Genomic DNA, 57,671 nt, shown 5'->3' with positions numbered 1-57,671 from the left:
CCCCCGGTTGGCGCCGGTGACGACCGCGACCGTGTTCTTCAGTTCCATGCCCACTCCTGGTCCTGGCGGGCACTGTTGGCACCCGCAGCGAATTAGATTATGAAGGCAATCTAAACACGGGTCTACAATAGATGCCAGTCGACATCCAAACGGGAGGTGGTCATGGGTCGCGTATCGCATGCACAGGCGGAGGAGAACCGCAGGCGTGTGGTGGACACCGCCTCCCGGCTGTTCCGGGAGCAGGGCACGCAGGTCAGCGTCGCCGACCTGATGAAGGCAGCCGGTCTGACCCACGGCGCGTTCTACAAGCAGTTCGCATCCAAGGAGGCGCTCGTCGACGAGGCGACCGCCCACGCCTTCGCCGAGCTCGCCGGGCGCTACGCCGAGGGACTTGAGCGATATGAAGGGCGGCGGGACGTCGCCCAGCAGGTGCTGATCGGCACCTACCTCTCCGTCGAGCACCGCGACGGCCCGGCGGACGGCTGTCCGGTCGCAGCCCTGGCATCCGACGTCGCGCGCGAGGGCGGGGGACGTGAGGCCCGTCGCGTCTATACCGAGGGGGTGGCCGACTTCGCCGATTTCCTCGCGACCGACGACCAGGACGGCATCGTCCGCCTCTGCACCCTGTTCGGAGCGCTGGTCCTGTCCCGGGCCACCAACGGCTCCCCGCTCTCCGAAGAGATCCTCGCCGCTGCCCACGCGGCCCTGACCGAAGCAGGCTGATCAAGGGCGCGGGTCTGGGGCGCCGGCGACCGGCTCACCCGCAGGGTCAGGTCGCGCCGAGGCCGCGCAGGAAGGCGTCCGCGACGAGGTCGGCCGCCTGCGGGGGGTCCACTGCCGGGAAGCGGTGGGCGATGCTGTCGACGAGTGCGTCGAGGACCGCGCGTGCCCAGGCCGCATCGATATCGGCGCGCAGGTAGCCCTCATCGCAAGCGCGCTGGATGAAGGTACTCAGGCGCGCACTCTGCGTTTCACGGCGAGCGCTGGCTTCGGGGTCCTTCTGCATCATGCGGCGCGTGTCGACAGGCCACTCGCGGCTGACCGGGACGATCCCTTCCAGATAGCGGTGGAGAGCGACCGGCACCGGGGCCTCGGTCAGCCGCGCCTCGTCCAACACCCGCTCGGCCGAGTCGAGTTTGGCCTGGAAGACGGCGCGCAGCAGCGCCTCACGATTCGCGAAGCGGCGATGAACGGTGGTGCGGTCGACGCCTGCCGCAGCGGCGATGGCCGCCATCGACGTGCTCGGATCCTCCGCCAGGAGGCGGGCCCCGGTGCGGAGAACGGAGGACAGGTTGCGTGCGGCATCGGCTCTCATGGTCCGGCGATTCTATCCAGCAGTGGTGATTGCAGCACCATCATCCGATCGTGCGATGCATCTCATCTATTTACTGCAACATTCATGTTGCAGTTAACGATGAAACAGCTACATTGGGATTGCACCCTGAAGGGCGGCAAGAGACGGCGAGATGATGAGGAGCACGCCATGTCACGGACTTGATTGATCACCGGTGGTTCCCAGGGGCTGGGCAGGGCCCTGGTTCTTCAGGCTCTTGAGGACGGTGACCGAGTCGTCGCGACGTCCCGCAGGCCGGAGGCTCTGGCTGATCTGAAGGCGACGTATCCGGAGCGGCTGGAGACCGTGGCGCTGGATGTCACGTCGCGGTCCGAGGCTCGGGGCGTGGTGGCGGCCGCAGTCGAGCGATTCGGCACCGTGGACGTCGTTGTGAACAATGCGGGTTACGCCACCAGCGGTTCGATCGAGGACTTCCCGGAGGACGAGTTCCGGGCACAGGTCGAGGCGAACCTGTTCGGTGTGATCAACGTGACCCGGGCTGCCCTGCCCGTACTGCGTGGCCAGCGGTCCGGGCACTTCGTGCAGATCTCGTCCATCGGCGGCCGGGTCGGCGGCACGCCCGGGCTCAGCGCCTACCAGACAGCAAAGTTCGGAGTCGAGGGCTTCTCCGAGGTGCTGGCGAACGAGGTGGCCCCTTTCGGCATCAAGGTGATCATCGTGGAGCCGGGTGGTATCCGCACCGGCTGGGCCGCCGGCGCCGCGAAGCCGTCCGGACCCATCGCTCCTGACTATCAGCAGTCGGTCGGCGCATGGCTGGAGCAGTTTGCGGCCTACAGCGGCAACGAGCCCGGCGACCCCGCCCGAATGGCCCGGGCGGTCATCGCCGCCGTGGACGCGCCCGAGCCCCCGCGCCGGCTCCTGCTCGGCAGCGACGCCCTGGAAATCGCTGTCAGCGCGGAAAAGGCTCGCCTGGCCGAGGCCGAGACCTGGGCCGAAGCGAGCCGCTCCACCGACCACCAGACCGCGTAACGACCCTGCAGCTTCGCGTGCCGTCGGTCGCCTGCCCGACTGCACGCGACCACGGCCCCGGCGACAGCGCGGACACCCGCTCGCTCCCGGCGACTCCTCCACCCCTGCGGCATCGCCCGCGACGCACTCCCGCCCCGGACCCCGGACCCACCACGTTTCACACGAAGGAATCGCAGACATGACTGTTCGCGACCGGCTCTACATCGGCGGTTCCTGGGTCACCCCCAGCAACCCGGAGCTGCTCCACATCCTTTCCCCCCACGACCAGTCGGTGCTGGGCCGCGTGGCCCAGGCGGCACCCGCCGACGTGGACGCGGCCGTCGCCGCCGCCCGCGCGGCCTTCGACCACGGCCCCTGGCCGCGTACCACGCCCGAGGAGCGGCAGGAGATCATCCGGCGCTACGACGCCCTGCGCACCGCCCGCGCCGACGAGGCCGCCGCGGCGATCTCCGTCGAGAACGGCTCGGCCGGCTGGTTCACCAAGGCCGGCCAGCCCTTCCTGACCCGCCAGGTCAACGCTTATCTCAAGGCGGCCGAGGAGTTCGGCTGGGAGGAGGTGGTCGAACCCTCCGACCCGTCGGTGGCCTTCGACACCATCGTGCGGCGTGAGGCGATCGGCGTGGTCGCCGCGGTCATCCCGTGGAACTCGCCGTTCTCCGCCGCCACCGCCAAGCTGATCCCGGCCCTGCTGGCCGGCAACACGGTTGTTCTGAAGGTCTCCCCGGAGAACTCCCTCAGCATGATGCTGCTGGCGGACCTGTGGCACGAGGCCGGGCTTCCCACGGGCGTGCTCAGCATCCTTCCCGCCGACCGCGAGACCAGCGAGTACCTCGTCTCCCACCCGGACGTCGACAAGATCGCCTTCACCGGCTCCACGCGGGCCGGCCGGCGCATAGCCTCCATCGCCGGCGAGCATCTCAAGCGGGTCAGCCTGGAACTGGGCGGCAAGTCCGCGGCTCTGATCCTGGAGGACGCGGACCTGGACGCCGCCGTACAGGGCCTGCGCTTCGGCTCCCTCGGCAACAACGGCGAGGCCTGCATCCTGCAGACCCGCATCCTGGTCCCCCGCGAGCGTTACGAAGAGGTCGTCGCCGCGCTCAAGGACATGGTCGAATCGCTGAAGGTCGGCGACCCTTCCGCCCCCGACACCTTCATCGGCCCGATGATCCGCCCCGACCAGCAGCAGCGCGTCATCGACTTCATCAACATCGGCATGGCGGAGGGCGCCCGCCTGGTCACCGGCGGCCCGCACGTCCCCCAGGGTCTGGAAAGGGGCAACTACGTCACCCCGACCCTCTTCGCCGACGTCGACAACTCCATGCGCATCGCCCAGGAGGAGATCTTCGGCCCGGTCCTGGCCGTCATCGCCTACGACGACGAGGACGACGCCGTCCGCATCGCCAACGACTCCGAATACGGCCTCTCAGGCGGCATCTGGAGCGCCGACCCCGAGCACGCCCTGGCCATCGCCCGCAAGCTGCGCACCGGAACCATCACCGTCAACGGCTCGCCCATCAGCTTCGACGGCCCCTTCGGCGGCTACAGGGCCAGCGGCCTCGGCCGCGAGTACGGCAAGGTCGGACTCACGGGCTACGTCGAGCACAAGTCCATCACCCGGCTCCGGCAGTCGTAGGCGACCGGAGAGGCGCAGACCTACCGGGCCGGGGCCATCCGCAGTGCGGTCGGCAGGCCGGCCCGGGCCTGCCGCACCCCCCTGCTCGACGCCGGCACGTCCTGAGCGTGCACGGGGACGAGCAACGTGAACCGAGCCGAGCCGAGCCGGGCCGATCGGTCGCACTGTCACCGGCGACGCCCCGGCGAACCGCCGCCCCGCGGAGGAGCGTCGCACGCAAGTGCGCAGGGGTGTGTGACCTCGGCTTCGGCCCGGGCGGGCCGGCGTCGGTGCCTTGGCCCCGCCTTGCTCGCGAGTTCCGCGCTGCCGAGGGGCCTCGGGCAGGCGGCAACCAGCGAGCCGACTTCCGGAACGGTCGAGCGTCGACCGGTTGATGGCTGAAGGGGCCGTGCTCCGTGAGTCAGAGCGAAGTCGGTGCCCGACAGGTCGATGGTGCTCGGGCGCATGTCGTCCGTGTGTGCAGAGGGGTCTCCCGCATGCCTGATGGCCCATCGGATAAGTCGGCATCCTGTCAACATGAGGCCCCGAGCGTGCCGGGGCGGTCGTCCCAACAGACGCCGGTGCGAAGGGAAAGCCCTGGCGGGAAGCCGTCTCAGTCCGGCCGGAGCGATGTTCCTCACAAACATCGAACGGGCTGTCGGTGTAGGGTTGAGGACGCCCTTGACCTGCACAAAGCAGGCAGGGAGCCGTCTTTCAGGAGTCCAAAGATGCTGCGTACTCTGTTCAAGTCCAAGATCCACCGTGCCACCGTCACCCAGGCCGACCTGCACTACGTCGGCTCGGTGACCATCGACGCCGATCTGCTGGACGCCGCCGATCTGCTGCCCGGTGAGCTCGTGCACATCGTGGACATCACCAACGGGGCCCGGCTCGAGACGTACGTCATCGAGGGGGAGCGCGGGTCCGGGGTGATCGGGATCAACGGGGCCGCGGCTCACCTCGTGCACCCCGGTGACCTGGTGATCCTCATCAGCTATGCCCAGGTCGACGATGCCGAGGCGCGGGCCTTGAAGCCCAGGGTCGTGCACGTGGACGGCGACAACCGTATCGTCGCCCTGGGAACCGACGCGTCCGAGCCGGTACCGGGGTCGGACCAGGAACGCAGCCCTCAGGCCGTGTCGTCCTGACGTACCGCCGACGTACGTGCCGATGTACTGACCTGCTGATCCCGTGGAACGAGGAGTGTGGCCGTGAGTGACATCGAGATCCGTGACGACCGGGCGGCCGGGCGGCTGGAGGCGGTCGCGGCCGGAGAGGTCGTCGGCCGCATCGAGTACTTCGTGCTGGACGCCCCCGGGCAGGCTCTCGTCCCCGTTCACACGATCGTCGAACCGGCCCACGAGGGCCGGGGCATCGCCGGGTCCCTGGCACGTGAGCTGTACGGGATCGCACGGCGGGAGGGCGTCACGGTCGCCCCGCTGTGCCCGTACGTCGTGAAGTGGGCCGAACGGCACCCGGACGAGGCGCCCGCCGCCGAGCCCGGGCTGCTGCGCGCGGCCAAGGAGTGGCTCGTGGCGCACCCCGGACGGTTCTGATCCGACCTCCGACGGTGACGTCCGAGACACCCACGGGGGCGCGTGTGCTGGCGCTCCTGCATACCTCGCCCGTGCACGTTCCGGTCTTCGACGCGCTGCGTGACGCGGCGCATCCGGGGCTCGTGCTGCGGCATCACGTCGACGCCGGGCTGCTGGAGCGGGCGCGGAGCGAAGGGCCCGGTGCGGTGGCCGACGCCGTCGCGGCCGTGCTGGGGCGGGCGGTGGCGGAAGGGGCGGGCGCCGTGTTGTGCACCTGCTCCACCATCGGCGGCGTTGCCGAGGAGGCCGCGGCCCGAGCCGGGGTCGGCGTGCCGGTCCTGCGTGTCGACCGGCCCATGGCCGCCGCCGCGGTGGCCAGTGGTCCGCGTGTGCTCGTCCTCGCCGCCCTGGAGACCACGCTCGCTCCGACGGTGACCCTGATCGAGGAGGAGGCCCGGCGCGCGGGCCGTGCCGTGACGGTGCGGACCCGGCTGGTGGACGGCGCCTGGGCGCGGTTCGAGGCCGGCGACACCGAGGGCTACGTGCGGCGGGTGACCGAGGCGGCCGACGCCGTGACCGGCGCGGACGTGATCGTTCTGGCTCAGGCGTCCATGGCGCCGGCCGGGGAGAGGGCGTCGGTCCGTGTGCCCGTGCTGGCCAGCCCCGTGCCCGGACTGGCCGCCGCGGCGGTGGCGGCACGCCTGGGCCACCCCGGGCCCGTTGGCCACCCCGGGTCCGCTGGGTGCCCCTGATCCGCTGGGCGACCCGGATCGGCGGGGCGTCCCGGGCCCGCTGAGCGCCCTGGACCTGCCGGACCTGCCGGACCTGCTGGACCGGCCGGACCCGCCGGATCCATGGCCCCGCTGGGCCGCCCGGGCCCCGGGGTTCGTACGGCTGGGTGAGTGGGGCGGCCGCCCTCGGGTAGGCGGGAGACAAGTCCAGAGAGCCGACGTCGACCGACTGGCCGGAGGACAGCGCCATGACGAACCCGCATCCGGATCCCGTCCCGCCCGGGCCCACCCCGGGGCCCACCCCCGGCCCGGACCCGGAGCCCCCACAGCCGCATCCCGACCCGGCGACGCCACCGGTCCCCGGCCCGGAACCGACCCCTCCGCCTCCGGGTCCCGGTCCGCAGCCGACCCCTCAGCCTCCGGGCCCCGGTCCGCAGCCCACGCCTCCGCCTCCCGGCCCCGGCCCGCAGCCGCCGCCCGACCCCCCGGGACCGCCCGGGCCCGCGCCGTCGCCGATCCCGCCGGGGCCCGAGCCCGTGCCCAGTCCCGAGCCGGGGCCACCGCTCACCTGAGCCGGGGAGAGAGGCGAGACACGCCTGGGACGGGAAGAGGGACTACGCGGTGACCTCCGACCGGTCGCCGCCCCACAGCGTGTGGAACGCGCCGTCCCGGTCCGTCCTGCGGTACGTGTGCGCCCCGAAGAAGTCCCGCTGCCCCTGGGTCAGCGCGGCCGGGAGACGCTCGGCGCGCAGGGCGTCGTAGTAGGCGAGGGCGGCGGCGAAGCCCGGGGTCGGTACGCCCTGCCGGGTCGCCGCGACCAGGACCTCGCGCCAGTCGTCCTGCGCGGCGGCGATCTCCTGGGCGAACGTCTCGTCCGACAGCAGGCTCGGCAGGTCCGGCCGGGCGTCGTACGCGGCGCGGATGCGGTCCAGGAAGGCGGCGCGGATGATGCAGCCGCCGCGCCAGATCGCGGAGACCGCGCCCAGGTCGATGTCCCAGCCGTACTCCTCGCTGCCCGCCGCGATCTCGTGGAAGCCCTGGGTGTACGACACGATCTTCGACGCGTACAGCGCCTGCTCGACACGGTCGGCGAAGGCGGCCGCCTCCGACTCGCCGAGCGGCGCCGCCTTTGGGCCCGCCAGGCCGCGCGATGCCTCGCGCAGCGCCGCGTGACCGGAGAGGGAGCGGGCGAAGACGGCCTCCGCGATGCCGGACACCGGCACCCCCAGGTCCAGGGCGATCTGCACGGTCCAGCGGCCCGTGCCCTTCTGCTCCGCCTGGTCGACCACCACGTCCACGAACGGCTTGCCCGTCGCCGTGTCCACGTGCGACAGCACCTCCGCCGTGATCTCGATCAGGTACGAGTCCAGGCGGCCGGTGTTCCAGGTCCGGAAGATCTCCGCGATCTGCCCGGGGGAGTACCCGGCGACGTCGCGCAGCAGCTGGTACGCCTCGCCGATCAGCTGCATGTCGGCGTACTCGATGCCGTTGTGCACCATCTTCACGAAGTGCCCGGCGCCGTCGGGACCGACGTGCGTGACGCACGGCGCCTCGTCCGCCGCCTTCGCCGAGATCTTCTCCAGCATCGGACCCAGCGACTCGTACGACTCCTTCGAGCCGCCGGGCATGATGCTCGGGCCGTTCAGCGCGCCCTCCTCGCCGCCCGAGATGCCGGTGCCCACGAAGTGGATGCCCTGCTCGCGCAGTTCGCGCTCCCGGCGCCGGGTGTCGGCGAAGTGCGCGTTGCCCCCGTCGATGATCATGTCGCCGGGCTCCAGGAGCGGGGCGAACTCCCGGATGACCGCGTCGGTCGGGTCACCGGCCTTCACCATGATCACCAGACGGCGGGGCCGCTCCAGCGCCGCCACGAACTCCTTCGCGGTCTCGGTCGCGACGAATACGCCCTCGCTGCCGAACTCCTCCACCAGCGCGTGCGTGCGCGACGCGGTCCGGTTGTGCACCGCGACCGTGTATCCGTTGCGGGCGAAGTTGCGGGCGAGGTTTCGGCCCATGACCGCGAGACCCGTGACGCCGATCTGCGCTGTAGTGCTCATTGGGTTGGCTCCTAATGACCTTGGTGTCCGTGGTGCCTTATGTACGTCGTGCCTTGTGTGCGTGGTGCCGTATCTGTGTGCCTGTGTGCCTGTGTGCCTGTGTGCCTGTGTTGCCTGTGTGCGTGGTGCCGGTGCCCGCCAGTATGGCCGGTTCACGTGCTCGACCGTGCTGACGTGCCGGTACGCCGGTCGCACTTTCCGCTTCGCGGACTCCAGTACGGGCGGAAGGGACCGGGTGCCTCAGTGGGCGGACACCGCATCGGGCCAACGGTCGCCCGATCCCGGCCACTCGGGTGGCCAACCGGCCGGTTGCCGTCTTGTCATGGCCTGTTCGCGGCGCTTACTTTTGCCGCTCCTGACGCAATGTCGAGGGGGACCTCCATGGCCGTACGCGGCCGGCACCGCCGGTATCAGCCGAACAGGATCAACCGCGCCTCACTGACCGTCACCGCGGGGGGCGCGGGACTGGCCCTGCCCCTCGTCGGTACCGGCACGGCCCACGCGGCCGACGTGGCGACCTGGGACAAGGTCGCCGCCTGCGAGTCCACCCACGACTGGGACATCAACACCGGCAACGGCTACTACGGTGGCCTGCAGTTCACCCAGTCCACCTGGGAGGCATTCGGCGGCACGCGGTACGCACCGCGCGCCGACCTGGCCACCAAGGACCAGCAGATCGCCGTCGCCGAGAAGGTGCTCGACGCGCAGGGCCCCGGTGCCTGGCCCGCGTGCTCCCAGCGGGCCGGGCTGACCCGCGGGGGCGACACGCCCGACATCCGGCCGGCCGGGGGAGCGGGGGCCGAGAAGTCGAGCGGGAAGTCCGCCGGCGAGTCCGCGGTCAGGCCCGCCAAGAAGGCCGACTCCGTCAAGGACGTCCAGCCGCAGACCACACCGCAGTCCAGGGCGGGCACGGCCCGGATGTACACGGTGGTCACCGGCGACACCCTCTCCGGCATCGCCGACGCCCACGAGGTCCGGGGCGGCTGGCAGCGCCTGTACGAGGCCAACCGCGGCGAGATCGGATCCGATCCCGACCTGATCCTGCCCGGTCAGCGGCTCTCGATGCGCGGCCAGGGGGCCACCAAGGCGCCCGGCGCCCGGACGAGCAAGCAGGACAAGCAGAACGAGCAGGACAAGCAGGAGAAGCGGCAGATCGAGCGGAAGCAGCAGACCGAGCAGAAGCGGGAGCCGGAGCAGCCGAACCGGCAGGAGCAGCAGAAGGCGCAGAAGGCCCAGAAGGCGCCCAAGAAGTCGTCCTCCGACAGCGGCAAGGCCGAGGCGGGCAAGAGCAAGGCGGGCGGAAGCAGCGCCCAGCGGGCCGTCGTGGCCCCGGTCGACGCCGCCACCGGAACGCCCTACCACCAGGCGGGCTCCTCCTGGTCCAAGGGCTACCACACCGGCGTCGACTTCCCCGTCCCCACCGGCACCTCCGTCAAGTCGGTCACGGCCGGCCGTGTCGTCAGCGCGGGGTGGGGCGGTTCGTACGGCTACCAGGTGGTCGTGCGGCACGGTGACGGCCGCTACTCCCAGTACGCGCACCTTTCCGCGATCTCCGTGAAGGCCGGGCAGTCGGTCGGCGTCGGCCAGCGCCTCGGGCGCTCCGGCGCCACGGGCAACGTCACGGGCCCGCATCTGCACTTCGAGGTGCGGACGGGGCCCGGCTTCGGTTCGGACGTCGACCCGCTGGCGTATCTGCGGGCCGGCGGGGTCAGGATCTGATCCGTACCCGCGATCAGGATCTGATCCGTACCCGCCGGCGGCCGAGCATGGGCGGCGGGACGAACGGACCGCCGTAGAAGGGGCCGTAGGGGAGCGGCGTGTCGTCGCTTCCCGCCGGTGTCCGGACGACGTCGTACGTCTCCTCGACGGGTGCGGTGTCCGGAATCGGCGGCGCCACCGGGGAGGGCACGAGGACCTTGGCGGGCAGCGGGGCCGCAGGGGCCGCCGCAGTCACCGCAGCCGCCGCTGCCGAGGGCGCCTCGGCCACGGCACTGCCACCCTGCTCCGGCGCCTGCTCCGGCCCCTGTCCCTGCTCCCCGCTCCCGTCCCGGACCTGGGCCTCGGCGCCCTCCCGTGCGATCCGCTCCGTCGTCAGCATGATCAGTCCGCCTGCCGCCACCACGCCGCAGCTCAGGGCGAGCGCGGTCCCGGTCGTGCCGTAGCGGAACGTCTCGCCGAACATGGTGATGCCGACCACCGCGGCCACCACCGGGTTCACGACCGTCAGCGTGGCCAGCGGTGCGGCGAGACCGGCGCCGCGGTAGGAGGCCTGGGAGAGCACCATGCCGGCCGTCGCCAGTACGCCGATCACGGCCAGCGACGGCAGGTCGGAGGCGGACACCCCGCCGGACCAGTCGACCGCGACCGTCTTGGTGAAGACCGACGACATGCCGAAGGCTATGCCGGACGCGGTCGCCAGCAGGATGCTGCGGACCGCCGGATGCCGGTGCGCGGCGCGGCCGGCGATCATCAGCGCCACGACCGCACCGCCGGTGACACACGCCGCCCCGACACGCTGCGCCGTGTCCAGCGACTGCGCGTCCGAGGCACCGACCAGCGACAGCAGACCGGCAAGACCGACCGTGGCCATCAGCGCGCCCCGCCAGGCCGTCGCACCGGCCCTGCGGCCCACGAAGAACGCCGCCATGGGCAGCGCAAACACGATGGTGAGCGCTCCCAGCGGCTGCACCAGGCTCAGCGGGCCGAGCGCCAGGGCGACCACGTGCAGCAGACCGCCCAGGCCGTTCAGCGACACCGCGGCCCACCAGGCGGGCCGCCGCAAGGGAGCGTACTGAGCACCCGGGGACGACGCCGCGACCCGCTCCTGCACGATCGCCCCGCCCGCGTACGCCACGGCGGAGACGAGCGACAGCAGCACGGACAACGCGAGGGCGCTCATCGGCTGCTCCTCTGCGTGAGGCGGGGGCGCTGGGCCCGGCGCGGCGAACGGTCGTCATCCATGAACAACACGATGCCGTCTCAGGGGCTTCCCGTCGTCGTCCCTGAGCATTCTTCAGGTCCTACTACCGATGGAGTACGCGGGCGCCGCCGTCCTCCCCAGGGTGGGCGACTCGCGGCCCAGGACCCCGGGACCAGCCCCTTAGGGGCCCTGATACTACTGCTCTCCGTGGATCTCGACCCCGGCCTCTCCGCCCTCCGCCCGCTCGGCGGCTTCTCCGTCCTGCGCGTCTCACGGCCCGCTCCGTCACGGCGGACCGCCACTCTCGCGCCCCTGGCACACGCCTACCCACCGGGATACGCGGACACGGCGGCGGACGTTCATGTTCCGGTTCAGCGTCCCGACTTGCTGGGCCTCCGCGTCCGCAAGATCGCCGCCGCGCTCGGCATCCCGGAGACCCGGGTCGCCGCCTCCGTGGCCCAGCAGGGGCTCGCGGCCCGCCTCTGGTCGGTGGCCCTCGCCTGCGCCGCCCTCTACGGGCAGGTCCCCGACCTCGATCCCCGCCTGCTGCACTGGGACCCCGACGCCAGTGCCCCCGACGACCTGTGGCTCGCCGAGGTGCACGCCCTGCCGGGGGACGCCGGCACCGTCGCGGACCTCGTGCTCACCACCCACCTCGCGCCGCTCGCCGAGGCCGTGCACACCCGCTACGGCGTCGCGGCCGGGCTGCTGCGCGGCAACGCGGCCTCCGCCCTGGCCGGCGCCGGACGCGAACTGGAGCGCTGGGCCCGCCGCGAGGGCCGTACGGACACCGCCGCCCGCGCCCGTTCGCTCACCGCCGGCCTGCTGGCCCACCCCCTGCTCGCCGGGACCGGCACGCTCACCGGCACTTCCTTCCGGCGCCGCAGCTGCTGCCTCTACTACCGGGTGCCGGGCGGAGGCGTCTGCGGCGACTGCTGCTTCACGCGTCCCCCCGGATCTCCGTGACCCCCGGGGCCACCCGCGCCCGGCCGGGTTCCGTCCGTCGGCCGCACCCGCCGGTCTTCCCTCCTCTCTGCGACGCTCGTCGCTCCTCCGTCCCTCTCCCCGTGCCCGCCGGTCTTCCCTCCTCTCTGCGACGCTCGTCGCTCCTCCGTCCCTCTCCCCGTGCCCGCCGGTCTTCCCTCCTCCCGGCGACGCAGGCCGCCCCTCCGTCCCCCTCCCTCCGGCCCGTCGGCCCCCGCGCTCTTCCCCAGGCGCCCGCTCTGGGTGACCATGAGGGAACCAGCCGCCGAGACGGGAGGTTCCGGGTGCGCGTGGGGCTGCTGACCCGTGAGTTCCCGCCGGACGTCTACGGCGGCGCCGGAGTCCACGTCGAGTTCCTCGCCCGGGAACTCGCCCGCCTCGTCGACCTGGACGTGCACAGCTGGGGCGAGGGCCGCAGCGACGGGGTGCTGCGTCACCGTCCCTGGTCCGCGCTCGACGGCGCCAACGACGCGCTGCGCACCTTCTCCGTGGACCTCGCCATGACCGCCGCCCTCGAAGGGCGCGAACTGGTGCACTCCCACACCTGGTACGCCAACCTCGGCGGCCACCTCGCCAAGCTCCTGTACGGCGTCCCGCACGTGATGACCGTCCATTCCCTGGAGCCGCTGCGCCCCTGGAAGGCCGAGCAACTGGGCGGCGGGTACACCCTGTCCGGGTGGGCCGAGCGCACCGCGGTCGAGGCGGCGGACGCCGTGATCGCCGTGTCCGCCGCGATGCGCGACGACGTCCTCGGCTGCTACCCCGCCCTCGACGCCTCCCGGGTCCACGTCGTGCACAACGGCATCGACACCCGGCTCTACCGGCCCGACCACGGCACCGGTGTACTGGACCGGATCGGTCTGGACCGCTCCCGCCCGTACGTCCTGTTCGTCGGCCGCATCACCCGGCAGAAGGGCGTCCCCCACCTGCTGCGCGCGGTACGGGACATCGACCCGGCCGCGCAGGTCGTGCTGTGCGCGGGCGCCCCGGACACCCCCCGGATCGACCAGGAGTTCCGAGAGCTCTTCGCTGGGCTGAGCCGCGCCCGCGAGGGCGTGCACTGGATCCCGCGCATGCTGCCGCGCCCCGAGGTGATCCAGCTCCTGACGCACGCCGCCGTCTTCGTCTGCCCCTCCGTGTACGAGCCCCTCGGCATCGTCAACCTGGAGGCGATGGCCTGCGGCACCCCGGTGGTGGCCTCCCGGGTGGGCGGCATACCCGAGGTCGTGGCCGACGGCGAAACGGGGGTACTCGTCCCGAGAGAGGGCGTCGGGGACGACGACTTCGAGGCGGGTCTCGCCCGCGCACTGGACTCCGTGCTCGGCGACCCGGCCGCCGCCCGGCGGATGGGCGCTGCGGGCCGGACGCGCGCCGTGGAGGAGTTCGGCTGGGACGCGGTCGCGCGCCGCACGGTCCGGCTGTACGAGGAGATCCTCAAGCGGGCTCGAGCCGCCCCGCCCGGGGCGGCCGAGGGTGAACCAGGGTGAGGGGAGCGGCCATGCGTCGTGGAGGTCCTTCGGTGCTCGGCATCGTGCTGGCGGGCGGAGAGGGCAAACGCCTGATGCCCTTGACCGCGGACCGCGCCAAACCCGCGGTCACCTTCGGCGGCACCTACCGCCTGGTCGACTTCGTGCTGTCCAACCTGGTCAACGGCGACATCCTGCGGATCTGCGTGCTGACGCAGTACAAGTCGCACTCCCTGGACCGGCACATCACCACCACCTGGCGGATGTCCAGCCTGCTCGGTAACTACGTCACCCCCGTCCCCGCCCAGCAGCGCCTCGGCCCGCGCTGGTTCCTGGGCAGCGCCGACGCGATCCTGCAGTCCCTGAACCTGGTGCACGACGAACAGCCCGAGTACGTCGCGGTGTTCGGCGCCGATCACGTGTACCGGATGGACCCGCGCCAGATGCTCGCCCAGCACATCGAGTCCGGGGCGGGTGTCACGGTCGCCGGGATACGGGTCCCGCGCGCCGAGTCGCCGTCCTTCGGTGTGATCACCCCGGGCTCCGACGGGCAGACCGTCACCGGCTTCCTGGAGAAGCCCGCCGACCCGCCCGGACTGGCCGACGACCCCGGGTGCGTCTTCGCCTCGATGGGCAACTACGTCTTCACCACCAAGGCCCTGATCGAGGCCCTGCACCGGGACGCCGAGGACGAGAACTCCGTGCACGACATGGGCGGTTCGATCCTGCCCCAGCTCACCGAGCGGGGCGAGGCCGCGCTGTACGACTTCAGCGCCAACCACGTGCCGGGGGAGACCTCGCGGGACCAGGGCTACTGGCGGGACGTGGGCACGCTGGACGCCTACTATGACGCCCACATGGACCTGATCGCCGAGCGGCCCGCGTTCAACCTCTACAACCGGGACTGGCCGGTCTACACCCACTCCACCCAGCTCTCGCCCGCCCGCTTCAACGGCGGCGGCATCGCCGGCGAGTCGATCATCAGCGCGGGCTGCCTGGTCCGGGGCCAGGTCACCCGGTCCGTGCTCTCGCCGGGCGTGGTCGTCGACCCGGGGGCGGTCGTGCAGGGCTCGGTGCTGCACGACAACGTGCACATCGGCCGGGGCGCGGTGGTGCGCGGGGCGGTCCTCGACAAGAACGTGGAGGTGCCGCCGGGCGCGACGATCGGCGTCAACCCGCAACGGGACGGCGAGTTGTACACCGTCTCGAAGGGCGGCGTGATCGCGCTGGGCAAGGGGCAGCGGGTGCCGTGACGGCGGGACGACCGGAGGGCCGCGGCCCCGGGCCGCGCGTTACGCGCGTCGATCCCGGGGCCGTTGTCATGTCCCTGGACGTCAAGCGGAATCCGTGCTGTCATGCCACTGCACCGCTGCCTTACATCGTTGTATGACATCGATGTCCGAGCCACCAGCCGTCACCCGTTCTCGAGGAGAGGGTCAGTGCGCACCAAACGACTCAGAGACAGACTCGCGCTGCTGCTAGCCGCCGCCCTCGGCGTCGCGGGACTCGCCGCCGTCCCGGCCGCCAACGCCGCCGACCCGGCGGGCACCGGCGACACCGCCGAGGTCCACGGCCTGAAGGGCGAGTACTACACCCAGTCCGCCCCCGGCGCCTTCGACTTCCACGAACTCAAGGCCACCGGATTCGACCAGCAGGTCGACTTCAACACCCTGGAGCCGCGACTCGCCTTCGCCACCGGCCAGTCGGACGACGTGAACGTCCGCTGGACCGGCAAGCTCGTCCCGGAGAAGACCGGCGCCCACACCTTCTCGATCATCGGTGACAACGGCTTCCGCCTCTGGATCGGCGGACAGCTCGCCATCGACCACTGGGTCGACGACTGGGACCGCGAACAGACCGCCCAGCCGATCGAGCTGACGGCCGGCCAGTCCTACGACATCAAACTGGAGTACTTCGAGCACTACGGCGGCTCCAACCTCCACCTGCGCTGGACCGAGCCCGGCGGCAGCAAGGAGGCGATCCCGCAGTCGGCGTTCCGCCTGCCCGACGGCTTCGACTACAACGGCGCGACGGCGACCACCGTCCAGTCCACCGGCCGCACCCTCAGGCTCGACTTCGCGAGCCCCCTCGCCGCGCCCCCGGCCGGCTTCACCGACCACCTCGAAACCGTGATCGGCGGCGCCGAGTGGCCGCTCGGCGAGACCAGGCTCGACCCCGCCGACCCGAGCGCCCTGCTCGTCGCCCTCGACCAGCCCGTCGTCGGCAACAAGGACGGGGACGCGCCCGGCACCGCCGACGTCCGCTACGACGGCGAAGGCGGCCTCACCGACGCCGAAGGCAACGTTGTCAACGCCTTCTGGAGCAGCGGCGGCAACGAGTCCACCTACGAGCTGCGCACCGACTGGGCCGACGAGGTGGGGCCGGACAACGCCCTGCCGGAGTACCCGCGCCCGCAGCTGACCCGCGACGACTGGCAGAACCTCAACGGCCGCTGGCAGTTCGCCGCCGCCGAGGCGGGCGAGCAGCCGCCGGTCGGCAAGAACCTCAAGGAGCGCATCCTCGTCCCGTACCCGGTGGAGTCGCAGCTCTCCGGCATCCAGCGGCACGAGGACCGCATGTGGTACCGCCGCACCTTCACCGTGCCCCGCGACTGGCACATCGGCCACGGCCAGCGGCTCAAGCTGAACTTCGGCGCCGTCGACTGGCAGTCCGAGGTGTACGTCAACGGCACCAAGGTCGCCGGCCACAAGGGCGGTTACGACAAGTTCAGCGCCGACGTCACCGACGCCCTCAAGCCCGGCCGCACCCAGGAGCTGATCGTCGGCGTCTACGACCCGACCGACGCGGCGAACGGCGAGAACCCGCCGCTCGGCAAGCAGCGCCTGGACCCGAGCGGCATCTGGTACACGCCCAGCTCCGGCATCTGGCAGACCGTGTGGATGGAACCGGTCGCCCGGGACCACGTGGACTCGCTGAAGCTCACCCCGCACGTCGACGGCGCGGCGAGCACCCTCACCGTCGAGCCGAAGGGCGTGCGCGACGGCGTACGCGTCAGGGCCACGGCGTACGCCGGGCACCGCAAGGTCGCCACGGTCAGCGGACGCACCGGCGAGCCGCTGACCCTGAAGATCCGCGACCCGCGTCTGTGGTCGCCCGACGACCCCTTCCTGTACGACCTGAAGGTCACCGTCGGACACGACCGGATCGAGAGCTACTTCGGGATGCGCTCCATCGCCGTCGAGAAGGTGAACGGCGTACCGCGCACCATGCTCAACGGCGAGCCCGTCTTCATGATGGCCACCCTCGACCAGGGCTTCTGGCCCGACGGTCTGCACACCGCGCCGACCGACGAGGCCCTCGCGTACGACCTGAAGGCGCACAAGGAGATGGGCTTCAACTCGGTGCGCAAGCACATCAAGGTCGAACCCGACCGCTGGTTCTACTGGGCCGACAGACTGGGCCTGCTGGTGTGGCAGGACATGCCCGCGATGACCGCCGGCAAGAACCCGTCCACCGCCGCCCGCGCCGAGTACGAGCGCGAGATGAAGGAGATGATCGACGAACACGTCAGCCACCCGTCGATCATCATGTGGGTCACCTTCAACGAGGGCTGGGGCCAGTACGACATCGGCCGCGTCGCCGCGCAGGCCAAGGCCTGGGACCCGACCCGGCTCGTCAACAACCAGTCCGGCCTGAACCTCGGGGCCGACGGCGGCACCGGCGACATCATGGACGAGCACGGCTATCCGAGCCCCGCGCTGCCCCCGTCGCCCGACGGCGAACGCGCCCTGGTCAGCGGCGAGTACGGCGGCCTCGGCCTCGCCGTGCCCGGCCACGCCTGGTCGGTCCAGCAGTCCTACGTCGACGTCGACCCGGCGACGTACACCGACGACTACCTCACCAAGCTCGACGAGGTGCGCGCCCTCGCCTGCAAGGGCGGCAACGGCGCGGTCTACACACAGATCACGGACGTCGAGGGCGAGCTGAACGGCCTGCTGACGTACGACCGCAAGGTCGTCAAGCCCGATGTGCAGCGGATCAGGGCGGCCCACGAGCAACTGATCGACGACATCTCCCGGGCCACCCCGGCGAACTGCGCCTGATCGCACGACACGCGACACCCACGGCGGGGCGCCTCGCGCGCCCCGCCCCCGCCCCCGCACTCCGGCACCTGCCACCCCTCCCGTCCCGTCTGGAGCTCCATGACTCTCGACCGACGCCGTTTCCTGCACCGCGGTTCCCTGGTCGTCGGCGCGCTCGCCGTGGGAGTGCCCGCACTGGGCGCACCCGCCGCCGCGGCCGGCAGCCCGGCCCCCGACGCCTTCACCCGGCTGGCGCCCGGCAGCGTCACCGGGCGCGGCTGGCTCGCCGGACAACTCCGCCTCCAGCTCGACGGGTTGTGCGGCCGCTACGCCGAGCGCTCCCACTTCCTCGACTTCGCGACCTCCGGCTGGGTGCACCCCGAGAACGGCGGGTGGGAGGAACTGCCGTACTGGCTGCGCGGATACGTCCCCCTCGCCGTCGCCACCGGTGACGCCGAGGCGCTGGACCGGTCCCGCCGCTGGATCGACGCGATCCTCGCCACCCGCCAGGACGACGGCTTCTTCGGCCCCCGGGCGCTGCGCACCTCGCTCAACGGCGGCCCCGACTTCTGGCCGTTCCTGCCCCTGCTCCAGGCACTGCGCACCTGGGAGGAGTACGCCGGCGACCCGCGGATCCTGCCCCTGTTCACCGGGTTCCTGCGGTTCATGAACGCCCAGGGCAAGGGCGCCTTCGACTCCAGCTGGGTCTCGCTGCGCTGGGGCGACGGCATCGACCTCGCCATGTGGCTGCACCGCCGCACCGGCGACGCCTTCCTGCTCGACCTCGTCGAGAAGATGCACACCTGGGGTGCCGACTGGACCGGCCCGCTGCCCAGTGCGCACAACGTCAACATCGCCCAGGGCTTCCGCGAACCCGCCCAGTACGCCCAGCTCTCCGGCTCCGCCGCCGACACCCGCGCCACCTATGACACGTACGAGCAGGTCATGGGCGGGTACGGGCAGTTCCCCGGGGGCGGGCTGGCCGGGGACGAGAACATCCGGCCCGGGTTCGGCGACCCGCGACAGGGCTTCGAGACCTGCGGCGTCGTCGAGTTCATGGCCGCCCACGAGCTGCTGGTCCGGATCACCGGCGACCCGGTCTGGGCCGACCGCTGCGAGGACCTGGCCTTCAACGCGCTGCCCGCCGCCCTCGACCCCGAGGGCCGTGCCGTCCACTACGTCACCAGCGCCAACAGCGTCGACCTGGACAACGCCCGCAAGACGCAGGGACAGTTCCAGAACGGCTTCGCCATGCAGGCGTACCAGCCCGGCGTCGACAACTACCGCTGCTGCCCGCACAACTACGGCATGGGCTGGCCCTACTTCACCGAGGAACTGTGGCTCGGCACGCCCGACCGGGGCCTGGCCGCCGCGATGTACGCCCCCTCCCGGGTCACGGCCGCCGTCGGCGCCGACGGCACCCGGGTGACCGTCACCGAGGACACCGACTACCCCTTCGACGACACGGTCACCCTCACCGTGTCGGCCCCGCGCCGTGTCGCCTTCCCGCTGAGCCTGCGGATACCTGGCTGGTGCGAGGGGCCGCAGGTGCGGGTCAACGGCCGGCCCGTGCCCGCGGCCGACGGCCCGGCCTTCGTCCGCGTCGAGCGCACCTGGTCGGACGGCGACCGCGTCACCCTGCGCCTGCCGCAGCGGACCGCTCTGCGCTCCTGGCCGGGCAACCACGGCTCGGTCAGTGTCGACCGGGGGCCGCTGACGTACGCCCTGAAGATCGGTGAGCGCTACGTCAGGTACGCGGGCGACGACACCTTCCCCGAGTACGAGGTCCACGCGACCACCCCGTGGAACTACGGCCTCGTGCCCGGCGCCGCGCCCGTCTTCCGCCGTGTCCGCGCCCGGGTCGCGGACAACCCCTTCACCCACGACACCGTGCCCGTCCGGCTCACCGCCCGCGCCCGCCGCATCCCCGAGTGGGTCGCGGACGACGAACACGTGGTCGCCCCGCTCCAGCCGAGCCCGGCCCGCTCCACCGCGCGGGTCGAGCAGGTCACCCTGATCCCGATGGCCGCCGCCCGGCTGCGCATCGCCTCCTTCCCGACCGCCGCCCCGGACGGCACCCCCTGGGTCCCCGAGCCGCCCTTCCGGCGCGTGCAGAACAAGCACAGCGGCAAGGTGCTCGCCGTCGACGGGATGTCCACCGCCAACAGCGCCCGAGTGGTGCAGTTCGCCAACACCGGCACCGGCGACCATGCCTGGCAGCGGATCGACAAGGGCGACGGCTGGTTCCTCGTCCGCAACGGCCACAGCGGCAAGGTCCTCGGCGTCGACGGGATGTCCACCGCCAACAGCGCGCGCGTCGTGCAGTACGAGGACAACGGCACGGACGACCACCTGTGGACCTTCGCCGACCAGGGCGACGGCTGGTTCCTGATCTGCAACAAGCACAGCGGCAAGGTCCTCGGCGTGGACGGCATGTCGACCGCCGACAGCGCCCAGGTCGTCCAGTTCGACGACAACGGCACCGACGACCACCTCTGGCGTTTCGTCTGAGCGGCCGAGCAGGCCGGGCGGCCGGGCGGGACCGGAAAGCACGAGAGAAGAAGACGGATGCACGAGAAAGAAAGACGGAGGCATCTTCCATGAGCTGGACCCAACGGCTGCGCGGCGCGGCGACGGCCGCCGCCGCGGCGGCGCTCCTCGCGGGCGCCGTCGCCGTACCCGCCGCCCAGGCGGCCCCCGACGGACCCTTGACCGACCTCGTGAACCCGTTCATCGGGACCGAGAACGAGGGCAACACCTACCCCGGCGCCGCCGTGCCCTTCGGCATGGTGCAGTTCTCGCCGGACACCGGCCACAACACCGGCTACGACCACTCCGACACCCACATCCGCGGCTTCTCCCTGGTCCACCTCTCCGGCGTCGGCTGCGGACTGGGCGGCGACCTGCCGGTGCTGCCGACCACCGGCGACGTCACCGAGACCGACTACGCGAAGTACGCCGCCTCCTTCAGCCACGACGACGAGGAGGCGAGCCCCGGCTACTACCGCGTCGGCCTCGACTCCGGCGTCGACGCGGAGCTGACCGCCACCGAACGCACCGGCGTGCAGCGCTACACCTTCCCGGCCACCGACAAGGCCAACGTCCTGCTCAACGCCGGCCAGTCGCTGCACAGGAACATCTCCGCCGAGGTCGAGGTCCTGGACAGCCGCACCGTTCGCACCGCGATCACCGGCAGCGGCTTCTGCCAGGACACGAAGCCGTACACCGTCTACACGATCACCCGCTTCGACCGGCCCTTCGCCTCCTACGGCACCTGGGACGACGGCACCGTGACCGCGGGCTCGAAGAGCGGCGGCGACGGCGCCTACGTCCGCTTCGACACCACGAAGGACCGCACCGTCGAGGCCACCACCGCCCTGTCCTACGTGGACGCGCGCGGCGCCGCGCGCAACCTGCGCGCCGAGGGCGGGCACTCCTTCGACTCCGTACGCCGGGGCGCACAGCGCACCTGGGAGAAGCGGCTGGACGACGTCCGGGTCCGGGGCGGCGACGACACCCTGCGCCGCACCTTCTACTCGTCCCTGTACCGGTCCTTCCTCGCCCCCAACGTCGGCAGCGACGTCGACGGCCGCTACACCGGCTGGGACCAGGAGATCCACCGGGCCAAGGGCTTCACGTACTACCAGAACTGGTCCCTGTGGGACACCTACCGCACCCAGTCCCAGCTCCTGTCCCTGCTCGCGCCCCGCGAGGCCCGGGACATGGCGATCTCCGTCATCAAGATCGACGAGGAGAGCGGCTGGCTGCCCAAGTGGGGCTACGGCACCGTCGAGACCAACATCATGACGGGCGACCCGGTGACCCCCTTCCTCACCAACGCCTACCAGCAGGGCCTGCTGCACGGCTGGGAGGAGAAGGCCTACCGGGCGCTGAAGAAGAACGCCGACGGCGTCCCGCCCGCCGACTCGCCGGCCGTCGGCCGGGAGGCCAACCGCGAGTACCTCGCCGACGGCTTCGCGCCGTACGTCAAGGGCCGCCCGCACGCCAAGCCCGGCGACTCCGACTACGACCACGGCGCCTCCGCCACCCTGGAGTACGCCCTGTCCGACGCCATGCTCTCCCGCATGGCCCGCGACCTCGGCCACGACGCGGACGCCGAGCGGTACGCGGAGCGCGCCCAGAGCTACCGCAACGTCTTCGACCCCTCCACCGGCTTCTTCCGCGCCCGTGACGCCGAGGGCGCCTTCACCGGCCCGGCCGACCCGGCGCAGAGCGAGGGCTTCCACGAGGGCACGTCCTGGCAGTACCAGTGGCTGGTGCCGCAGGACCTGCCGGGCATGATCGACCTCATCGGCGGCACCGAGGCCGCGAACGAGCGGCTCGACTCCTTCTTCGCCTACGACCGGCTCCTCGCCGACCCGGCGAAGACCGCCCGCGAGGTGTGGGTGAACGGGCCGTACGACTACTACAACGCCGACAAGTACAACCCGCAGAACGAGCCCGACCTCATCGCCCCGTACACCTACCTGTCGACCGGGCAGCCCTGGAAGACGACCGACGTGGTGCACGCGGCGCTCACCCTGTTCACGGACACGCCGACCGGGATGACCGGCAACGACGACCTCGGGACCATGTCCGCGTGGAACGTGCTGTCCTCGATCGGGATCTTCCCGATCCAGCCCGGCTACGACACCTGGGGCCTGTCCACCCCGGTCTTCGACCGCGTCGACCTCACCCTCGACCGGCGCTACTACCCGCGCGGCGCCCTGACGATCACCGCGCCCGGCACCTCGGACACCGACCGGTACGTCCAGTCGGCCCGCGCCGACGGCTCGGCCTACGCCCGGACCTGGCTGACGACGGACACCCTGCGCTCCGTGCGGTCGCTCGCGTTCACGGTCGGCCCGCAGCCGTCCGGGTGGGGAACCTCGACGGAGGCGGTGCCGCCGCCGCTGACGTAGGCCGACGTCAGCCAGATGCCCCATGAGTCACAGCAGTCCCGCCCCTGCCGAAAGGGGCGGGACTTCATCCACTGTTAACTGTGCGTAACTTGATCGTACTTGACCGTAATCGACGGGAGGCGATTGACTGCTTGTCCACCCACGGCCCACCCGCCGCCCACGCGTCGTCCTTGCGAGGCAAGCCCTTGACTCCCGATCCGCTCGCTCCCCTCGACCTGGCGTTCTGGAACATCGAGTCCGCCGAGCACCCCATGCACCTGGGCGCGCTCGGCGTCTTCGAGGCCGGCTCGCCCACCGCGGCCGCCCACGCCGCGGACCTGCTCGCGGCCCGCGCCCCCGCGGTGCCCGGACTGCGGATGAGGATCCGGGACACCTGGCAGCCGGAGCCGGGCTTGCGGGCACCCCTGTCCTTCGGCGGCGCGACCCGCGAGCCCGACCCGCGCTTCGACCCGCTCGACCACGTGCGGCTGCACGCCCCGGCCACGGACTTCCACGCCAGGGCCGGCCGCCTCATGGAGCGCCCCCTGGAGCGCGGGCGGCCGCCCTGGGAGGCGCACGTGCTGCCGGGCGCGGACGGCGGGGCCTTCGCCGTGCTCTTCAAGTTCCACCACGCCCTGGCCGACGGCCTGCGCGCCCTGACCCTGGCCGCCGGGGTCCTCGACCCGATGGACCTCCCGGCCCCCCGGCCCCGCCCCGCACGGCCGCCGCGCGGGCTGCTGCCCGACGTGCGCACCCTGCCGGGCAGGCTCCGGGACGCCCTCTCGGACGTCGGCCGCGCCCTGGACATCGGCGCCGCCGCGGCCCTGTCCACCCTGGACGTGCGCTCCTCACCCGCGCTGACCGCCGAGTCCTCCGGAACCCGCCGGATCGCGGGCGTGGCCGTCGACCTCGACGACGTGCACCACGTCCGCAAGACCACCGGCGGCACGGTCAACGACGTGCTGATCGCGGTCGTCGCCGGTGCCCTGCGCCGCTGGCTGGACGAGCGCGGCGACGGCAGCGAGGGCGTCGCGCCCCGCGCCCTCATCCCCGTCTCCAAGCGCCGCCCGCGCACCGCCCGGCCCCAGGGGAACCGGCTCTCCGGCTACCTGATGCGGCTTCCGGTCGGCGACCCCGACCCGCTCTCCCGCCTCGGCACGGTCCGCGCCGCCATGGACCGCAACAAGGACGCCGGTCCCGGCCGCGGCGCCGGAGCCGTCGCCCTGCTCGCCGACCACGTGCCGGCGCTCGGCCACCGGCTCGGCGGGCCACTGGTCTCCGGGGCCGCCCGGCTCTGGTTCGACATCCTGGTCACCAGCGTGCCCCTGCCCAGCCTCGGGCTGCGGCTCGGCGGTCACCCCCTCACCGAGGTCTACCCGCTGGCGCCCCTGGCCCGCGGCCACTCCCTCGCTGTGGCCGTCTCGACGTACCGCGGCCAGGTGCACTTCGGCCTGCTCGCCGACGGGAAGGCCGTGCCGGACCTCGACCGCTTCGCCCTGGCGGTGGCCGACGAGGTGGAGACGTTGCTCACGGCCTGCCGTCCCTGACCCCGGCGGGTTTGGATCCGGGCCGCACGCTGAATAAAATCCGCTGTTCGACAGCGGTCGCCTCCCGGAGCGCCGCAACGGTGACCAGGGAACGGCAACGGCGATGACGGTGACACAGGACGGCCCGGCGACCACGGACGAGGCGGCCGCCTCCGCGTACGGCCCCGGCATCGACCCCGAACGGCTCGCCGTCTGCCTCGACGTACTGAAGGAACTCGACGAGCTGGACGTCGACCACCCCGACGCGATCGCGGTCCGCCGGGCCACCTCGCACATCTACCGCATGGTCAAGCAGCGCCGCCGCCAGGAGCGCCGGGCCGCCAAGACCGCCCACGACAAGTCGGTCACCGAGGCCACCGCCACCGGCTCCGCCGAGCGCATCGACGACGAGACCGAGGGCCTGCTGCCCTCCTCGCGCACGGAGGAGGGCACGATCGCGGGCATACTGCAGCGCCCGCGCTCCTGCTACATCTGCAAGCAGCGCTACGTCGAGGTCGACTACTTCTACCACCAGCTCTGCCAGGGCTGCGCCGCCGAGAACCGGGCCCGCCGCGACGCCCGCGCCGACCTCACCGGCAAGCGGGCGCTGCTCACCGGCGGCCGGGCCAAGATCGGCATGTACATCGCGCTCAGGCTGCTGCGCGACGGCGCGCACACCACGATCACCACGCGGTTCCCCAAGGACGCCATCCGGCGCTTCAAGGCGATGGACGACTCCGCGGACTGGATGCACCGCCTGGAGGTCGTCGGCATCGACCTGCGCGACCCCGCCCAGGCCGTGGCCCTGGCCGAGCAGGTCACCGAGCAGGGTCCGCTCGACATCCTGATCAACAACGCCACCCAGACCGTGCGCCGGCTGCCCTCCGCGTACGCCGCGCTGGTCGAGGGCGAGAGCGCCCCGCTGCCCGCCGGGGAGCTGCCCGCCCACCACGTCATCGGCGCCTTCAACTCCGGCGCCGTGGACGGCCTGGCCGCGCTGCCGCCGGGCACCTCGGGGCTCGACGCGCAGCAGGTGGCCGACCTCGCCCTGGTCGCCGGCAACGCCAGCGTGGTCCGGCACCGCGAGGGGACCGCCATCGACGCCGGCGGACTGGTCCCCGACGTGGTCGACTCCAACACCTGGGTGCAGACCATCGAGCAGATCTCCCCGGTGGAACTGCTCGAGACCCAGCTGTGCAACTACACGTCGCCGTTCATCCTCATCAGCGCGCTGCGCGCCTCGATGGCCGAGGCCGCGCGCAAGGCCCCGGCGGGGCGCGCCTACGTCGTCAACGTCTCGGCCATGGAGGGCGTCTTCGACCGCGGCTACAAGGGCGCCGGGCACCCGAACACCAACGCGGCCAAGGCGGCCATGAACATGGTGACCCGGACCAGCGGCCAGGAGATGTTCGACACCGACAAGATCCTGATGACCTCCGTCGACACCGGCTGGATCACCGACGAACGTCCCCACTACGACAAGCTGCGCCTGGCCGAGGCCGGCTTCCACGCCCCGCTCGACCTGATCGACGGCGCCGCCCGCGTCTACGACCCCATCGTGCGCGGCGAGGCGGGCGAGGATCTCTACGGCGTCTTCCTCAAGGACTACGCACCCGGCAAGTGGTGAGGGAGCCTCAGTCCACCAGGCCCAGCCGCGAGTTCCGTGCCGCCGTCAGCTCCAGCACCGAACGCCAGTCCTCCAGGACCCCGGCGTCGAAGTCGGCGGTGCGGGCCTCGTCGTCCGCCTGACGAAGGCTGACCAGGTCGTCGTCGTGGGCCCGGTCGCCGGGCCGGGCCTGACGGCGCACCAGGCGGGCGACGCGCACGCCGAGCAGCGGCCGTACCGCGTCGGCGGTCCGGGCCGCCGGGGCGCCCGGCCACAGCAGCCGGCCCACGGGCGACACCAGCCCGGCGACCTGGAGCTCCTTGTCGGCCGGGCGGCGCCGGCGCAGCAGCGCGGCCGTCCGCAGCGCGTGCCCGTGCGGATCCCGGGGTCCACCGCCGGGCCCGGCCGCGGGCCGCTCGCCCCGGCAGGCGTACAGCAGGTCCATCAGCTCCTCGACGCTGCGCAGTTCCATGCCCCGGTCCTCCCACGAGACAGCCGTTGCCGACCGGCAGCAGACCATGGCGAGCTTGCGACGCAGCCAACGGCGACTTAACTGTGCCCGAGCCCTCCACCCGCATGCGGAGGTGCGGACGTCGGTGTAGGCCGATCGGGTGAGTTGCGTGCGGTGCGGAAGCGGAGGAATCGGGGCAGACTTGGGCCAACTGCGCGCGAGGCGAAGGGCAATGGTTCTCCCATCTTTTGAGCCCCATAGAGCGCGCCCCCGCTCATTTGGTTAATCTGGTCCGGACGGACGGCAGCACAGGGCACTACCCACACCCAGGTCCGTCATGGGACGAGCCGGTTCACAACGGCCTGCTTCCGTAGGAGTTCCGGCGCCACCGCGTCCGATCTGCATCTGCATTCGACCCACACTCGAGCGGGCGCCGGGTGCCGGACAGGAGACTGGCGTCGGCAGGCCCCGAGGGTGACCCGACACATAAGGAGTGCGCGGTGACACCGGAAACGACGACGAAGCCAGAACAACGCACCGAGGAACGCAGCGGGCGCGCCCGCAGGCCCGGAGAGATCGGCAGCCTCGACGTGTGGGCGCGCTCCGCCCCGATCCGCCTCGCGGGCTACGAGGAGGACCTCGCCGAGCCGCACATCCTGCCGAGCGTGGACTGACCCGCACGCCACCCACCGAGGTCGCCGAGCGCATGGGCGTGCCAGACTCACGCCCATGCTGATCAGGGAAGCCACGCCCGGCGACTGGCCGCACATCTGGCCCTTCTGGCACCGCATCGTCGCCGCCGGCGAGACCTACGCCTGGGACCCGGACACCTCCGAGGAGGACGCCCGGGCCCTGTGGACGAACCCCGCCAAGCGCGTCTACGTCGCCGAGGACGACACCGGCGCCGTAGTCGGCTCCGCCTACGTCACGCCCAACTACGGCGGCCCCGCCGCCCGCATCGCCAACGCCGGTTTCATGGTCGACCCCGGCCGGGCGGGACGCGGCACCGGCCGGGCCCTCGCCGAGTACGTCCTGGAGGCGGCCAGGGCCGAGGGATACCGGGCCATGGTCTTCAACGCCGTCGTCGAGACCAACCCCGCCGTGCGGCTGTGGACCTCCCTCGGCTTCACGATCCTGGGCACGGTGCCGGACGCCTTCGACCACCCCCGGCACGGGCGGGTCGGCCTGCACATCATGCACCGCGCCCTGTAGGACCGCCTCGGTCCAGCGGTGCCGTCCGGCGCCAGGGGCGGAGCGCCTCGATCCGCTCCGCCAGCTCCAGCAGCGTCGCCTCCGAGCCCGGGCGCCCCACCAGCTGCACGGCGCAGGGCGCGCCCGAGTCCAGCGTGCCGAACGGCACCGACATCGCGGGCAGACCGGTCAGGTTCCACGGCGGCGTGAACGGCGAGTACGCGGAGTTCGCCACCACGTTGCGCAGCCAGCCCCGTTCGTGCCAGGGCCCGGCGCCGGGGGAGCGGCGGGCCAGCGCCGGGGTGAGCAGGACGTCGTACTCGGCGAAGAACGGCTCCAGGCGTTCGCGCAGCCGCTCCCGGTCCGCGCCGTCCGCCACCCGGGCGACGAAACGCCGCCCGAGGGCCGCGTGCACCCGCGTGCGCCTGGTCAGCAGCCGCCGGTCGAGGCCGCGGGCGTCCACCGACGTACCGGCCGTCCAGTGGGTCAGGGCGGTCACACCCAGGGACGCCGGGTAGGGCGGGTCGGCGCGCCGTACCTGGTGGCCCGCCTTCATCAGGACCCCGGCCGCCTCGCGCAGGGCCCGCGCGTACGGCCGGGAGAGGGGGACGCCGGCCAACGGACTGCGCAGCGAGGCGGCGACGCGCAGGGCGCCGGAGTCCTCGCGCTCCGGCAGGGGGCCGTCCGCGAGGACCGTGAGCATCAGGCGGGCGTCCGCGACCGTGGTGGCCAGCGGCCCGTTCTCCGACATGCCGAACCAGTCGCCCTCACCGATGCCGGCGGGGACCACGCCCCGGCCCGGCTTGAGGGTGACGAGCCCGCAGTTGGCCGCGGGGATGCGCAGCGAGCCCATGCCGTCGTTGCCAAGGGCGAGCGGCACCATCCCGGCGGCCACCGCGGCCGCGCTGCCGCCCGACGAACCGCCTGCCGAGCGGGTGGGGTCCCACGGGTTGCGGGCCGTGCCGAGCACCCCCTCGGTGGTGCCGAACACGCACAGCTCCGGCACGTTCGTCACCCCCACCACCACCGCACCGGCCGCCCGCAGCCGGGCCACGGTGACGTGGTCGGCGTCGGCGGGCGTGTGCGGGGTTGCGGCCGAGCCCACCCGGGTGGACTCCCCGCGCACCGCGAGATTGTCCTTGACCGCCACCGGCACGCCGGCCAGCGGCAGTTCCCCCAGATCGCCCCGGGCGCCCACCTCCTCGGCCTCGGCGAGCGCCGCCTCGGCCCGCACCGCGCGGAAGGCGCCGACGCGGCCGTCCAGCCGCTCGATCCGGGCCAGATGCTCCGCCACCACCTCGCGGGGCGTGGCCCGCTTCTCCCGTACGGCGGCGGCGATCTCGACGGCGGTGCGGCCGGCCCGGTCGGTCACGGAGGGCTCCTTGGGGTGCGGTGACGGGAGTGCGGTGACGGGGGTGCGGGATTACTGGTGAGTACGCAGGACAGCACTCTGCCCGTCCGAGGCGCGCACGTCGAGAGCGCGGGCCCGTCCGGCCGCGTTCAGATCCCCCGGGCCGGCCCCGTGCTGTCCCGCTCGATCAGGCGCGGCACGGGCACCCGCACCGTCCGGGCCGGACCGCCGTCGAGCAGGGCGGTCAGCTCCGTGGCCGCCGTGCGGCCGAACTCCACACTGTCCCGGGACAGGGCGGACAGCCACGGCTTGACCATGCGGCACAGCGCCGAGTCCTCCCAGGCCACCACGGACACGTCCGCCGGTACCGAGAAACCGAGTTCGGCGGCCGCGGCGACCCCGGCGACGGCCATCACGTCGTTGTCGTAGATCAGGGCCGTCGGGGGAGCGGGCGCCTCCAGCAGGCGGCGGGTGACGGCCGCGCCCTCCGCGTCCGAGTAGTCGGTGGTCACCGACTCGACCTCGCCCAGACCCCGCCGCCCGGCCTCCGCGCGCAGGGCACGGATACGGCGCTGGGTGTGGGCGAGGCCCGGCAGCCCGGCGATGTGCACGATCCGCCGGTGCCCGAGCGCGTGCAGCCCGTCCACCAGGGCGGCCATCGCGCCCGCGTCGTCCGCCCACACCGTGGACAGCCCCGGATGGCGCTCGTCCGGCGCCCCGCCGATCACCACGGCGGGCAGGCCGAGTTCGTCGAGCAGGTCCGGACGCGGATCGTCGGTGCGCGGGTCGACCACGAGGACACCGTCCACCCGGTGTTCGGCCCACCAGCGCCGGTAGACCGCGCACTCGTCCTCGACGTCCGGTGCCACCTGGAACAGCAGCCCCAGGTGCCGGTCCGCCAGCACCTCCTGGATCCCCGAGACCAGTTGCAGGAAGAACGAGTCGACACCGAGGGTGTGCGCGGGCCGCGCCAGCACGAAGCCGACCGTCGCCGAACCCTCCCCGGACAGGGCGCGCGCCGCCGTACTGGGCCGCCAGCCGAGCTGCTCGGCCACCCGGCGCACCCGATCCCGGGTGACCTCGGAGACCCCCGGCCGGTCGTTCAGCGCGAACGACACCGCGCTCTCGGAGACGCCGGCCCGCCGCGCGATGTCCTTCATCGTCGGCCGGCGCGCGGCGGGCCGCTTGGCCGGCATGCGCGTTCCTTTCCTCGGTGCGAGCGTCAGAGCTAAAGCGCTTGAGTGCGAAGATCCTAAAGCGCATTAGTAGTTCCTGGCAAGTTCCTGCTCGCACCGCTCTGACCTGGACTAATGCTGTGTCTTTCGCTTTAGTTGGCGAGAATCCATTGACTTTCCGCAGAAACGCCGTGCATGGTCGCTGGCATCCCACCGCCGACGTCCTTCAGGGAGACGTGCCACCGTGCCCACCTCGCGCAGAACATTCGCCGTCGCCGCCGTAGCCGCCCTCGTCCTGCCGCTCAGCGCCTGCGGCTCCGGGGGTGACGGCGGCGGCTCGACCGACGCCTCGGGCAAGGTCGAGGGCGACATCACCTTCCAGACCTGGAACCTGCGGGCCAACTTCAAGGACTACTTCGAGGGTCTGATCGCCGACTTCGAGAAGAAGTACCCCGACACCCACGTCAAGTGGGTCGACCAGCCCGGCGAGGGCTACGCCGACAAGATCAGCGCCGACGCCGCCGGCGGCACCCTGCCCGACGTCGTCAACGTCTCCCCGGACCTCGTCGCCCCGCTCGCCAAGGCGGGCCTCGCCCTCGACCTCGACAAGGCCGCCGGGCAGTACGAGAAGGAGTACCTGGAAGGCGCCTGGGCCAGCCACCGGATACCGGGCATGGACGGCACGTACGCCTTCCCCTGGTACCTCAACACCGGCCCGCTCTTCTACAACAAGTCCCTCTTCGAGAAGGCCGGACTCGACCCGGAGCAGCCGCCGAAGACGTACGACGAACTCTTCGACACCGCTCTCGAGATCGCCGACAAGACCGACGGCGAGGTCGCCACGCTCGCCAACGTGCCCACCGTCGAGGACTTCGGCCGCTACGGCGTACCGCTCATGAACAAGGAGGGCACCGCCTTCGCGTTCAACGACGCCAAGGGGGTCCAGCTCCTCACCCGTTACAAGGAGCTGTACGACGCCAAGGCCCTCGACCCGCAGGCGCTGACCGCCACCCCCGAGTCCACCGGGAAGAAGTTCCTCACCGGCGCCGTCGCCATGAACCCGGGCAGCGCGCTCGACCTCGCCAACTTCAAGAAGCAGGCGCCGAACCTGTACAAGAACATCGGCATCACCGACCAGATCACCAGCACCGGCCACGTCAACATGTACGTGATGGGCCTGATGGTGAACGCGCAGAGCCAGCGCAAGCCCGCGGCGGTCGCCTTCGCGCACTACGTCACCGACGCGGCGCACCAGATGTCGTTCGCCAAGCAGGTCGCCATCTTCCCGAGCACCGCCGGTTCGCTGGACGACCCGTACTTCACCAAGGAGGACGGCACCGACGAGACCCGCGTCCGGGTCGCCGCCGCCAAGTCGCTGAAGACGGCCGTCAACTACACGCCCGTGCTGTTCAGCGAGCAGATGAAGACCGAGCTGCGCAACGAGGTCGCCAAGGCGCTTCAGGGCAAGCAGAGCCCGAAGGAAGCCCTCGACAACGCTGTCAAGGCGTGCGACCGGCTCCTTCAGCAGCAGGGCTGAGACGTCATGGCGAGTCCCACCCTCACCACCGGCACCCCGGGCGCCCGCAAGGGCCCCGGCCCCCGGCGCGTACGACGGCAACTGCCCGCCAGCCCCTGGCTGTTCGCCGCGCCCGGCCTGCTGATCGCCGGCGCGTTCATCCTGTACCCGTTCGTCTCTACACTCGTCAACGCCTTCACCGACCGCCGCACACTGGTCCCGGGCGAGTTCGTGGGCCTCGCCAACTTCCGCGAACTGCTCCACGACGACATGTTCTGGATCGGCCTGCGCAACAGTTCCCTGTACGTCCTGGGGGTCGTCCCCGCGCTGGTCCTGCTGCCGCTGCTGCTCGCGCTGCTGGTGCAGAAGAACATCCCCGGCATCACCTTCTTCCGTTCGGCCTTCTACACCCCGGTCGTCGCCTCGATCGTCGTCGTCGGGCTGATCTGGGTCTGGCTCCTCGACGAGCGCGGCCTGGTCAACTCCCTGCTGGAGACGCTCGGTGCCAGTCCGGTCGGCTTCCTCAGCGACCAGTGGCTGATCCTGCTCAGCGCGATGGGCGTCACGGTCTGGAAGGGCCTCGGCTACTACATGATCATTTATCTGGCGGCGCTCGCCAATGTGCCGCGTGAGCTGCACGAGGCCGCCGCCGTGGACGGCGCGGGCGCGGTCCGCCGCTTCCTCACCGTCACGGTGCCCGCCGTCCGCTCCACCATGGTCCTGGTCGCCGCGCTCTCCTCGGTCGCCGCCTTCAAGGTCTTCTCCGAGGTGTACCTGATGGCGGGCCCCAACGGCGGCCCGGCCGGCGAGGACACCACCCTCGTGATGCTGGTCCAGCGCACCGGCACCGGCCTCACCGGCCGCGTCGGCTACGCCTCCGCCATCTCCGTCGTCGTCTTCGTCGTCACCGTCGTCCTGATGCTGCTCGTCCTGCGGGCCGACCGGAAGGAGGAGTCGTGAGCCTCGCCGAGAAGACCCGGCCCGCCGAGAAGCCCCGGGCCACCGGCCGTGAGCGGAAGCGGCAGCGCGAACCCCGCATCACCGACGAGCACGGCCGCCGCATCCGCGTGTGGGAACTGGCCCTGCGCTACCTGCTCCTGCTCGGCGTCCTCGCCCTGACCATCGGCCCGTTCCTCTGGCAGCTGTCGACCTCGCTCAAGGGCCCCACCGAGGACATCTTCAGCTCCCCGCCGAAGTTCCTGCCCTCCGACCCCACCCTGCACAACTACGAGCGGGTCGCCGACACCATCCCCGTGTGGGACTACGCCCTGAACTCGCTGAAGGTCGCCGCCGCCAACGTCGTCACCAACTGCGTCGGCGCCGCCCTCGCCGGGTACGCCCTGGCCCGGCTGCGCTACCGCGGCCGGCGCGTCGCCACCCTGGTGTTCATCCTGACCATGCTCGTGCCCGTGGAGGGCATCATCATCGCCCAGTTCACCACCATGCGGGAGCTGGGCCTCAACAACACCCTCGTCGGCGTCCTGCTGCCCGGCTGTGTCAGCGCCCTCAACGTGCTCCTCATGCGCAACGCCTTCCTCAACCTCCCCTACGAGATCGAGGAGGCGGCCTTCGTCGACGGCGCCAACGTCTGGCAACGGTTCTGCCGGATCGCGCTGCCCGCGGTGAAGGGCACCCTCGCCGTCGTCGCGATCTTCGCCTTCATGGGCGCCTGGGACGACTTCCTGTGGCCCCTGATCGTGCTGAGCGACCCGTCCAGGTTCACCCTGACCATCGGCCTGAACTACCTGCACGGCACCTTCGCCAACGACGAACGCCTCGTCGCCGCCGGCACGATCATCGCCGTGGCGCCGCTCATCATCCTTTTCGCCTGTCTCCAGCGGTACTTCTTCCGCGGCGTGGGCGAGGGCGCCGTCAAGGGCTGACCGGCCGCCGCCGTCCCAGCCGTCCCGCTGTCAAAGGCCCTCCGTACTTCTCCCCCCGTAACAAGGACACCGCATGCCTTCTGCCGTGCGCTTCGGCGTCAACTACACCCCGAGCGAGGGGTGGTTCCACCACTGGCTCGACTTCGACCTCGACTCCGTACGCGCCGACCTGGACTCCATCGCCGCACTGGACGTGGACCACGTCCGCGTCTTCCCGCTGTGGCCCTACTTCCAGCCCAACCGGAGCCTGATCCGCGAGCGCGCGGTCGAACACCTGGTGGCGCTGGCCGACGCGGCCGGCGAACGCGGCCTCGACGTCAACGTGGACGGCCTCCAGGGCCACCTGAGCAGCTTCGACTTCGTGCCGGCCTGGACCCGCACCTGGCACCGCCGCAACCTGTTCACCGACCCCGACGTCATCGACGGCCAGGCCGCCTACCTGCGCACCCTCGCCGCAGCCCTGGCCGGCCGGTCCAACTTCCTCGGCATGACCCTCGGCAACGAGGTCAACCAGTTCTCCGCCGGCCCCCACCCCGACCCGGACCGCGCCACCAGCGCCCAGATCGACGCCTGGCTGGAGCGGATGCTGGCCGCCTGCGAGGAGGGCGCCCCGGGCAGGATGCACCTGCACGCCGAGTACGACGCCACCTGGTACCAGGACGACCAGCCCTTCACCCCGGCCCAGGCCGCCCGGCGGGGTGCCGTCACGGCCGTTCACTCCTGGGTCTTCAACGGCACCGCCCAGCGCCACGGCCGCACCTCGGTGCCCAGCGAGCACCACGCCGCCTACCTGGTCGAGCTGAGCAAGGCCTGGGCCGACGACCCGCACCGTCCGGTGTGGCTCCAGGAGGTCGGCGCCCCCGCGCCCCTCGTCCCCGCCGAGCACGCCGCGGCCTTCACCGAGGCGACCGTCGAGAACGCCCTGGACTGTCCCGGCCTGTGGGGTGTCACCTGGTGGTGCTCCCACGACGTGTCCCGGTCGCTGGCCGACTTCCCGGAACTGGAGTACGGGCTCGGGCTGCTGACCAACGACCGCCGCCCCAAGGACGCGGCACGGGTGCTGGCGAGCGCGGCCCGTGCGGCGCGGGACGGGGCCCGCCCCGCGCCCGCTCCGCGCACCACGGCGCTCGCCGTTCCGGCCGATCCCGCCGCGCGCTCGGCCTGCGCCCCCGGCGGTGCCGTCTTCGACGCCTTCTTCCGGCTGGTCGCCGACGGCGCCCGCCCCACCACCGTGCTCGACACGCGCGTCGCCGACACCGCACACCTCGCCGCGCGCGGCATCACCGAGGTCGTCGCCCCCGACGACGTACTGGCCGCCCCCGGTCCGCACGGTTCGGACCGTGCCCGGCGGGGGAGCAGTACCTGACGTCGGCCCCGTCATCGTGATCCACCCCTGGTAACCACCCGCCCCCCAACCCCGGAGCACCCGCATGCATGACGACCGCAACCTGGTCGAAGCCCGCCTCAAGCGCGTCCTCGACGAGCGCGTCCGCCCCGCCCTCTACCCCGAGTCCGTGCCACTGGACGTCGCGGTCTGGAACGCGCCCGGCGAGCCCGTCCCGGTGGAGGAAGGACTCGCGGCCGAACCCGAGCCCATCCAGGCCGGCGCCCGCTGGGGCGCGCCCTGGGGCACCAGCTGGTTCCGCGTCACCGGCACCGTGCCGAAGGAGTGGGCCGGGAAGACCGTCGAGGCGATCCTCGACCTCGGCTTCGACGAGAACATGCCCGGCTTCCAGTGCGAGGGCCTGGTCTACCGCCCCGACGGCACCCCCGTGAAGGGCCTCAACCCGCGCAACCAGTGGGTGCGGATCGGCGCCCCCGTCGAGGGCGGCGAGGAGGTGCGCCTGCACGTCGAGGCGGCCTCCAACCCCGTGATCCTCGACTACCACCCCTTCGTGCCCACGCAGCTCGGCGACAAGGACACCGCGGGCAGCGAACCGCAGTACACCCTCGCCCGCATGGACCTCGCCGTCCTCGACGAGACGGTGTGGAACCTGGTGCTCGACCTGGAGGTGCTCGGCGAGCTGATGGCCGAGCTGCCGGTGGACTCGCCGCGCCGCTGGGAGATCCTGCGCGCGGTCGACAAGGCGTTGGACGCCATCGACCTCCAGGACGTGGGCGGGACCGCGGAAGCGGCGCGCTCGCGCCTCACCGAGGTGCTGTCGGCCCCCGCCGTGCCCTCCGCGCACCGCGTCAGCGCCGTCGGCCACGCGCACATCGACTCGGCGTGGCTGTGGCCGCTGCGCGAGACCGTGCGCAAGGTGGCCCGGACCACCTCCAACATGACCGCCCTCCTGGAGGACGAGCCGGACTTCGTCTTCGCCATGTCCCAGGCCCAGCAGTGGGCGTGGGTGCGCGACCACCGGCCCGAGGTGTGGGCGCGGGTCAAGAAGGCGGTGGCCGACGGGCGGTTCGTGCCGACCGGCGGCATGTGGGTGGAGTCGGACACCAACATGCCCGGTTCGGAGGCGATGGCCCGCCAGTTCGTGCACGGCAAGCGCTTCTTCCTCGACGAGTTCGGCGTCGAGAACGACGAGGCGTGGCTGCCGGACACCTTCGGCTTCGCGGCCGGACTGCCCCAGATCATCAAGGCGGCCGGCGCCAAGTACCTGCTGACGCAGAAGATCTCCTGGTCGCAGACGAACAAGTTCCCGCACCACACCTTCCGCTGGGAGGGCATCGACGGCACCCGGATCTTCACCCACTTCCCGCCCGTCGACACCTACAACTGCTCCATGAAGGGCAGCGAGATCGCCCACGCGGCGAAGAACTTCAAGGACAAGGGCGTCGCCCGGCACTCCCTCGCCCCCACCGGCTGGGGCGACGGAGGCGGCGGCACCACCCGCGAGATGATCGCCAAGGCGGCCCGGCTGCGCGACCTCGAAGGCTCGGCCACCGTCGAGTGGGAGACCCCGCACGCCTTCTTCGAGAAGGCCGAGGCCGAGAACCCCGAGCCGCCCGTCTGGGTCGGCGAGCTGTACCTGGAACTGCACCGCGCCACCCTCACCAGCCAGGCCAAGACCAAGCAGGGCAACCGCCGCAGCGAACACCTCCTGCGCGAGGCCGAGCTGTGGGCGGCCACGGCCGCCGTGCGCGCCGGCTTCCCCTACCCGTACGACGACCTGGACCGCATCTGGAAGACGGTGCTGCTGCACCAGTTCCACGACATCCTGCCCGGCTCCTCCATCGCCTGGGTGCACCGCGAGGCCCGCGCCACCTACGACCGCGTCGCCGAGGAGCTGAACGGCATCATCGACGCCGCCCAGCGCGCCCTGGCCGGCGAGGGCGACACTCCGCTGGTCTTCAACTCCGCGCCGCACGCACGGGCCGGGGTCCCGGCGGGCGCCGCCGCGTCCCCCGCCACGGAGGGCCGGACCGGCTCGGCCGCCCGTCCCGGCGGCGGCCACATCCTCGACAACGGCCTGCTGCGCGTCGAGATCGACGACCGCGGCCTGGTCGTCTCCGCGTACGACCTCGCCGCCGACCGCGAGACCATCGCGCCGGGCGGCGCGGGCAACCTGCTCCAGCTCCACCCCGACTTCCCGAACATGTGGGACGCCTGGGACGTCGACGCCTTCTACCGCCACACCGTCACCGACCTCACCGACGCCGACGAGGTCGCCCCCGGCGACGACGGCATCTCGGTGCGCGTCGTCCGCTCCTTCGGCTCTTCCCGCGTCACCCAGGTGCTGACCCTGGTGCCGGGGGAGCGGAGGCTGGAGGTGGACACCGAGGTCGACTGGCACGAGACGGAGAAGTTCCTCAAGCTCGCCTTCCCGCTCGACGTGCACGCCGAACGGTACGCGTCGGAGACCCAGTTCGGGCACTTCCACCGGCCCACCCACACCAACACCAGCTGGGAGGCGGCCAAGTTCGAGGCCTGCAACCACCGCTTCGTCCACCTGGAGGAACCCGGCTGGGGCGTCGCCGTCGTCAACGACTCGACGTACGGCCACGACGTCACCCGCACCGTCCGCACCGACGGCGACTCCGGTACGACCACCACCGTGCGGGTCTCCCTGCTGCGCGCCCCGCGCTTCCCCGACCCCGAGACCGACCAGGGCGTGCACCGGTTCCGGCACGCGCTGGTGCCGGGCGCGGGCATCGGCGACGCCGTGCGCGAGGGCTGGCGGATCAACGTGCCCGAGCGGCGCGTCACCGGCGGCGCCGGGGAGGTCGCGCCGCTCGTCACGGTGGACCGGGACGCGGTCGTCGTCACCGCCGTCAAGCTCGCCGACGACGGCAGCGGCGACGTCGTGGTCCGCTTCCACGAGGCCCACGGCGGCCGGGCCCGCGCCACGCTCACCACCGGGTTCGCGGCCCGCGACGTCCAGGTGACCGACCTGCTGGAGCGCCCCCTGGCGGACGCGGAGGCGCCCCGGACGGACGGCGACCGGATCACCGTACGGCTGCGTCCGTTCCAGCTGATGACCCTGCGGCTGAAGCGCGCGTAGCCCCCGGCCGGCCCGGCTCACCCGGAAGAGGTGAGCCGGGTCGGCGGCAGGTACTCCCGTACATACGTCCGCTCCCAGCACGCGCCCGTCTCCCGCAGCTCCCGCCAGGTCGTGTACCGGTACCGGAAGAGCCGGGCGCGCACGAAGCGCGGCGGCGCGTCCGGCGGGAACGGGGAGCGGCGCAGCAGCCGCAGCGTGGCGCGGTCGTTCTCCAGCAGCCGTTCCACGAAGGTGCCGAACCACGACCCGGCGTAGGAGGGCGACAGCGCCGCGAACCACATCAGCCAGTCCAGGCGCAGATGGTACGGCGCGAACTGGCGCGGCCAGCGGCGCGGATCACCGGGTTTGCCCTTGAACTCGTACTCCCGCCAGTCCCCGTCCTTCCGGGCCACCTCGTCGGCCGTGCCCTCGACCACGATCTCGTACCGGACCCGGCTGACCGAGCCGAAGGCGCCGTAGGTGTTGACCAGGTGGAGCGAGTCGAAGGAGCGGTTCATCACCTGGCGGCGGGAGATCATGTTGCGCACCGGCCGATGGCTCAGGAACACCAGCAGCACCGCCACCGCCAGGACCACCACCTCGTACCAGAGCGGCGCCGCGGCCGTGGACGGGTGGTCGCCCGGGAAGCGGACCACCGACAGGGCCAGCACGATGGTGATCCAGTTGAGCCAGGAGAAGTTGCCCGACAGCACCAGCCACAGCTGGGTCGCGATCATCAGCGCCGCGGCGGCCGTCGACACCGGGTGCGGGACGAACAGCAGGAACGGCACGACCAACTGGGTGACGTGGTTCGCGGCGACCTCGACCCGGTGCAGCGGCCGGGGGAGGTGATGGAAGAACCAGCTCAGCGGGCCCGGCATCGGCTGGGTCTCGTGGTGGTGGTCCAGGCAGGTCAGCTTCCGCCAGCACTCGTCGCCGCGCATCTTGATCAGCCCCGCCCCGAACTCCACCCGGAACAGCAGCCAGCGCAGCAGGAACAGGACCACGACCGGCGGCGCCACCTCCTCGTTGCCGAGGAACACCGCGACGAAGCCCGTCTCCAGCAGCAGCGACTCCCAGCCGAACGAGTACCAGGTCTGTCCGACGTTGACGATCGAGAGGTACAGGACCCACGGCACCAGCCACAGCAGCATCGCGCCCCACAGCGGCAGCAGTGAGTCGGCGCCCGCCGCCAGCGCCGCCGACACCGCGCAGCCCGCCCAGGCGCAGCCCGCGAAGAGCCGGTCCGAGTAGCGCCACTGGAACAGGCTCGGCGCCCGCCGGAACGGCACCCGCTCGACGAAGCGGGGCACCGGCGTCAGCCCGCGCTCGCCGAGCAGCGCCCGGAACTGGAGCGCGGCCGTCAGGAAGGCGACCAGGTACACGACGGCCAGGGCCCGCTGGAAGACCAGCCGGGCCGGCCAGTAGTCGGGTGCGGTGAACCACTCCACGGCCGGGCTCCTCTCGTACGCGCTCCGTGTACCCGCCCCGGCGACCCGGATCTCCTCCTGCGCTGTCCGGCGGACCAGGACTCGAAGATTCCGGCAAATCCTGGCAAGGTGGGGTCCATGTCTGATCGGGGAGCGAGCGCCCCGTCACTCCCGGACGACTGGCCCGCCCATCCGGACCCGATCCTGGCGCTCAACCGCATGGGCAGCTTCGACTGGGACCTGGACGCAGGACTGTTCCACATGGACGCCCAGGCCCACGAGGTGTTCGACCTGCGCCCGGAGGAGTACGACGGGCGCCCCGAGTCGCTGTCGCTGCGCGTGCCCACGGCGGAGAGCCGGCGCATGGACACGATCGTCGCCCGGGCCATGAAGGACGGCAGCGAGAACTACGGCACCTACTTCCGGCTGCGCCGCCGCGACGGCACCCTGCGCTGGACCCACACCCAGGGCTACATCCGCCGCGACGAGACCGGCCGCCCCCGCCGCATCATCGGCATCGTCCGCGACGCCACCCAGGAGATGGCCGACATCGCGGCCAACCGCGAGCAGGCCGCGCTGGACGAGGCCCGCCGGCGGCTCACCAACGTCGTCCAGCTCGCCACGGCCGCCCTCGCGCACGCCCGCACCGTGGACGACGTCATCGACGTGCTGCGCGACACCCACGGCCTCACCCGGCTGGGCGCCACCAGCCTGGTGATGGGCCTGGTCGAGGCCGGCCGCATCCGGCTGGTCGCCGACGGCCCCGAGAACAGCTTCATCCCCGGCACCCGCGTCACCGGGATCGACGAGCCCTACCCGATGAGCGAGGCCGTGCGGACCCTCAGCCCCCGCTTCATCGAGTCGCCGGAGGAGTTCGCGGAGCGCTACCCCGGGCTGTGGGAGGGCATCACCCATCTGAACATCACCGCGGCCGCCTACCTGCCCCTGATCGCCCAGGCCCGGCCGATCGGCGCCATCGGGCTGCTCTACAGCGACCGGCAGGGCTTCTCGGCGGAGGACCGCAACGTCCTGGTCGCCCTCGGCAGCGGCATCGCGCAGAGCCTCCAGCGGGCCATGCTCTACGAGCAGGAGATGGACCTCGCCGAGGGCCTCCAGCAGGCCATGCTGCCGCGCACCATCCCCAGCGTGCCCGGCTGCGACGTCGCCGTCCGCTACCGCGCGGCCTCCATCGGGGGCACCCTCGGCCGGGACATCGGCGGCGACTGGTACGACCTGATCCCGCTGCCCGGCGGCCGCGTCGGCGCCGTCATCGGCGACGTCCAGGGCCACGACACGCACGCCGCCGCCGTCATGGGCCAGCTGCGCATCGTGCTGCGCGCCTACGCCGCCGAGGGCCACCCGCCGGCCACCGTCATGGCGCGGGCCTCCGTCTTCCTGCACGAGCTGGACACCGACCGCTTCGCGACCTGCCTGTACGCCGAGGCCGACCTGGGCACCGGAGTGGTCCAGGTGGTGCGCGCCGGACACATCGACCCGCTGCTGCGCTTCGGCGACGGCACCTGCCGCCTCGTCCGCGTCGAGGGCGGACTGCCGCTCGGCCTGTCCGCCGAGTTCGGGCGCCTCGCCTACCCGGTCGCCACGCTGGAGCTGGACCCGGGCAACACCCTGGTGCTGTGCACCGACGGCCTGGTCGAGCAGCCCGGCGCCGACCTCGACGAGGGCATGGCGGTCCTCACGGCGCTGATCAGCTCCGGGCCCCAGGACGTGCGGGACCTCGCCGACCGGCTCATCGACGTGGCCGACGAGCGCCGCGGCGACGACGACGTCGCGCTGCTCGTGCTGCGCCGCCACGGCCTCGGCGCCCCCAAGACCTTCGGCCGGGTCCAGCAGCACGTCCCACCGGGCGACCCGGAGGGCCTCACCGAGGCCCGGCACATGGTCCGCGCCGCCGTCCGCTCCTGGGGGGCCAGGGGCCAGAGCGACGAGATCGAACTGGTCGCCGACGAGCTGATGACCAACGCCCTCATGCACACCGAGGGCTCCGCGATCGTCACCCTGCGACTGCTCACCGGGACCGACCGGCGGCTGCGGGTCGAGGTCGAGGACTCCTCCAGCGCCCTGCCGCGCCGCCGCGAGGCCGGGGACGACGGGGTCTCCGGGCGCGGGCTGCTCCTGGTCGACACGCTCGCCGACGCGTGGGGCGTGGAGGCACGCGGCGGCGGCAAGGTCGTCTGGGCGGAGTTCGTGGTGGCGCACGGCGCGGGCTGACCCCGCTGGCACTGTCGGCGGCCGGTGGCACCCTGGACGTATGCCAGAACTGCCCGAGGTCGAGGCGCTCCGCGACTTCCTGACCGAGCACCTCACCGGCCGCGAGATCGTCCGGGTCCTGCCCGTGGCGATCAGCGTCCTCAAGACGTACGACCCCCCGCTCACGGCGCTGGAGGGCCACCGGGTGGCGGGCGTGCACCGCCACGGCAAGTTCCTCGACGTCGAGACCGCGGGCGGCCCGCACCTGGTGACCCACCTGGCCCGGGCCGGCTGGCTGCACTGGAAGGACAGCCTCCCCAGCGGCATGCCGAAGCCCGGCAAGGGCCCGCTGGCCCTGCGGGCCGCCCTGGAGACCGGCGCGGGCTTCGACCTGACGGAGGCGGGCACCCAGAAGCGGCTCGCGGTGTACGTCGTGGCCGACCCGCAGCAGGTGCCGGGCGTGGCCCGGCTCGGCCCCGACCCGCTCGCCGACGACTTCGACGAGGCGCGCTTCGCCGCCCTCCTCGACGGGGAGCGGCGGCAGCTCAAGGGCGCCCTGCGCGACCAGAGCCTGATCGCGGGCGTGGGCAACGCGTACAGCGACGAGATCCTGCACGCCGCGAAGATGTCCCCGTTCAAGCTGGCCGCCTCGCTGACCGACGAGGAGACCGCCCGGCTGTACGCGGCCCTGCGCGGCACACTCACCGAGGCGGTGGAACGCTCGCGGGGCGTCGCCGCCGGACGCCTGAAGGCCGAGAAGAAGAGCGGACTGCGGGTCCACGGCCGGGCCGGGGAGCCCTGCCCGGTGTGCGGCGACACCGTCCGCGAGGTCTCCTTCAGCGACTCCTCGCTCCAGTACTGCCCGACCTGTCAGACCGGCGGCAAACCGCTGGCGGACCGCAGGATGTCCCGGCTGCTGAAGTGACGGCGGCGCCGCGGTGAGGGTGGTCCCCCGGGGCGGCGGTCATCCGGCCGGCAGGGTCACCAGGTGGTCGCCGTCCGCCGTCCGCACCTCGTAGCGGTCGATCTGGTCGGGATGCAGGGCGGCCCCGCCGCGCACGGTGTGCGGCCGGTCCTCCTGCCCCGGGACCATCCAGCTGGTGATCGTCTGCTCGGACCCGTCGCGGCCGACGGCCACGAGCCGGCACGAGCGGGGGCCGGCCCCGTCCTTGACCTCGAGGCGCACGCCGGTGCCCCAGGCCTCGTCCTCGGCCGTGATCCGTGCCCACACCCCGGAGCGGGCGTCGGTCGCGGTGAGCGGCGCCGCCGGGTCGTCCTGGCTCGCGTACAGCACGGCGCCGGGCCCGGCCACGGCGCACACGACGGCGGCGGCCACGGCGTACAGCACCCGCCTGCGGCCCGCCCGGTGGCGCGTGGCCACCTCGGACAGCAGCCGGTCGAGCAGGCGCGGTGCCGGACTGGCCAGGGGGTGGACCAGTCGGGGTGTCGCCTGCCGGTACAGCATCAACTGACGGGTGGCAGGACCGAACTCGGTCACCTGGGCCGTGCACCTGGGGCATTCCATGAGGTGGTCCTCGAAGCGGAACGCTTCCGCCTCGTCCAGCACGCCCAGCGCGTAGGCGCCGACGTCACCATGCCCTTCCAGGGACCTCATGCCGAATCCTCGTACCGTTGGGTGCGGGTGGGGTTACTCCTTGCTCCCACCCGTACGCACCCGACAGCCGAATCACTCAAGCCGCGATCGAATCGCAACCAAGGTGTTCGGAGCGGTCCGGGGCGCGGATTGGTCCGTCCCCGGGGAAAGTCCGCGAGCCGGCCGCGAGCCCGCCGCGGCGTCCGGCAGGACGGCTAGAACAGGTGGATGGCGAGGTGCCCGAGCGGCAGCCCGAGCTGCCAGGCCGGCGTCCACACCTTCGGTCCCTCGTCCTCCCCGGTCACCGCCGCACCGCCGGGGACCGCGTTCAGGTCCGGGGCGAGCAGTTCGGTCTCCTGGAGCCAGCGCCAGGCCGCCCGGGCCAGCTCCAGATCCGGCGAGTGGCGTCCGGCGGCCACCGCGTCGGCCGTGACCTCGGCCAGCCGTCCGTGCACCCACTCGTGCCACGGCTGGTCGTACGCCGTCAGGGAGAGCCAGGTCTCCAGGTGGGTGACGACGCGGATGCCGCTCAGTTCGTCGTCCGTGTCGGACAGGAAGACGGTGAGTGCCAGCGCGTCGCGTCCGGCGCGGAACTCGAAGGACGTCGGCGGCATCAGGTCGCCGGTCCGCAGCAGCTCGTCGGCGATGTACTCGGCGTACAACCACGCCATGGGGACGCTCAGTTCGCCCCCGCCGGTGCCGTCCGTGCTCTCTTGACCTCTGTGCAGCATCCCTTCCTGCCTTCCTCCGGTGCGTGCGCGTCGCCCGACCGGGTCGTGGACCCCCGTCCGGAACACGGATGAGGACAGCCGACTGCTCAACCGGGGCCCCGGGCAAGGCGCTTTACGGAGGCTTGACCAAAGGGCCGGTTTCACCGCAGGTCGGCGGCGTACCCCGGGAGCACCCTGCGCATGGCGCGCAGCGCGTAGTACGCGCGGGACTTCACGGTACCGGGTGGGATGCCGAGGGCCGTCGCGGCTTCCGCCACACTCGCCCCCTGGAAATACACCAGCACCAGGACTTCACGGTGCTCCGGAGTGAGTGTCTTCACAGCCTCGCGCACATCGAGGGCCGCGGCGGCCCGTTCGGCGTGGTCCGCGCAGACCCGCGCGTTCTCCAGCACGGCGTCGCCGACCTCCGGCGGACGCGCCTGGCGGGCGCGGCGCGCGTCGATCGCGAGCCGCCGCGCCACGGTGAGCAGCCAGGGCCGTACGGAGTCGAAGTCGTCGGCGCGCAGGGCCTCGGGATGCTGCCAGGCGCGGACCAGGGTCTCCTGCACGAGGTCCTCGGCGCGTTGCCGGTCGCCGTCGCTGAGCCGCAGCAGCAGCGCGAAGAGCGGCCGGCCGTGCTCGCGCTGCAGCGCGGCGAGCTCGTGCTCGGCGGTCGTCCCGTTCGCTGTGTCCGTGAGGGTGATTCCGGCCGTCATGGCCGTATCGCACCGCAGGGCCCCGGGCGGGGACAGGGCGCACGCACAGGTGTGCGGCGGACGGTCGATCGCGTCGACGAACGGTTCGACGAACGGTCGGTGCGCGGCCGGTGAGGTCCCCGAGTGGGCCCCGCGCCCCCGTTCGCGCCCGCCGGACGGGCTAATGGGCGTGTCGGAGCCGCCCGTGACAGGTCGTCACTCTTTTCCTGTTTGTAAGTAAATGTGACTTTTCATCGGTGTGTGCGACCCAGCGGAGTGAACGGATGATCACACGCAGTCGGCAGGTGGCCCTGGCCCTGACCGCCCTCCTCACCGCGGGCGCGGCCTGCCAGGCCCGCGACCACGAACCGCCGAAACCGCCCGCCCCCGCCCCGCCCGCCGCCGTCGAGGGCGCCTTCACCCTGGTCGCCTCCGGTGACGTGCTCCCGCACGACTCGATCACCGAGCGGGCCCGCTTCGACGCCGGCGGCACCGGCTACGACTTCCGCCCCATGCTCGCCGGCGCGCGGCCCGTCGTCTCGCGCGCCGACCTCGCCCTGTGCCACATGGAGACCGTCTACGGCGCGAACGGCGACTACAGCGGCTACCCCCTCTTCAAGTCCCCGCCCGAGGTGGCGAAGGCACTGGCCGCCACCGGCTACGACGGCTGCTCCACCGCCTCCAACCACAGCGTCGACGACGGCGCGGAGGGCATCCGCCGCACACTGGACGCCCTCGACCGGGCGGGCGTACGGCACGCCGGTACGGCACGCACCGAGGGCGAGGCGGACACGGCGACGGTCCTGCGCGCGGGCCGGGCCCAGGTCGCCCACCTCGCCTACACCCTCCACACCAACGGCCACCCCCTTCCCGGCGGACAGCCCTGGGCGGTCGGCCTGATCGACGAGGCGCGCATCGTCGAGGACGCGCGGGCGGCCCGGAAGGCCGGCGCCGACGTCGTCGTCGTTTCGCTGCACTGGGGCACCGAATGGCAGGACGCGCCGGACCAGGACCAGTTGGCGCTGGCCCGGAGCCTGACCGCCGCGCGCACCGGCGACCGCCCCGACATCGACCTGATCCTCGGCACCCACGCCCATGTCCCGCAGGCCTACGAGAAGGTCAACGGCACCTGGGTGATCTATGGCATGGGGGACCAGATCGCGGGCGAGATGGTCAACGGAGAGGGTGTCCGCGACCCGCGCGGCAACCAGTCGACCATCGGCCGCTTCACCTTCGCCCCGCCCGACCGGGCCGGCGAGCGCTGGAAGGTCACCAGGGCCGAGTTCGTCCCGCAGCTGTTCGACGTCGACGCCGGCCGGGTGGTGAACCTCAACCGGGCGCTCGAGAAGGGCGCCGAGCTGCGGGGCGTGCGCGACCGCATCCGCGACGTGGTGCTCAGCCGGGGCGCCGCCGAGGACGGGCTGGTGATGGGCGAGTAGCCGGTGACGGGCGGGCGGGGGAGCGGCTAACGTCGTGCCAGCTCGGACTTCCGGTACGAGTAGGCGAAGTAGATCACCAGGCCGACCAGGAACCACACGGCGAACCGCAGCCAGGTCTGCCACTGCAGGAACGTGATCAGCCAGATCGAGAAGACGATGCCCAGCGCCGGCACGAACGGCATCCACGGGGTACGGAAGGTGCGCGGCAGGTCCGGCTGCCGGTAGCGCAGCACGATCACCGCCGCGCACACCACCACGAACGCCAGCAGGATGCCGATGTTGGTCAGCTCCGCCGCCTCGCCGATCGGCAGGAACCCGGCGATCACGGCCGACGCGACCCCGACGATCCAGGTGACCCGCGTCGGCACGTGCCGCGTCGGGTGCGTCTTGGCGAACCACTTGGGCAGCAGCCCGTCGCGCGACATCGAGAACCACACGCGGGTCACGCCCAGCATGAACGTGAACATCACCGTGAGGATGCCGATGATGGCACCCACCGCGATGATGTCGGCCAGCGAGCTGAGCCCCACCGACTTGAACGCCGTCGAGAAGCCGCTCTCCGGGTCGATCTCCTTGTAGTTCTGCATGCCGGTCAGCACCAGACAGGCCGCCACGTACAGCACCATCGAGATGATCAGCGAGTAGATGATCGCCTTCGGCATGTGCCGCTGGGCGTCCTTGGACTCCTCGGCCGCCGTCGACATGGCGTCGTAGCCGAAGACCGCGAAGAACACCGTCGCCGCGCCGGTGAACGCCCCGCCGACCCCGAACGGGAAGAACGGGTGGTAGTTCGAGCTGTTGATGTGGAAGACGCCGACCCCGATCACCAGCAGCACCACCAGCACCTTCAGCACCACCACGACCATCTCGAAGCGGGCCGCGTTCCTGATGCCAAGCGTCAGCAGGTACGCGATCAGCAGGCACAGCACGGCCGCGAACAGGTCGACCTTGTGCCCGTCGCCGGTGCCGGGCGCCCCGAGCATCCAGTTCGGCAGGTCGGCGCCCATCTCGCCGACCAGGAAGCTGAAGTAGCCCGAGATGCCGATCGCGACCACCGCCACGATCGCCGTGTACTCCAGGAGCAGGTCCCACCCGATGAACCAGCCCACCAGCTCGCCCAGGACCGCGTAGCCGTAGGTGTAGGCGGAGCCCGCCTTCGGGATCAGCCCCGCGAACTCGGCGTAGGACAGGGCCGCCGCCGCACTCGCGACACCGGCGATGAGGAACGAGATCAGGACCGCCGGACCGGCCGTGCCGTTGGCGACCGTGCCGGCCAGCGTGAAGATGCCGGCCCCGATGATGCCGCCGACGCCGATCGCGGTCAGCTGCCACAGCCCCAGCGACCGCACCAGGCCGCCGCCGCTCTCCGTCTCTTCGATGTGCTCGATGGGTTTGCGGCGGAGAACACCCTCACCCATGCGGAACCGGGCCATGCGCCTCACCTCTTCGTGAACGGCAAACGGCTGACGGTGGATCATGATGACGCACACACGACCGTGACGGAAGTCACGACGCACGAAGGACCCGGGACGCGTCCACCGCACCGACGGGTGTGCGCGGTGCCACGGACCCGACGCGCGCTACGGCACCACCGTCACCGGCCAGCGTCCGGACTTCACCAGCCGCACCGCCACCGAGCCGACGAACCGGTGACCGGCCTGCTCGGAGGCGCCCACCACCACCGCGTCCGCCTTCAGCTCGTCGGCCGTCTGCACCAGGCCGCTGTACGGGTCGCCGCGGAACGTGTGGAACTCCCAGCGGATGTCGAATATCCCCTTCACCCGCTCGGTCGCCTCCCGGATCTGGGCCACCAGCTCCTCGGCGATCTCGTCGGTCGTCTCCGCCACCGACGCCCCGAGCGCCGCACCCCCCGCCAGCACCGGCTGCACGTACACCACCGCGAGCAGGGCACCCTGCCGCCTGGCCAGCCCACCGGCGTAGGCGGCGGCCCGCAGCGAGGAGTCGGAGCCGTCCACACCGACGACGATGACCTTGGGTCCGTCCGTGCCGCGTTCGAACTGATGGGAGTGCTGTTCCGTCACGCGGCGAGGCTATCGGAGTCCGTGGTGATCTTGAGCCGGGCGGGTGGTTCCGTGCCGCCGCACCGGTGTTGCTCAGGTGCGGCGCACCCTGGCCGGGCGACTGATGAGTCATGGAGAAGGATCAGTTGCTCACCCGCCGCACCCTGCTCACCGGCGTCGCGGCCCTGGGCGCGGCCGGCGCCGGCGGCGCACTCGCCCTGGGCCTGGGAAACGGGCCCTCCCGTCCGCCCGCCCCCGTACCCGCTCCCGGCCCCCCGCAGCGCAGCCCGCTCAAGCCCTCCGCGTACCGCCTCCAGCCCCTGACCGGATACGGGGCCCCGCGCGCCGCGCCCCGGCGGCCCCCGGTGCGCAGCGAGCCGATCCTGCGGATGACGGGCCGGGGCCGCACCATGCTGCTCACCTTCGACGACGGTCCCCACCCCGAGTACACCCCCGAGATCCTGGACACCCTCGCGAAGTACGAGGTGCACGCGACGTTCTTCGTGTGCGGGGAGATGGCGGACTACAACCGGGACCTGCTGACGCGGATGGCGGACGAGGGCCACGTGGTGGGCAACCACACCTGGTCCCACCCGCTGCTGACGAAACTCTCCCGGCGGCGCATCCGCTCCGAGATGGAGCGCACGAGCGAGGTCGTCGAGAAGGCCTACGGCGAGGCGCCCCGCTGGTTCCGGGCCCCGTACGGAGCCTGGAACCGCGACACCTTCCAGCTCGGCTCCGAACTCGGCATGGAGCCGCTCGCCTGGACCGTGGACACCCTCGACTGGACGACACCGGGCACCGGCACCATCGTCGACCGGGTCGAGGAGGGCGCGGCCCCCGGCGTCGTGGTGCTCTCGCACGACGCCGGGGGCGACCGCTCGCAGAGCGTCCGCGCCCTGCGGCGCTACCTGCCCGAACTGCTCGACTCCGGCTACCACCTCACCGTCCCCCGGCGGCGCCTGATCTGACCACCGGCGGCGCACCCGCCCGGCCGGGGCCGCTCAGCGGACCTCGACCAGGCGGGCGAACACGACGACGTTCCCGTCGTAGCCGTTCTCCTTGGTGAAACCGCCCCCGCAGGTGATGACCCGCAGTTCCGGGGTGCCCTTCGAGCCGTAGACCCGGTCGCCCGGGAAGTTGTTCGTCTCGAACACCTCGATGCCGTAGACCTCGAAGACCGCCGTCTTTCCGTCCTGGCGGTGCACTTCCACCTTGTTTCCCTTTTTCAGGGCGCCGAGTCCGTAGAAGACGGCGGGACCCTGCTGGTTGTCGACGTGACCGACCACGACCGAGGTGCCCTTCTCCCCGGGGGTGACCGCGCCGGTGAACCAGCCGGCCAGGTTCGGGTCCTCGGGCGGCGGCGCGTCGACCCAGCCGTCCGGGTCCAGACCGACCCCCATGACCGGCGCGTCGACCTGGATGGCGGGGATGGAGACCTGGTCGGGCACCGAGTACGGCAGCGGCGTGACGCCTGAGGCGGCGGCCTCACCGGGGGCTGTGCGGGTGTCCGGGGCGGCGGCCGAGGCCGGCTGGGGCGGACCCACGTCGAACTCCCCCGAGCCGTTGCGGATGAGCGCGAGACCGGTCAGCAGAACAAGCGCTATCACGCCCCAGGGAGCGCGCTTCCGCCGCCGCTCCTCCTCTTCGGCCAACTCGGAGTCGTACATTCGCCTTCCCCTCTCGACCCGGCCGTCGCCGGATCATCCGCGCATACCAGCACGCTAAGCGGCGTGCGGGGGACCGGCGACGGGGCGGCGGCGAACGGGTGGTGCGTCGCCTTCCGTGCGCCATCCGGGAGGTGACGGGCGGAGATTTTCTGACGGTGCGTGACCTGCGGCGATATCCACTCGCGCGGTTCCGGCCCGCCGCCCCTCTCACCAGGACGGACCATTCCCGAAATGCGGCTGCACGCCGGTCAACTGAGGGTCTTTCTGGGAGACGCTTTCTCGCCGATCGACCGGGGACGGGACCCGGGGCGTCTTCCGCGGAGGATCACATGCGCAACACTCGTGCCCTCGCGGCAGCCGGCGCCGCGGTCGCTGTCCTCGGTCTGGCGGCCCCCGCGGCCACCGCCGGCGGGGACCACAACCAGCCGAGCAACATCGTCGCCCTGCCCAGTGTGATCGCCCGCGGCGGCCAGATGACCGTCACGGTCGACGGCTGCCCCCAGGGCGGCACCATGACCTCGGACGCGTTCCGGACCACCCACCTGACCCCGGTCAAGGGAGCCAACGAGACGTCGAAGGGCACCGCCACCATCAAGCAGGACGCCCGGCCGGGCTCGCACGACATCACCGTCAACTGCTCGGGCCGGCGGCTGACCCGGCCGGCGGCCTTCACCGTCATCGGCGGTGTCCGCGGCGGCCTCGGCGGCGGCAGCTCCAGCGGGGCGACCTCGACCGACATCGCGATCGGCGGCGGGCTCGTCGCCGCGGCCGTCGCCGGCGGCGGCCTGTTCTGGCTGCGCCGCCGGTCCGAGCGGCGGATCTGACCGCACGGCGGAGGACACCGGCAGCACTTCGCCCCGGATCCGGTGGGATCCGGGGCGAAGTGCCGCGCGCGGTGCGGGTGGGTCAGGTCCGCTTCTCGCCGGAACGGCGGCGCGAGAGGTGGTACGCGGTGCCCACCGCTCCCGCGACGAGTGCCGCGCCGATCCCGATCTGCTTCACGTCGAACCCGGCGACGCTGCCGCCCTCACCGGCGTGCACGCCCTTGTCGCGCCAGGGCTCGTCGGACGGGCGGTGCGAGCCGCCGGCGATGGTCAGGTCCACGGTGCCGGTCTTGTCCCGGCAGGCGAACGTCACCCGGTAGACCGCCCCGCGCCGGGCGTCCCGGTCGACACGGGCCGTCGCGGACGACTCGTGCCGGGGGATGGTGACCGTGTCGAACACCGGCGAGGTGACCGTGACCCGCCCGTGGCAGCCCGCGGCGGTACGGCCCACCCCCACCGTGACCTCGCCGCCCGGCGCCACGGTGGCGGGGGAGACGGTGAAGCCGAACGTGTCCGAGCCCACGGCCCCGGCCGGCACGCAGGCGGAGAGGGCCGCGGCGCCCAGCAGGGCGACCGAGGCGACGGGTATCGCGCGCATGGTGAATCCTCCGGGTCCCCGAGGAGCAGCGGCGGACCTGTTCCGCCCGCGCCAGGAATGCACCTCGATGTCCGAAACGCTAGGAAGCCGTGCACGTCGCCGCGATCGCTGTCGCGCGAATGGGGCAAGAGTGTGGGCCGCTCAGGGGACGGTGACGGCGTGTCCACCGGCGCCGCCCCCTGGCGTCGTGTCAGTCCCCGGCGCCCGGGAACAGGCTCAGGAACGGGTCGGTGGACGCCGAGACGCCCCTGCTGAAGGGCGCGTCGAAGTCCCAGATCAGGAAGAGGAGGAAGGCGATCAGCGCGGAGAACAGCCCCGCGAGGATCAGTTCCCGTGGCGTGCGCCGGATCTGCAGGGCGAAGACCATCCCGATGGTGATGACGGCCCCGGCGATCAGCCCGAACCACACCACCCCCGGCATGGTCGCCCCGGTCGACTGCGCCCGGGAGTTGCGGGCCTGGTCCGCCAGGGCCACCTGGTCGACCAGGGGCTGGTACGCCTGGGCCTCGAAGTCCGACCTCGGTTCGTAGTCGGTGACGTCCGCGCGGACGCGGTCGAGCAGCCCGGTGCCGCGGTCGGTCAGCTCGTCGTGGTCGGCCATCGCCTTCCACTCGGTGGTGACGACGTGTCCGACATAGGCGTTGACATCCGCCCGGATGCGGTCACGGACCTCGGGCGGGTAGACCCGGGCCCGTTCCGAGATCTCGTGCAGCGCCACGGCCTCCGTCTGCACGTCGGCCTCGGCGGCGCTGCGTGCCTCCCAGACACCGGCGATGGCCAGGCCCAGGACGATGGCGTACACCACGCCGATCCACATCGTCATGTACTCGATGACGTCCGGAGTCTCCGTGATGTCCTCGTCGTCGGAGGCCGTGCGGTGCCGTAGCAGGGTGACGACGACGACCACGGCACAGGCGGCCAGCATCGCGAGGGTGAGAACAAGCCATTCCGGCAAGAGAGGCCTCCAGGGATCAGCGCGCACGGAGCGCGGCGACGGCGACCACCGCGGGCACCGTGATGAGCAGGACGAAGACGAGCGGCGACGTGGCCCCGCGCGAGGACCGCTGCGGCGGCCGGGCGGCGCGATGGCGCGGGTAGTGCACGGGGCTGAGCGACGGCCGGGGGGTGGGCGTGGGCGCCGGAGTGACCGACGGAGCGGGCACGGGCGCTTCGGGCCGCACCGGTGGCGGGCTCGGACGGGGCGTCGGCGTCGGGGTGGGCGTGGGCCGGGGCGGTGCCGGACGCGGCGCCGGGGGCGGCGGTTCGGGCCGCGGCGCCGGCGGTGTGGGCGCGGGAGGCTTCGGCTCGGGCGGCGGCGGGGGAGTCGGCTCGGGCGGGGGCGGCGTGGGCTTGGGCGGCGGCGGGGGCGTCGGTGTCGGAGTCGGCTCGGAGCACGGGGGGAAGGTGGGCCAGGAGAGGCTCCCGGCGACCGCCACCGCGTCGGTGCCGTCCGGTCCCGTCGAGGCGTACGCGCAGGCGTCGGCCTGCGCCGGGGCGACCGGTATGCCGACGAGGGTGAACGTCAGCGTCACCAGGGCCAACACCCGTCCGGCAGCGGCGGATCGGGTCGGTTCGGGTCCATGCACGACGAGATCATGAAGCCTGGCGCACCGTCCCACGCCCGAGTGACCGGCGATTGCCCCGAAGGAGGGACACCTCCCCATCAGGGGTTTGACGGCGACGGACCCGCCTTCGCCGGAGCTCGGAAGCCTGTGCGAGGGGTCACCTGCCGGCGGCGGCCGGTAAGCGGGCCGGAAAGCGGGTCGGAAGGCAAGCCGGGAAGCAAGCGGGAAAGCAAGCCGGGAAGCAAGCCGGAAAGGGAGCCGGGAAGCAAGCCGGGAAGAGAGCCGGAAAGAAGTCCCGTCTCCCGTTGAACACAACCGGCTTCTCCGTGCGTACCCAGTGTCGTGCGGCGGCCGGCAGGGCGCCCCAACACCTTCGTGACGATCGGGGATTGACGATGAAGACCTCCTGGCGGAGCGCCTCACTCGTGGCGAGCGCCGCGGTGGTGCTGGCGCTGACGACGGCGTGCGGTCAGGACGGCGGCGGTGCCACCGGCAGCCAGAACGTGGGCGCGACGGCCGCGCCCGGCGACGTCGGCGACCTCGGCGCGGGTGCCGGCGACGGCGTCGGCACCGGTGCCGGACAGGCCTCGGCGAGCGCGCCGGAACCGGCCGGCAAGCTGTCCGTCTCGACCGACGCCGAGTTCGGCGAGCTGGTGACCGACGGAGCGGGCCGCACCCTCTACCGCTTCGACTCCGACACCGCCGAGCCGCCCAAGACGACCTGCGAGAACGACTGCGCGACCAAGTGGCCGCCCGTGGGGGCGGACGACGCCCTCGCGGGCGAGGGCATCGACGACGATCTGCTCGGCGAGGTCACCCGCCCCGACGGCACCAAGCAGCTGACGATCGGCGGCTGGCCCGCGTACCGCTACGCCAAGGACACGGCCGCCGGGGACGTCAAGGGCCAGGGCGTCGGCAAGAAGTGGTACGCCCTGGCCGCCGACGGCAAGAAGGCCCAGGCCGAGCCGGCCGCGGGGCTGTCCACCCGCAAAGACCCGAAACTCGGCGAGATCGTCGTCGACAAGAACGGCATGACCGTCTACCGCTTCATGAAGGACGAGGCCTGGCCGAAGCCGGTGTCGGCCTGCACCGGCGCCTGCCTGGAGAAATGGCCGGTCGTGGCGCCCGTCGAGGCGAACGACACCAAGGGCGTCGAGAAGAAGGGGCTGATGAGCTTCACCCGGCCCGACGGCGCAGCCCAGCAGACGATCGACTGCTGGCCCATCTACACCTTCGCCGGCGACAAGAAGGCCGGCGACACCAACGGTCAGGGCGTCGGCGGCACCTGGTACGCCGTCAAGCCCGACGGAAAGCCGGTCGGCGCGCCGAAGAAGTAGCGACCTCCCGCCCGCCCACCTTCGGCGCACGACCACCGGGCCGTTCCCTCCGCAACCGGACGGAGGGGACGGTCCCGTTCGTGCGCTTTGGCATGCCTTCGCCCACGGCACGTGCCCGGGGCAGTGACCGGGAACGGACGGTCAATTTCCGTTTGGACTCGCCCGTTTGGCAGGCGATCAGTAGCCTCAGCTCGAACACCGGATCGCCTATGCCTTGGAGAGCTAGATGGAGCGTCCCGCCTGGGCCCCTCGCAGCATCGACATCTCGGTGCCCAGCGTGTCCCGGATCTACGACTTCTACCTGGGCGGTTCGCACAACTTCGAGGTGGACCGCGAAGCGGCCCGCAGGGCCATGGAGTTCATGCCGGGACTCCCCAAGATCATGCAGGCCAACCGGGCGTTCATGCGCCGGGCCGTGCGCTTCGCGGCCGACGAGGGCATCGACCAGTTCCTCGACATCGGCTCCGGCATCCCCACCTTCGGCAACGTCCACGAGGTGGCCGCGCGCAGCCGTCCCGGCGCCCGCGTGGTGTACGTGGACCACGACCCGGTCGCGGTCGCGCACAGCGAGGCCGTCCTGGCGGGCAACGACGACGCGGACGTCGTGGCCGGCGATCTCCTCAAGCCGGCCGAGATCCTGGCCAGCGCGCAGGTCCAGCGGCTGATCGACCTGAATCGGCCGGTCGCCCTGCTGCTGGTTGCCATACTGCACTTCGTGGAAGACGAGGACGACCCGTACGCGGCGGTGGCCGAGCTGAGCGACGCGCTCGCCCCCGGCAGCCTGCTCGTCCTCACGCACGCCTCGTACGAGAACATCCCGCTGCCCGCCGAGCGGGCCGGAGGCGCGGTGGACGTGTACAAGGACATCCGCAATCCGCTGATCATGCGTTCGCGCGAGCACATCGCGCGGTTCTTCGAGGGGTACGACATGGTGGAGCCCGGACTGGTTCCGATGCCGCGCTGGAGGCCGGAGGGGGAGCCCGAGGAAGAGGACCCGTACGCGTTCTCCGGGTTCGCCGGCGTGGGGCGTACGGCGTGAGCGCGGAGCCGGACGGGCCGGAGGACCGACTGCGCCGGTTCGCGACGATCTGGAGCCGGGCGGTGTTCCCGGTGACCTCCACCTCGTCCACCCGGCCCGAGTTCGAGGCCCAACTGCTGCCGCTGGCCCGCCGGCTGAGCGAGGTGCTGCGCGCGCGGACTTTCGACGCGGCCGGGGCCAGGACGGTCGGCGCCGCCCTCGTCGACGCGCACTGCACCGACCCCGAGGCACTCTCCCGGACGCTGGACTGCGTCGACGCCTACCTGGTGCTCTACTGCGGCGAGGACGGCGACCCGGAGGACCTGCGGGCCCGCTCCGCACGGCTCCAGCACGCGATGGCGGCCGGGTTCGCCGGGGCGCTTCGGGCCAGAACCCTGGCCGAACAGGAGGCCATCGCACAGGCCGCCCTGAAGGCACAGGGCGTGGTGGCCGAGGCCCTGCACGCCAGCGAGGCCCGCTTCCGCGCGGTCTTCGAGGGCGCCGCCATAGGCATCGGCATCGCCGACCTGGACGGCAACGTCCTCCAGGTCAACGAGGCGTTGATGCGCATGTTCGGCATCGCCGACCCCACGCTGGGCGGCCGCCGGGCCACCGAGTGGACGCACCCCGACGACGCGCCGCAGACCTGGCGGCTCTACGACGAGCTGGTGCGCGGCGAGCGCGAGCACTACCACGTGGAGAAGGCCTTCTACCGGCCCGACGGGACGGTCCTGTGGACCAACCTCACCGTCTCCCTGCTGCGCGACGCCGACGGCACCCCGCAGTACCAGCTCGCGCTGATGGAGGACACCACCGAGCGGCGGCTGCTCAACCTCCGGCTGCGCTACGAGGCCACGCACGACGCGCTCACCGGACTGCCCAACCGCAGCTTCTTCTTCGAACGCCTGGAGAAGGCCCTGAACGCGGGCCCGGGCCAGCGCTTCGGCCTGTGCTACCTCGACCTCGACGGCTTCAAGACCGTCAACGACAGCCTCGGCCACGCGGCCGGCGACCGGCTGCTCGTGGAGGTCGCCGACCGGCTCCAGGGCTGCGCCACCGCGCCCGGGGAGATGGTGGCCCGGCTGGGCGGCGACGAGTTCGTGGCGCTGACCACCGGACCGGACACCCGGGACGGGGTCGACGAGCTGGCCGGCCGCATCATGAACGCGCTGCTCGCCCCGGTCAGCGTCGACGGCCGCGAACTGACGGTGCGCGGCAGCATCGGCATCGTGGAGGGCCCGGCGGGCGAGCGCAGCCCGGCCGAGGTGCTGCGCAGCGCCGACATCACCATGTACCGGGCCAAGTCGGCGGGCGGCAACCGCTTCGAGCTGGCCGACCCGGAGGCCGACGCCCGCGTCATCACCCGGCACGGGCTGACCACCGCGCTGCCCGCGGCCCTGGAGCGCGGCGAGTTCTTCATCGAGTACCAGCCGCTGGTCCACCTCGGCGACGGCAGCGTGCGCGGCGCCGAGGCGCTGGTGCGCTGGCTGCACCCGCAGCACGGGGTGCTCGGCCCCGACCGGTTCATCCCGCTGGCCGAACACACCGGCCTGATCGTGCCGTTGGGCCGCTGGGTCCTGGAACAGTCCGTACGCCAGGCCCGCCTCTGGCGCGAGCGGTACGGCGAGGGCGGCGCCGCGGGCCCGCTGCGCATCAACGTCAACCTCTCGCCCTGCCAGCTCACCCACCCGGGTCTGGTCCAGGACACCGTCGAGATCCTGGAGCGCACCGGCGTGACGCCCGACGCGCTCTGCCTGGAGGTGACCGAGTCGGCGCTGATCGGCGCCGACGACGACCTGCTGAAGCCACTGCGCCGGCTGGCCGAGATGGGCGTCGACATCGCCCTGGACGACTTCGGCACCGGCTACTCCAACCTCGCCAACCTGCGCAGGCTGCCGGTGAGCGTCCTCAAGCTGGACCGCTCGTTCACGCAGAGCATGCAGCAGTTCCCGGCCGACCCCGTCGACCTGAAGATCGTCGAGGGGATCGTCGCCCTGGCCCACAGCCTGGACCTCGCGGTCACCGTGGAGGGCGTGGAGACCGGCGCCCAGGCCGAGCAACTGCGCATACTGGGCTGCGACACGGCCCAGGGCTGGTACTACGCCCGCCCGGGCCCGCCGGAGCGGCTGCACGAACTGGCACTGGTGGACGCGACGGGCTGAGCGGGGCCGCCGGTCCGTCCGGGATCCGTCAGGGCCGGCTCAGGCTCCGCCCCGGGCGGAACCCTGCCCTGGGGCGGCCCAGCCTGCGCCTTGCCGCAGGGCGGCCGGCGTGGACGGCTTGGCTCCTGCCCCGGCGCGGACGGCTCGCTTCACGCCCCGGCGCAGGCGCGTCGGCTCCCCTTCCGGCGCGGGCGTCTCTGTTCTCCTCCCGGCGCGGACGCCCCGGCTCCTGCCCCGGCACCGACGGCTCGGTTCACGTCCCGGCGCGGGCGGCTTCCGCGACCGCCGTCGCCGCGCGGACGAGGGCCGCGGTCGCCGTCGAGCGGGACTGCCGGGGCCAGGCGACGGCCAGGACGACCGGCGGCGCGTCAGGGACCGGGCGGTAGGCGACGCCCGGCCTCGGGTAGCGGGCGGTCACCGAGGCGGGCAGCAGGGTGACGACCTTCCCGAGGGAGACGGCCGTGAGTACCTGCGCCAGGTCGCCGTGGCCGCGCCGGGCCTCGTCGATGTGCCGCTCCACGCTGCCGGCGTCCAGGCCGAGGTCGGCCAGCTCGAGACGGTCCCGGGCGGCGAGCGGATGGTCCGCGGCGAGGACGGCGACGCGCGGCTCGGTGGCCAGGGTCTCCGCGTCCAGGCCGGCCCCGTCGAACGGAGCGTGGACCAGGGCGACGTCCGCCTCGCCCCCGCGCAGCAGCCGCG

Annotated in this window: 48 protein-coding genes (2 of these 48 cut by a window edge); 30 read left to right on the top strand and 18 right to left on the bottom strand. The window is 72.3% G+C overall.

All coding sequences use genetic code 11. From position 1 onward, the window contains the following. Positions 1-48, bottom strand: partial view of an SDR family oxidoreductase gene (locus Sco07f_RS22895; protein ID WP_108989022.1) — the 5' end (the start) only. The gene continues 645 nt to the left of window position 1, outside the view; 48 of the gene's 693 nt are visible here — the first part of the coding sequence; its start codon is at positions 46-48; the stop codon falls past the left edge of the window. A gap of 114 nt (positions 49-162) precedes the next feature. Here Sco07f_RS22895 and Sco07f_RS22890 point away from each other — a divergent pair, with 114 nt between their 5' ends. Continuing rightward, a complete protein-coding gene (locus tag Sco07f_RS22890; RefSeq protein ID WP_108989021.1) occupies positions 163-723 on the top strand; it encodes a TetR/AcrR family transcriptional regulator in 561 nt (186 codons plus the stop codon). Between the two features lie 46 nt (positions 724-769). Here the strand turns inward: Sco07f_RS22890 and Sco07f_RS22885 are convergent, their stop codons facing one another. Continuing rightward, positions 770-1,315 carry a TetR/AcrR family transcriptional regulator gene (locus tag Sco07f_RS22885; protein WP_087788587.1) on the bottom strand — a complete coding sequence of 182 codons (546 nt, stop codon included), beginning with the start codon at positions 1,313-1,315 and terminating at the stop codon, positions 770-772. 183 nt (positions 1,316-1,498) lie between these two features. On the opposite strand from Sco07f_RS22885, the gene Sco07f_RS22880 reads away from it, so the two are divergent. From Sco07f_RS22880 to Sco07f_RS22860, 5 genes are all read left to right on the top strand, one after another. Next, positions 1,499-2,323 carry an SDR family NAD(P)-dependent oxidoreductase gene (locus Sco07f_RS22880; RefSeq protein WP_244942114.1) on the top strand — a complete coding sequence of 275 codons (825 nt, stop codon included), beginning with the start codon at positions 1,499-1,501 and terminating at the stop codon, positions 2,321-2,323. A gap of 178 nt (positions 2,324-2,501) precedes the next feature. Then, positions 2,502-3,956 (top strand): aldehyde dehydrogenase, encoded by a 1,455-nt coding sequence (locus Sco07f_RS22875; protein WP_108989020.1) that lies wholly within the window; start codon positions 2,502-2,504, stop codon positions 3,954-3,956. A 707-nt stretch (positions 3,957-4,663) separates the two neighbouring features. After that, positions 4,664-5,083, top strand: a complete 420-nt coding sequence (gene panD / locus Sco07f_RS22870; protein ID WP_007389240.1) for an aspartate 1-decarboxylase — start codon at positions 4,664-4,666, stop codon at positions 5,081-5,083. 63 nt (positions 5,084-5,146) lie between these two features. Then, on the top strand, positions 5,147-5,491 hold the full coding sequence (locus Sco07f_RS22865) for a GNAT family N-acetyltransferase (protein WP_167468179.1): 345 nt from the start codon (positions 5,147-5,149) through the stop codon (positions 5,489-5,491). Between the two features lie 44 nt (positions 5,492-5,535). Beyond that, the gene (locus Sco07f_RS22860) at positions 5,536-6,222 is read left to right on the top strand and encodes an aspartate/glutamate racemase family protein (protein WP_108989019.1); all 687 of its coding nucleotides are present in this window, start codon (positions 5,536-5,538) and stop codon (positions 6,220-6,222) included. Between the two features lie 593 nt (positions 6,223-6,815). Here the strand turns inward: Sco07f_RS22860 and gnd are convergent. Further along, entirely contained in the window at positions 6,816-8,255 is a 1,440-nt protein-coding gene (gnd, locus tag Sco07f_RS22855; protein WP_108989018.1) for an NADP-dependent phosphogluconate dehydrogenase, read from the bottom strand. Between the two features lie 381 nt (positions 8,256-8,636). Here gnd and Sco07f_RS22850 point away from each other — a divergent pair, with 381 nt between their 5' ends. Continuing rightward, positions 8,637-9,974: a transglycosylase family protein gene (locus Sco07f_RS22850; protein ID WP_108989017.1), complete on the top strand. Its 1,338-nt coding sequence runs from the start codon at positions 8,637-8,639 to the stop codon at positions 9,972-9,974. A gap of 13 nt (positions 9,975-9,987) precedes the next feature. Here the strand turns inward: Sco07f_RS22850 and Sco07f_RS22845 are convergent, their stop codons facing one another. Continuing rightward, positions 9,988-11,154: a DMT family transporter gene (locus tag Sco07f_RS22845; RefSeq protein ID WP_108989016.1), complete on the bottom strand. Its 1,167-nt coding sequence runs from the start codon at positions 11,152-11,154 to the stop codon at positions 9,988-9,990. Positions 11,155-11,382: 228 nt separating this feature from the next. Between Sco07f_RS22845 and Sco07f_RS22840 the strand changes: the two genes are divergently transcribed. The 8 genes from Sco07f_RS22840 (at position 11,383) to Sco07f_RS22800 (ending at position 25,722) form a co-directional block, all read left to right on the top strand. Further along, positions 11,383-12,141: a (2Fe-2S)-binding protein gene (locus tag Sco07f_RS22840; protein ID WP_108989015.1), complete on the top strand. Its 759-nt coding sequence runs from the start codon at positions 11,383-11,385 to the stop codon at positions 12,139-12,141. Positions 12,142-12,443: 302 nt separating this feature from the next. After that, positions 12,444-13,646: a glycogen synthase gene (glgA, locus tag Sco07f_RS22835; RefSeq protein ID WP_108989014.1), complete on the top strand. Its 1,203-nt coding sequence runs from the start codon at positions 12,444-12,446 to the stop codon at positions 13,644-13,646. A gap of 11 nt (positions 13,647-13,657) precedes the next feature. Beyond that, positions 13,658-14,878, top strand: coding sequence for a glucose-1-phosphate adenylyltransferase (gene glgC / locus Sco07f_RS22830; RefSeq protein ID WP_042822757.1), 1,221 nt, complete (start codon positions 13,658-13,660; stop codon positions 14,876-14,878). Between the two features lie 186 nt (positions 14,879-15,064). Then, positions 15,065-17,689 carry a PA14 domain-containing protein gene (locus Sco07f_RS22825; protein ID WP_087788577.1) on the top strand — a complete coding sequence of 875 codons (2,625 nt, stop codon included), beginning with the start codon at positions 15,065-15,067 and terminating at the stop codon, positions 17,687-17,689. Between the two features lie 99 nt (positions 17,690-17,788). Then, positions 17,789-20,179, top strand: a complete 2,391-nt coding sequence (locus Sco07f_RS22820) for a beta-L-arabinofuranosidase domain-containing protein (protein WP_087788576.1) — start codon at positions 17,789-17,791, stop codon at positions 20,177-20,179. 89 nt (positions 20,180-20,268) lie between these two features. Further along, entirely contained in the window at positions 20,269-22,590 is a 2,322-nt protein-coding gene (locus tag Sco07f_RS22815) for a GH92 family glycosyl hydrolase (RefSeq protein ID WP_108989013.1), read from the top strand. 185 nt (positions 22,591-22,775) lie between these two features. Next, entirely contained in the window at positions 22,776-24,116 is a 1,341-nt protein-coding gene (locus Sco07f_RS22805; RefSeq protein ID WP_054101329.1) for a wax ester/triacylglycerol synthase family O-acyltransferase, read from the top strand. 103 nt (positions 24,117-24,219) lie between these two features. Next, positions 24,220-25,722, top strand: coding sequence for an SDR family NAD(P)-dependent oxidoreductase (locus Sco07f_RS22800; RefSeq protein ID WP_054101328.1), 1,503 nt, complete (start codon positions 24,220-24,222; stop codon positions 25,720-25,722). A 7-nt stretch (positions 25,723-25,729) separates the two neighbouring features. On the opposite strand, the gene Sco07f_RS22795 is transcribed toward Sco07f_RS22800, so the two are convergent. Further along, the gene (locus Sco07f_RS22795; protein ID WP_054101327.1) at positions 25,730-26,173 is read right to left on the bottom strand and encodes a hypothetical protein; all 444 of its coding nucleotides are present in this window, start codon (positions 26,171-26,173) and stop codon (positions 25,730-25,732) included. Between the two features lie 479 nt (positions 26,174-26,652). Between Sco07f_RS22795 and Sco07f_RS22790 the strand changes: the two genes are divergently transcribed. Together Sco07f_RS22790 and Sco07f_RS22785 are read left to right on the top strand one after the other, a co-directional pair. After that, complete coding sequence (locus Sco07f_RS22790) at positions 26,653-26,826, top strand: hypothetical protein (protein WP_007389762.1); 174 nt, start codon at positions 26,653-26,655, stop codon at positions 26,824-26,826. Positions 26,827-26,881: 55 nt separating this feature from the next. Then, entirely contained in the window at positions 26,882-27,364 is a 483-nt protein-coding gene (locus Sco07f_RS22785; protein ID WP_054101326.1) for a GNAT family N-acetyltransferase, read from the top strand. Here Sco07f_RS22785 and Sco07f_RS22780 read toward each other — a convergent pair. Then, a complete protein-coding gene (locus Sco07f_RS22780; protein WP_108989012.1) occupies positions 27,345-28,715 on the bottom strand; it encodes an amidase in 1,371 nt (456 codons plus the stop codon). The two genes, Sco07f_RS22785 and Sco07f_RS22780, sit on opposite strands and share 20 nt — an antisense overlap. Positions 28,716-28,843: 128 nt before the next feature. Then, positions 28,844-29,890 (bottom strand): LacI family DNA-binding transcriptional regulator, encoded by a 1,047-nt coding sequence (locus tag Sco07f_RS22775; RefSeq protein WP_007389244.1) that lies wholly within the window; start codon positions 29,888-29,890, stop codon positions 28,844-28,846. Between the two features lie 223 nt (positions 29,891-30,113). Here Sco07f_RS22775 and Sco07f_RS22770 point away from each other — a divergent pair, with 223 nt between their 5' ends. The 5 genes from Sco07f_RS22770 (at position 30,114) to Sco07f_RS22750 (ending at position 37,722) form a co-directional block, all read left to right on the top strand. Continuing rightward, positions 30,114-31,406 (top strand): ABC transporter substrate-binding protein, encoded by a 1,293-nt coding sequence (locus Sco07f_RS22770; RefSeq protein ID WP_087788570.1) that lies wholly within the window; start codon positions 30,114-30,116, stop codon positions 31,404-31,406. A gap of 6 nt (positions 31,407-31,412) precedes the next feature. Beyond that, entirely contained in the window at positions 31,413-32,345 is a 933-nt protein-coding gene (locus tag Sco07f_RS22765) for a carbohydrate ABC transporter permease (RefSeq protein WP_108989011.1), read from the top strand. Next, entirely contained in the window at positions 32,342-33,268 is a 927-nt protein-coding gene (locus Sco07f_RS22760) for a carbohydrate ABC transporter permease (protein WP_007389247.1), read from the top strand. The genes Sco07f_RS22765 and Sco07f_RS22760 overlap by 4 nt, the downstream gene beginning before the upstream one ends. A 73-nt stretch (positions 33,269-33,341) precedes the next feature. Then, positions 33,342-34,634, top strand: coding sequence for a glycoside hydrolase 5 family protein (locus Sco07f_RS22755; protein WP_108989010.1), 1,293 nt, complete (start codon positions 33,342-33,344; stop codon positions 34,632-34,634). A 64-nt stretch (positions 34,635-34,698) separates the two neighbouring features. Then, the gene (locus tag Sco07f_RS22750) at positions 34,699-37,722 is read left to right on the top strand and encodes an alpha-mannosidase (RefSeq protein ID WP_108989009.1); all 3,024 of its coding nucleotides are present in this window, start codon (positions 34,699-34,701) and stop codon (positions 37,720-37,722) included. Positions 37,723-37,739: 17 nt separating this feature from the next. Here Sco07f_RS22750 and Sco07f_RS22745 read toward each other — a convergent pair whose 3' ends face one another. Beyond that, a complete protein-coding gene (locus Sco07f_RS22745) occupies positions 37,740-39,152 on the bottom strand; it encodes a lipase maturation factor family protein (RefSeq protein WP_108989008.1) in 1,413 nt (470 codons plus the stop codon). Positions 39,153-39,269: 117 nt separating this feature from the next. Here Sco07f_RS22745 and Sco07f_RS22740 point away from each other — a divergent pair, with 117 nt between their 5' ends. After that, positions 39,270-41,360, top strand: a complete 2,091-nt coding sequence (locus Sco07f_RS22740) for a SpoIIE family protein phosphatase (RefSeq protein WP_108989007.1) — start codon at positions 39,270-39,272, stop codon at positions 41,358-41,360. 40 nt (positions 41,361-41,400) lie between these two features. Then, complete coding sequence (locus tag Sco07f_RS22735) at positions 41,401-42,264, top strand: Fpg/Nei family DNA glycosylase (RefSeq protein ID WP_007389274.1); 864 nt, start codon at positions 41,401-41,403, stop codon at positions 42,262-42,264. A 39-nt stretch (positions 42,265-42,303) separates the two neighbouring features. On the opposite strand, the gene Sco07f_RS22730 is transcribed toward Sco07f_RS22735, so the two are convergent. The 3 genes from Sco07f_RS22730 to Sco07f_RS22720 all read right to left on the bottom strand — a co-directional run bounded on the left by Sco07f_RS22730 (position 42,304) and on the right by Sco07f_RS22720 (position 44,359). After that, the gene (locus tag Sco07f_RS22730) at positions 42,304-42,954 is read right to left on the bottom strand and encodes an anti-sigma factor family protein (protein ID WP_054101318.1); all 651 of its coding nucleotides are present in this window, start codon (positions 42,952-42,954) and stop codon (positions 42,304-42,306) included. A gap of 194 nt (positions 42,955-43,148) precedes the next feature. Further along, on the bottom strand, positions 43,149-43,664 hold the full coding sequence (locus tag Sco07f_RS22725) for a hypothetical protein (RefSeq protein WP_007389265.1): 516 nt from the start codon (positions 43,662-43,664) through the stop codon (positions 43,149-43,151). A gap of 140 nt (positions 43,665-43,804) precedes the next feature. Continuing rightward, positions 43,805-44,359, bottom strand: a complete 555-nt coding sequence (locus tag Sco07f_RS22720; RefSeq protein ID WP_007389266.1) for a sigma-70 family RNA polymerase sigma factor — start codon at positions 44,357-44,359, stop codon at positions 43,805-43,807. A 263-nt stretch (positions 44,360-44,622) separates the two neighbouring features. On the opposite strand from Sco07f_RS22720, the gene Sco07f_RS22715 reads away from it, so the two are divergent. Then, positions 44,623-45,777 (top strand): CapA family protein, encoded by a 1,155-nt coding sequence (locus tag Sco07f_RS22715; protein WP_108989006.1) that lies wholly within the window; start codon positions 44,623-44,625, stop codon positions 45,775-45,777. 26 nt (positions 45,778-45,803) lie between these two features. Here Sco07f_RS22715 and Sco07f_RS22710 read toward each other — a convergent pair whose 3' ends face one another. Together Sco07f_RS22710 and Sco07f_RS22705 are read right to left on the bottom strand one after the other, a co-directional pair. Then, entirely contained in the window at positions 45,804-47,210 is a 1,407-nt protein-coding gene (locus Sco07f_RS22710; RefSeq protein ID WP_007389267.1) for an amino acid permease, read from the bottom strand. Positions 47,211-47,357: 147 nt separating this feature from the next. After that, entirely contained in the window at positions 47,358-47,819 is a 462-nt protein-coding gene (locus Sco07f_RS22705) for a universal stress protein (RefSeq protein WP_007389268.1), read from the bottom strand. A gap of 110 nt (positions 47,820-47,929) precedes the next feature. On the opposite strand from Sco07f_RS22705, the gene Sco07f_RS22700 reads away from it, so the two are divergent. Continuing rightward, positions 47,930-48,769 (top strand): polysaccharide deacetylase family protein, encoded by an 840-nt coding sequence (locus Sco07f_RS22700; protein WP_054101316.1) that lies wholly within the window; start codon positions 47,930-47,932, stop codon positions 48,767-48,769. A 33-nt stretch (positions 48,770-48,802) separates the two neighbouring features. On the opposite strand, the gene Sco07f_RS22695 is transcribed toward Sco07f_RS22700, so the two are convergent. Continuing rightward, positions 48,803-49,468 carry a class F sortase gene (locus tag Sco07f_RS22695; protein ID WP_007389269.1) on the bottom strand — a complete coding sequence of 222 codons (666 nt, stop codon included), beginning with the start codon at positions 49,466-49,468 and terminating at the stop codon, positions 48,803-48,805. A gap of 329 nt (positions 49,469-49,797) precedes the next feature. On the opposite strand from Sco07f_RS22695, the gene Sco07f_RS22690 reads away from it, so the two are divergent. Then, positions 49,798-50,292 (top strand): hypothetical protein, encoded by a 495-nt coding sequence (locus Sco07f_RS22690; protein ID WP_007389277.1) that lies wholly within the window; start codon positions 49,798-49,800, stop codon positions 50,290-50,292. Positions 50,293-50,374: 82 nt separating this feature from the next. On the opposite strand, the gene Sco07f_RS22685 is transcribed toward Sco07f_RS22690, so the two are convergent. From Sco07f_RS22685 to Sco07f_RS22675, 3 genes are all read right to left on the bottom strand, one after another. Continuing rightward, positions 50,375-50,890 carry a hypothetical protein gene (locus Sco07f_RS22685; RefSeq protein WP_007389270.1) on the bottom strand — a complete coding sequence of 172 codons (516 nt, stop codon included), beginning with the start codon at positions 50,888-50,890 and terminating at the stop codon, positions 50,375-50,377. Positions 50,891-51,080: 190 nt separating this feature from the next. Then, positions 51,081-51,845: a bestrophin-like domain gene (locus Sco07f_RS22680; RefSeq protein ID WP_108989005.1), complete on the bottom strand. Its 765-nt coding sequence runs from the start codon at positions 51,843-51,845 to the stop codon at positions 51,081-51,083. A gap of 16 nt (positions 51,846-51,861) precedes the next feature. Beyond that, positions 51,862-52,422 carry a hypothetical protein gene (locus tag Sco07f_RS22675; RefSeq protein WP_176589894.1) on the bottom strand — a complete coding sequence of 187 codons (561 nt, stop codon included), beginning with the start codon at positions 52,420-52,422 and terminating at the stop codon, positions 51,862-51,864. A 428-nt stretch (positions 52,423-52,850) separates the two neighbouring features. Here Sco07f_RS22675 and Sco07f_RS22670 point away from each other — a divergent pair, with 428 nt between their 5' ends. From Sco07f_RS22670 to rmdA, 3 genes are all read left to right on the top strand, one after another. Continuing rightward, positions 52,851-53,792 carry an SCO0930 family lipoprotein gene (locus Sco07f_RS22670; protein ID WP_108989004.1) on the top strand — a complete coding sequence of 314 codons (942 nt, stop codon included), beginning with the start codon at positions 52,851-52,853 and terminating at the stop codon, positions 53,790-53,792. A 226-nt stretch (positions 53,793-54,018) separates the two neighbouring features. Then, a complete protein-coding gene (locus Sco07f_RS22665) occupies positions 54,019-54,831 on the top strand; it encodes an SAM-dependent methyltransferase (RefSeq protein WP_108989003.1) in 813 nt (270 codons plus the stop codon). Next, the gene (gene rmdA / locus Sco07f_RS22660; protein WP_108989002.1) at positions 54,828-56,972 is read left to right on the top strand and encodes a cyclic Di-GMP phosphodiesterase RmdA; all 2,145 of its coding nucleotides are present in this window, start codon (positions 54,828-54,830) and stop codon (positions 56,970-56,972) included. Before Sco07f_RS22665 ends, rmdA begins: the two co-directional genes overlap by 4 nt. A 253-nt stretch (positions 56,973-57,225) precedes the next feature. On the opposite strand, the gene Sco07f_RS22655 is transcribed toward rmdA, so the two are convergent. After that, positions 57,226-57,671, bottom strand: the 3' portion of a protein-coding gene (locus Sco07f_RS22655; RefSeq protein ID WP_108989001.1) for a LysR family transcriptional regulator. 391 nt of this gene lie beyond the right edge of the window; the window shows 446 of its 837 coding nt (coding positions 392-837); its start codon lies beyond the right edge, outside the window; it ends in the stop codon at positions 57,226-57,228.

The organism is Streptomyces coelicoflavus (genome assembly GCF_003112555.1).
Classification (GTDB): Bacteria; Actinomycetota; Actinomycetes; order Streptomycetales; family Streptomycetaceae; genus Streptomyces; species Streptomyces coelicoflavus.
The sequence above is the reverse complement of the archived record's forward strand: the minus strand, read 5'-3'. Positions and strand labels throughout refer to the sequence as shown.

What these genes read in the sequence shown, in the direction of transcription:
- Sco07f_RS22815 (WP_108989013.1), top strand. Translation starts at nt 20,269, where the DNA reads ATGAGCTGGACCCAACGGCTGCGCGGCGCGGCGACGGCCGCCGCCGCG.
- Sco07f_RS22750 (WP_108989009.1), top strand. Translation starts at nt 34,699, where the DNA reads ATGCATGACGACCGCAACCTGGTCGAAGCCCGCCTCAAGCGCGTCCTC.
- Sco07f_RS22715 (WP_108989006.1), top strand. Translation starts at nt 44,623, where the DNA reads ATGATCACACGCAGTCGGCAGGTGGCCCTGGCCCTGACCGCCCTCCTC.
- Sco07f_RS22740 (WP_108989007.1), top strand. Translation starts at nt 39,270, where the DNA reads ATGTCTGATCGGGGAGCGAGCGCCCCGTCACTCCCGGACGACTGGCCC.
- Sco07f_RS22800 (WP_054101328.1), top strand. Translation starts at nt 24,220, where the DNA reads ATGACGGTGACACAGGACGGCCCGGCGACCACGGACGAGGCGGCCGCC.
- Sco07f_RS22755 (WP_108989010.1), top strand. Translation starts at nt 33,342, where the DNA reads ATGCCTTCTGCCGTGCGCTTCGGCGTCAACTACACCCCGAGCGAGGGG.
- Sco07f_RS22690 (WP_007389277.1), top strand. Translation starts at nt 49,798, where the DNA reads ATGCGCAACACTCGTGCCCTCGCGGCAGCCGGCGCCGCGGTCGCTGTC.
- Sco07f_RS22765 (WP_108989011.1), top strand. Translation starts at nt 31,413, where the DNA reads ATGGCGAGTCCCACCCTCACCACCGGCACCCCGGGCGCCCGCAAGGGC.
- Sco07f_RS22695 (WP_007389269.1), bottom strand. Translation starts at nt 49,468, where the DNA reads ATGTACGACTCCGAGTTGGCCGAAGAGGAGGAGCGGCGGCGGAAGCGC.
- Sco07f_RS22700 (WP_054101316.1), top strand. Translation starts at nt 47,930, where the DNA reads ATGGAGAAGGATCAGTTGCTCACCCGCCGCACCCTGCTCACCGGCGTC.
- Sco07f_RS22710 (WP_007389267.1), bottom strand. Translation starts at nt 47,210, where the DNA reads ATGGCCCGGTTCCGCATGGGTGAGGGTGTTCTCCGCCGCAAACCCATC.
- Sco07f_RS22890 (WP_108989021.1), top strand. Translation starts at nt 163, where the DNA reads ATGGGTCGCGTATCGCATGCACAGGCGGAGGAGAACCGCAGGCGTGTG.
- Sco07f_RS22665 (WP_108989003.1), top strand. Translation starts at nt 54,019, where the DNA reads ATGGAGCGTCCCGCCTGGGCCCCTCGCAGCATCGACATCTCGGTGCCC.
- Sco07f_RS22685 (WP_007389270.1), bottom strand. Translation starts at nt 50,890, where the DNA reads ATGCGCGCGATACCCGTCGCCTCGGTCGCCCTGCTGGGCGCCGCGGCC.
- Sco07f_RS22875 (WP_108989020.1), top strand. Translation starts at nt 2,502, where the DNA reads ATGACTGTTCGCGACCGGCTCTACATCGGCGGTTCCTGGGTCACCCCC.
- Sco07f_RS22795 (WP_054101327.1), bottom strand. Translation starts at nt 26,173, where the DNA reads ATGGAACTGCGCAGCGTCGAGGAGCTGATGGACCTGCTGTACGCCTGC.
- Sco07f_RS22845 (WP_108989016.1), bottom strand. Translation starts at nt 11,154, where the DNA reads ATGAGCGCCCTCGCGTTGTCCGTGCTGCTGTCGCTCGTCTCCGCCGTG.
- Sco07f_RS22820 (WP_087788576.1), top strand. Translation starts at nt 17,789, where the DNA reads ATGACTCTCGACCGACGCCGTTTCCTGCACCGCGGTTCCCTGGTCGTC.
- Sco07f_RS22720 (WP_007389266.1), bottom strand. Translation starts at nt 44,359, where the DNA reads ATGACGGCCGGAATCACCCTCACGGACACAGCGAACGGGACGACCGCC.
- glgC (WP_042822757.1), top strand. Translation starts at nt 13,658, where the DNA reads ATGCGTCGTGGAGGTCCTTCGGTGCTCGGCATCGTGCTGGCGGGCGGA.
- Sco07f_RS22785 (WP_054101326.1), top strand. Translation starts at nt 26,882, where the DNA reads ATGCTGATCAGGGAAGCCACGCCCGGCGACTGGCCGCACATCTGGCCC.
- Sco07f_RS22885 (WP_087788587.1), bottom strand. Translation starts at nt 1,315, where the DNA reads ATGAGAGCCGATGCCGCACGCAACCTGTCCTCCGTTCTCCGCACCGGG.
- Sco07f_RS22725 (WP_007389265.1), bottom strand. Translation starts at nt 43,664, where the DNA reads ATGCTGCACAGAGGTCAAGAGAGCACGGACGGCACCGGCGGGGGCGAA.
- Sco07f_RS22670 (WP_108989004.1), top strand. Translation starts at nt 52,851, where the DNA reads ATGAAGACCTCCTGGCGGAGCGCCTCACTCGTGGCGAGCGCCGCGGTG.
- Sco07f_RS22735 (WP_007389274.1), top strand. Translation starts at nt 41,401, where the DNA reads ATGCCAGAACTGCCCGAGGTCGAGGCGCTCCGCGACTTCCTGACCGAG.
- Sco07f_RS22850 (WP_108989017.1), top strand. Translation starts at nt 8,637, where the DNA reads ATGGCCGTACGCGGCCGGCACCGCCGGTATCAGCCGAACAGGATCAAC.
- Sco07f_RS22775 (WP_007389244.1), bottom strand. Translation starts at nt 29,890, where the DNA reads ATGCCGGCCAAGCGGCCCGCCGCGCGCCGGCCGACGATGAAGGACATC.
- Sco07f_RS22730 (WP_054101318.1), bottom strand. Translation starts at nt 42,954, where the DNA reads ATGAGGTCCCTGGAAGGGCATGGTGACGTCGGCGCCTACGCGCTGGGC.
- panD (WP_007389240.1), top strand. Translation starts at nt 4,664, where the DNA reads ATGCTGCGTACTCTGTTCAAGTCCAAGATCCACCGTGCCACCGTCACC.
- gnd (WP_108989018.1), bottom strand. Translation starts at nt 8,255, where the DNA reads ATGAGCACTACAGCGCAGATCGGCGTCACGGGTCTCGCGGTCATGGGC.